Annotated in this window: 45 protein-coding genes and 3 riboswitches (1 of these 48 running past the window's edge); of the genes, 30 read left to right on the forward strand and 15 right to left on the reverse strand. The window is 68.8% G+C overall.

Annotated elements, in window-relative coordinates; genetic code table 11:
• Window positions 1-128 precede the first annotated feature (128 nt).
• From AC5Y5E_RS24640 to AC5Y5E_RS24690, 11 genes are all read left to right on the forward strand, one after another.
• Window positions 129-1,031 carry an ESX secretion-associated protein EspG gene (locus tag AC5Y5E_RS24640; protein WP_499905766.1) on the forward strand — a complete coding sequence of 301 codons (903 nt, stop codon included), beginning with the start codon at window positions 129-131 and terminating at the stop codon, window positions 1,029-1,031.
• 233 nt (window positions 1,032-1,264) lie between these two features.
• Window positions 1,265-2,782, forward strand: coding sequence for a type VII secretion integral membrane protein EccD (gene eccD / locus AC5Y5E_RS24645; RefSeq protein ID WP_499905768.1), 1,518 nt, complete (start codon window positions 1,265-1,267; stop codon window positions 2,780-2,782).
• Window positions 2,760-4,610: a S8 family serine peptidase gene (locus AC5Y5E_RS24650; RefSeq protein WP_499905769.1), complete on the forward strand. Its 1,851-nt coding sequence runs from the start codon at window positions 2,760-2,762 to the stop codon at window positions 4,608-4,610. The genes eccD and AC5Y5E_RS24650 overlap by 23 nt, the downstream gene beginning before the upstream one ends.
• 19 nt (window positions 4,611-4,629) lie before the next feature.
• On the forward strand, window positions 4,630-5,832 hold the full coding sequence (gene eccE / locus AC5Y5E_RS24655) for a type VII secretion protein EccE (protein ID WP_499905771.1): 1,203 nt from the start codon (window positions 4,630-4,632) through the stop codon (window positions 5,830-5,832).
• Window positions 5,829-7,658, forward strand: a complete 1,830-nt coding sequence (eccA, locus tag AC5Y5E_RS24660; RefSeq protein WP_499905772.1) for a type VII secretion AAA-ATPase EccA — start codon at window positions 5,829-5,831, stop codon at window positions 7,656-7,658. The genes eccE and eccA overlap by 4 nt, the downstream gene beginning before the upstream one ends.
• A 620-nt stretch (window positions 7,659-8,278) precedes the next feature.
• Entirely contained in the window at window positions 8,279-9,556 is a 1,278-nt protein-coding gene (locus tag AC5Y5E_RS24665; RefSeq protein ID WP_499905774.1) for a PPE family protein, SVP subgroup, read from the forward strand.
• A gap of 71 nt (window positions 9,557-9,627) precedes the next feature.
• Window positions 9,628-9,803, forward strand: a riboswitch (M-box (ykoK) riboswitch).
• 413 nt (window positions 9,804-10,216) lie between these two features.
• Window positions 10,217-11,419, forward strand: a complete 1,203-nt coding sequence (locus AC5Y5E_RS24670; RefSeq protein ID WP_499905775.1) for a PPE family protein — start codon at window positions 10,217-10,219, stop codon at window positions 11,417-11,419.
• A gap of 955 nt (window positions 11,420-12,374) precedes the next feature.
• Window positions 12,375-13,646 carry a PPE family protein gene (locus tag AC5Y5E_RS24675; protein WP_499905777.1) on the forward strand — a complete coding sequence of 424 codons (1,272 nt, stop codon included), beginning with the start codon at window positions 12,375-12,377 and terminating at the stop codon, window positions 13,644-13,646.
• Window positions 13,647-13,720: 74 nt separating this feature from the next.
• The gene (locus AC5Y5E_RS24680; RefSeq protein WP_499905779.1) at window positions 13,721-15,127 is read left to right on the forward strand and encodes a PPE family protein; all 1,407 of its coding nucleotides are present in this window, start codon (window positions 13,721-13,723) and stop codon (window positions 15,125-15,127) included.
• A gap of 26 nt (window positions 15,128-15,153) precedes the next feature.
• On the forward strand, window positions 15,154-15,477 hold the full coding sequence (locus tag AC5Y5E_RS24685; protein WP_499905781.1) for a DUF732 domain-containing protein: 324 nt from the start codon (window positions 15,154-15,156) through the stop codon (window positions 15,475-15,477).
• 140 nt (window positions 15,478-15,617) lie between these two features.
• Window positions 15,618-16,325: an MgtC/SapB family protein gene (locus tag AC5Y5E_RS24690; protein WP_499905782.1), complete on the forward strand. Its 708-nt coding sequence runs from the start codon at window positions 15,618-15,620 to the stop codon at window positions 16,323-16,325.
• Between the two features lie 5 nt (window positions 16,326-16,330).
• Here the strand turns inward: AC5Y5E_RS24690 and AC5Y5E_RS24695 are convergent, their stop codons facing one another.
• The gene (locus AC5Y5E_RS24695) at window positions 16,331-17,530 is read right to left on the reverse strand and encodes an NAD(P)/FAD-dependent oxidoreductase (protein ID WP_499905784.1); all 1,200 of its coding nucleotides are present in this window, start codon (window positions 17,528-17,530) and stop codon (window positions 16,331-16,333) included.
• Window positions 17,531-17,593: 63 nt separating this feature from the next.
• Here AC5Y5E_RS24695 and AC5Y5E_RS24700 point away from each other — a divergent pair, with 63 nt between their 5' ends.
• On the forward strand, window positions 17,594-18,538 hold the full coding sequence (locus AC5Y5E_RS24700; RefSeq protein ID WP_499905785.1) for a sterol desaturase family protein: 945 nt from the start codon (window positions 17,594-17,596) through the stop codon (window positions 18,536-18,538).
• A 98-nt stretch (window positions 18,539-18,636) separates the two neighbouring features.
• The gene (locus AC5Y5E_RS24705; RefSeq protein ID WP_499905787.1) at window positions 18,637-19,311 is read left to right on the forward strand and encodes an Rv1815 family serine proteinase; all 675 of its coding nucleotides are present in this window, start codon (window positions 18,637-18,639) and stop codon (window positions 19,309-19,311) included.
• Between the two features lie 6 nt (window positions 19,312-19,317).
• Here AC5Y5E_RS24705 and AC5Y5E_RS24710 read toward each other — a convergent pair whose 3' ends face one another.
• Window positions 19,318-19,764 (reverse strand): nitroreductase/quinone reductase family protein, encoded by a 447-nt coding sequence (locus tag AC5Y5E_RS24710; RefSeq protein ID WP_499905789.1) that lies wholly within the window; start codon window positions 19,762-19,764, stop codon window positions 19,318-19,320.
• 110 nt (window positions 19,765-19,874) lie between these two features.
• On the opposite strand from AC5Y5E_RS24710, the gene AC5Y5E_RS24715 reads away from it, so the two are divergent.
• From AC5Y5E_RS24715 to AC5Y5E_RS24725, 3 genes are all read left to right on the forward strand, one after another.
• Window positions 19,875-20,558, forward strand: coding sequence for a TetR/AcrR family transcriptional regulator (locus AC5Y5E_RS24715; RefSeq protein ID WP_499905791.1), 684 nt, complete (start codon window positions 19,875-19,877; stop codon window positions 20,556-20,558).
• 125 nt (window positions 20,559-20,683) lie between these two features.
• On the forward strand, window positions 20,684-21,187 hold the full coding sequence (locus AC5Y5E_RS24720) for a VOC family protein (protein WP_499905793.1): 504 nt from the start codon (window positions 20,684-20,686) through the stop codon (window positions 21,185-21,187).
• Entirely contained in the window at window positions 21,184-22,641 is a 1,458-nt protein-coding gene (locus tag AC5Y5E_RS24725; protein ID WP_499905794.1) for an FAD-binding protein, read from the forward strand. The genes AC5Y5E_RS24720 and AC5Y5E_RS24725 overlap by 4 nt, the downstream gene beginning before the upstream one ends.
• Window positions 22,642-22,713: 72 nt before the next feature.
• On the opposite strand, the gene bacA is transcribed toward AC5Y5E_RS24725, so the two are convergent.
• A complete protein-coding gene (gene bacA, locus AC5Y5E_RS24730; protein ID WP_499905796.1) occupies window positions 22,714-24,633 on the reverse strand; it encodes a vitamin B12 ABC transporter pemease/ATP-binding protein BacA in 1,920 nt (639 codons plus the stop codon).
• An 81-nt stretch (window positions 24,634-24,714) separates the two neighbouring features.
• On the opposite strand from bacA, the gene AC5Y5E_RS24735 reads away from it, so the two are divergent.
• The 13 genes from AC5Y5E_RS24735 (at window position 24,715) to gcvP (ending at window position 41,646) form a co-directional block, all read left to right on the forward strand.
• Entirely contained in the window at window positions 24,715-26,367 is a 1,653-nt protein-coding gene (locus tag AC5Y5E_RS24735; protein ID WP_499905798.1) for an acetolactate synthase, read from the forward strand.
• A 102-nt stretch (window positions 26,368-26,469) separates the two neighbouring features.
• Window positions 26,470-28,794 carry an accessory Sec system translocase SecA2 gene (secA2, locus tag AC5Y5E_RS24740; protein WP_499905800.1) on the forward strand — a complete coding sequence of 775 codons (2,325 nt, stop codon included), beginning with the start codon at window positions 26,470-26,472 and terminating at the stop codon, window positions 28,792-28,794.
• A gap of 129 nt (window positions 28,795-28,923) precedes the next feature.
• Window positions 28,924-32,061 (forward strand): type 2 lanthipeptide synthetase LanM family protein, encoded by a 3,138-nt coding sequence (locus tag AC5Y5E_RS24745; protein ID WP_499905801.1) that lies wholly within the window; start codon window positions 28,924-28,926, stop codon window positions 32,059-32,061.
• 86 nt (window positions 32,062-32,147) lie between these two features.
• Window positions 32,148-32,753, forward strand: a complete 606-nt coding sequence (locus tag AC5Y5E_RS24750; RefSeq protein ID WP_499905803.1) for a CDP-alcohol phosphatidyltransferase family protein — start codon at window positions 32,148-32,150, stop codon at window positions 32,751-32,753.
• Window positions 32,746-33,663 (forward strand): DUF881 domain-containing protein, encoded by a 918-nt coding sequence (locus AC5Y5E_RS24755; protein ID WP_499905804.1) that lies wholly within the window; start codon window positions 32,746-32,748, stop codon window positions 33,661-33,663. The genes AC5Y5E_RS24750 and AC5Y5E_RS24755 overlap by 8 nt, the downstream gene beginning before the upstream one ends.
• Window positions 33,664-33,700: 37 nt before the next feature.
• Window positions 33,701-34,033, forward strand: coding sequence for a small basic family protein (locus AC5Y5E_RS24760; protein WP_066933079.1), 333 nt, complete (start codon window positions 33,701-33,703; stop codon window positions 34,031-34,033).
• Between the two features lie 198 nt (window positions 34,034-34,231).
• On the forward strand, window positions 34,232-34,996 hold the full coding sequence (locus AC5Y5E_RS24765; RefSeq protein WP_499906369.1) for a DUF881 domain-containing protein: 765 nt from the start codon (window positions 34,232-34,234) through the stop codon (window positions 34,994-34,996).
• Between the two features lie 37 nt (window positions 34,997-35,033).
• The gene (gcvH, locus tag AC5Y5E_RS24770; protein ID WP_499905805.1) at window positions 35,034-35,432 is read left to right on the forward strand and encodes a glycine cleavage system protein GcvH; all 399 of its coding nucleotides are present in this window, start codon (window positions 35,034-35,036) and stop codon (window positions 35,430-35,432) included.
• A gap of 266 nt (window positions 35,433-35,698) precedes the next feature.
• Complete coding sequence (gene garA, locus AC5Y5E_RS24775) at window positions 35,699-36,181, forward strand: glycogen accumulation regulator GarA (protein ID WP_499880390.1); 483 nt, start codon at window positions 35,699-35,701, stop codon at window positions 36,179-36,181.
• A 12-nt stretch (window positions 36,182-36,193) separates the two neighbouring features.
• Complete coding sequence (ftsR, locus tag AC5Y5E_RS24780) at window positions 36,194-36,961, forward strand: transcriptional regulator FtsR (RefSeq protein WP_499905806.1); 768 nt, start codon at window positions 36,194-36,196, stop codon at window positions 36,959-36,961.
• A gap of 64 nt (window positions 36,962-37,025) precedes the next feature.
• Window positions 37,026-37,520, forward strand: a complete 495-nt coding sequence (locus tag AC5Y5E_RS24785; RefSeq protein ID WP_066933175.1) for a bifunctional nuclease family protein — start codon at window positions 37,026-37,028, stop codon at window positions 37,518-37,520.
• Between the two features lie 296 nt (window positions 37,521-37,816).
• Entirely contained in the window at window positions 37,817-38,446 is a 630-nt protein-coding gene (locus AC5Y5E_RS24790; RefSeq protein WP_067013021.1) for a MerR family transcriptional regulator, read from the forward strand.
• Between the two features lie 117 nt (window positions 38,447-38,563).
• Window positions 38,564-38,661, forward strand: a riboswitch (glycine riboswitch).
• A gap of 2 nt (window positions 38,662-38,663) precedes the next feature.
• A riboswitch (glycine riboswitch) is annotated at window positions 38,664-38,788 on the forward strand.
• A gap of 32 nt (window positions 38,789-38,820) precedes the next feature.
• Window positions 38,821-41,646 carry an aminomethyl-transferring glycine dehydrogenase gene (gene gcvP / locus AC5Y5E_RS24795; protein ID WP_499905808.1) on the forward strand — a complete coding sequence of 942 codons (2,826 nt, stop codon included), beginning with the start codon at window positions 38,821-38,823 and terminating at the stop codon, window positions 41,644-41,646.
• On the opposite strand, the gene AC5Y5E_RS24800 is transcribed toward gcvP, so the two are convergent.
• The 9 genes from AC5Y5E_RS24800 to AC5Y5E_RS24840 all read right to left on the reverse strand — a co-directional run bounded on the left by AC5Y5E_RS24800 (window position 41,643) and on the right by AC5Y5E_RS24840 (window position 54,169).
• The gene (locus AC5Y5E_RS24800) at window positions 41,643-42,503 is read right to left on the reverse strand and encodes a haloalkane dehalogenase (protein WP_499905809.1); all 861 of its coding nucleotides are present in this window, start codon (window positions 42,501-42,503) and stop codon (window positions 41,643-41,645) included. The genes gcvP and AC5Y5E_RS24800 overlap by 4 nt on opposite strands.
• Before the next feature lie 62 nt (window positions 42,504-42,565).
• Window positions 42,566-44,617, reverse strand: a complete 2,052-nt coding sequence (locus tag AC5Y5E_RS24805) for a substrate-binding domain-containing protein (RefSeq protein WP_499905810.1) — start codon at window positions 44,615-44,617, stop codon at window positions 42,566-42,568.
• Between the two features lie 116 nt (window positions 44,618-44,733).
• A complete protein-coding gene (locus tag AC5Y5E_RS24810) occupies window positions 44,734-46,935 on the reverse strand; it encodes a malate synthase G (RefSeq protein ID WP_499905812.1) in 2,202 nt (733 codons plus the stop codon).
• A 228-nt stretch (window positions 46,936-47,163) separates the two neighbouring features.
• Window positions 47,164-48,204 (reverse strand): hemolysin family protein, encoded by a 1,041-nt coding sequence (locus AC5Y5E_RS24815; RefSeq protein WP_499905813.1) that lies wholly within the window; start codon window positions 48,202-48,204, stop codon window positions 47,164-47,166.
• A complete protein-coding gene (locus AC5Y5E_RS24820) occupies window positions 48,201-49,562 on the reverse strand; it encodes a hemolysin family protein (RefSeq protein WP_499905814.1) in 1,362 nt (453 codons plus the stop codon). The genes AC5Y5E_RS24815 and AC5Y5E_RS24820 overlap by 4 nt, the downstream gene beginning before the upstream one ends.
• 171 nt (window positions 49,563-49,733) lie before the next feature.
• Complete coding sequence (locus AC5Y5E_RS24825) at window positions 49,734-51,170, reverse strand: GuaB1 family IMP dehydrogenase-related protein (RefSeq protein ID WP_499905816.1); 1,437 nt, start codon at window positions 51,168-51,170, stop codon at window positions 49,734-49,736.
• Window positions 51,171-51,214: 44 nt separating this feature from the next.
• Window positions 51,215-52,681, reverse strand: a complete 1,467-nt coding sequence (gene gnd / locus AC5Y5E_RS24830) for an NADP-dependent phosphogluconate dehydrogenase (protein ID WP_499905818.1) — start codon at window positions 52,679-52,681, stop codon at window positions 51,215-51,217.
• A gap of 103 nt (window positions 52,682-52,784) precedes the next feature.
• Entirely contained in the window at window positions 52,785-53,735 is a 951-nt protein-coding gene (locus AC5Y5E_RS24835) for a M56 family metallopeptidase (RefSeq protein WP_499905819.1), read from the reverse strand.
• A gap of 14 nt (window positions 53,736-53,749) precedes the next feature.
• A complete protein-coding gene (locus AC5Y5E_RS24840; protein WP_499880401.1) occupies window positions 53,750-54,169 on the reverse strand; it encodes a BlaI/MecI/CopY family transcriptional regulator in 420 nt (139 codons plus the stop codon).
• 291 nt (window positions 54,170-54,460) lie between these two features.
• Between AC5Y5E_RS24840 and AC5Y5E_RS24845 the strand changes: the two genes are divergently transcribed.
• A complete protein-coding gene (locus tag AC5Y5E_RS24845) occupies window positions 54,461-54,877 on the forward strand; it encodes a PaaI family thioesterase (RefSeq protein WP_499906370.1) in 417 nt (138 codons plus the stop codon).
• A gap of 56 nt (window positions 54,878-54,933) precedes the next feature.
• Here the strand turns inward: AC5Y5E_RS24845 and AC5Y5E_RS24850 are convergent, their stop codons facing one another.
• The 3 genes from AC5Y5E_RS24850 to AC5Y5E_RS24860 all read right to left on the reverse strand — a co-directional run.
• Window positions 54,934-56,319, reverse strand: coding sequence for an NAD(P)/FAD-dependent oxidoreductase (locus AC5Y5E_RS24850; protein ID WP_499905821.1), 1,386 nt, complete (start codon window positions 56,317-56,319; stop codon window positions 54,934-54,936).
• Between the two features lie 176 nt (window positions 56,320-56,495).
• Window positions 56,496-57,413 carry an LLM class F420-dependent oxidoreductase gene (locus tag AC5Y5E_RS24855; protein ID WP_499905822.1) on the reverse strand — a complete coding sequence of 306 codons (918 nt, stop codon included), beginning with the start codon at window positions 57,411-57,413 and terminating at the stop codon, window positions 56,496-56,498.
• 63 nt (window positions 57,414-57,476) lie between these two features.
• A protein-coding gene (locus AC5Y5E_RS24860) for an SDR family oxidoreductase (RefSeq protein WP_499905824.1) crosses the window boundary here: on the reverse strand, window positions 57,477-57,671 show its 3' portion. The gene runs 483 nt beyond the window's last position; the window shows 195 of its 678 coding nt (coding positions 484-678); its start codon lies beyond the right edge, outside the window; it ends in the stop codon at window positions 57,477-57,479.

A 57,671-nucleotide genomic window follows, 5' to 3' on the forward strand; every position in this document is an offset into this window, starting at 1 on the left:
GAGCACGGACAGCGCCGTCGGGTCCAGCTGGGCCTAGCTCGCAACTTCAGGCGCGGCAGCACACCACATAATAGGTGTGCTGCCGCGTCCTGCGGTTTCCGTAACTTCGACCACTTCTGAGGCTATCGATGGACCAACAGAGCACCCGCACCGACATCACCGTCAACGTCGACGGCTTCTGGATGCTTCAGGCGCTGCTCGACATTCGCCACGTCGCGCCCGAATTGCGATGCCGCCCGTTCGTGTCGACCGACTCGAGCGACTGGCTCAACGAGCACCCCGGAATGGCGGTGATGCGTGAGCAGGGCATCGTGGTCGGCGACGAGGTGCAAGAACAGGTCGCGGCCCGAATGCGGGTCCTCGCCGCGCCCGATCTCGAGGTCGTCGCCCTGCTGTCGCGGGGCAAGCTGCTCTACGGAGTCGTCGACGACGAGAACCAGCCCCCCGGCTCGCGCGACATCCCCGACAACGAGTTCCGCGTGGTGCTCGCCCGCCGCGGCCAGCACTGGGTCTCGGCGGTCCGGGTGGGCAGCGACATCACCGTCGACGACGTCGCCGTCGCGGACAGCGCCTCGATCGCGTCGCTGGTGATCGACGGTCTGGAGTCGATTCACCACGCGGAACCCGCGGCGATCAACGCGGTCAACGTGCCGCTGGAGGAAATGCTGGAGGCGACCAAGTCCTGGCAGGAATCCGGCTTCAATGTCTTCTCCGGGGGGGATCTGCGGCGGATGGGCATCAGCGCCGCGACGGTTGCCGCCCTCGGTCAGGCGCTGTCGGACCCCGCGGCCGAGGTTGCGGTGTACGCGCGCCAGTATCGGGACGACGCCAAGGGCCCGAGCGCCTCGGTCCTGTCGCTGAAGGACGGTTCGGGCGGCCGCATCGCGCTGTACCAGCAAGCGCGCACGGCGGGTTCGGGGGAGGCGTGGCTGGCGATCTGCCCGGCGACGCCCCAACTGGTGCAGGTGGGTATCAAGACCGTGCTGGACACGCTGCCCTACGGCGAGTGGAAAACGCACAGCAGGGTCTGACATACGTGTGAAACATAAACTTCACCAACGCTTTTGCAGACAACATGCGGTCGGGATGCGAAGACGGCATACTTCTCTAGAATCATCAGCAAATCTTCAAAGCAGTGTCACCACAACCCTTAACTCAAGGCGAGGCAGATGAAATCCGAATTGGTCGAGCTGTACCTCTCAGGGGGCCGCGGCGCCTCGGCGACACGGGCTTACACATTCAAAACGACAGGGGGTGCTGGGCGATGACATCGGCCGGAGTAGCTGACGCCTTACAGGCAGAAATCGAGGGCATCGCCCAGCCTCGGGCGGTCGTCGTCGGCGTCATGGCCGGCGAGGGTGTCCAGATCGGCGTCCTGCTCGACGCCAACGCCCCGGTCTCGGTGATGACCGACCCGCTGTTGAAGGTCGTCAACAGCCGGCTGCGCGAGCTCGGCGAGACCCCGCTGGAGGCCACCGGCCGCGGCAGGTGGGCGCTGTGCCTCGTCGACGGCACGCCGCTGCGGGCCACGCAGTCGCTGACCGAGCAGGACATCTACGACGGCGACCGGCTGTGGATCCGGTTCCTGCCGGACACCGAGCACCGCTCGCAGGTCATCGAGCACATCTCCACGGCGGTCTCGGCAAACCTGAGCAAGCGGTTCGCCGCCATCGACCCGGTCGTCGCGGTGCAGGTCGGCGCGTCGATGGTCGCGATCGGCGTGACCGCGGCGTCGGGTCTGCTCGGCTGGTGGCGTTGGCACCACAACTCCTGGCTGCCCACGGTCTACTCGTCGATCATCGCCGCGATTGCGTTGTCGGTGGCCATCATGCTGGCGATGCGGGCGAAGACCGACTCGGACCGGCTGGTCGCCGACATCATGCTGCTGAGCGGCCTCGCGCCGCTCACGGTGGCCGCGGCGTCGTCCCCGCCGGGCGGCGTCGGCTCGCCGCAAGCGGTGCTGGGCTTCGGCGTGCTCGCGATTGGGGCGTCGCTCATCCTGCGCTTCACCGGTCGCCGACTGGCCATATATACGGCGATCGTGACCATCAGCGCCGTGGCGGCGATCGCCAGCCTGGCGCGGATGGTGGCGAACACCAGCGCGGTAACCAACTTCGCCTGCGTGGTGCTGGTCTGCGTGCTGGGCTACCAGTCCGCGCCGGCGCTGTCCCGCCGGTTGGCCGGCATCCGGCTGCCCGTCTTCCCGTCGGCGACCAGCCGGTGGGTGTTCGAGGCGCGACCGGACCTGCCGACCACCGTGGTGCGTGCCGACGGCGGCGCTCCGGTCCTGGAGGGTCCCGCGTCGGTTCGCGACGTGGTGCTGCAGGCCGAGCGCGCCCGCTCGTTCCTCTCCGGCCTGCTGCTGGGGCTCGGGGTGCTGATGATCGTGTCGCTGACCGCGCTGGCGGACCCGCACACCTTCCAGCGGTGGCTGCCGCTCATCCTGGCCGGCTTCGCCGCCGGCTTCCTGATGCTGCGCGGCCGCTCGTACGTGGACCGCTGGCAGGCGATCAGCCTGGCCGCGACGTCGGTCCTCATCGTCGCGGCGATCGTGATTCGCTACGCGCTGGGGTTGCAGTCTCCGCTGGCGGTCTCGATCAGCGTGGCGATCCTGGTCCTGCTGCCCGCGGCGGGCATGACGGCCGCGGCGGTGGTGCCCAACACCATCTACAGCCCGCTGTTCCGCAAGTTCGTGGAATACATCGAGTACCTGTGCCTGATGCCGATCTTCCCGTTGGCATTGTGGCTGATGAATGTCTATGCGGCGATCCGTTATCGCTAGCAGCAAGGTGTGGCGCGGTCGCGCATCCCGCGCGACCGTCGCCGCACTCCTGCTCACCTCAGGTGCATTAGCCGGTCTGCCTCCCGCGTACGCGGTATCGCCGCCGACGGTTGACCCGGCGGCGGTACCGCCCGACGGCCCGCCCGGGCCGCCGGCGCCGATGAAGCAGAACTCCTACTGCACCGAGGTCGGCGTGCTGCCGGGCAGCGACTTCCGGCTGCAGCCCAAGTACATGGACATGCTGAACCTCCAGGAGGCGTGGCAGTTCGGCCGCGGCGCGGGGCAGAAGGTCGCCGTCATCGACACCGGTGTGACGCCGCACCCACGGTTTCCGCACCTCATCCCGGGCGGCGACTACATCATGTCGGGCGACGGGCTGTCGGACTGCGACGCGCACGGCACCATCGTCGCGTCGATGATCGGCGCGGCCCCGGCCAACGGCGCGGCGACGCCGCCCGCGGCGCCCCGCAAGCCGGTCACCATTCCCACCACGGAGCCGCCCCCGAAAGCTCCGCCGCCGCAGACGGTGACCCTGTCGCCGCTGCCTCAGACCGTGACGATGGTGCCCGCGCCGCCGTCGGATTCACCTCCGCCGGGGCCGTTCGGGGCGCCGCCACCGGCCGCGCCGGCGGGTCCGCCCGCACCGGCGGGTCCGGGCGTGCCGCCCGGGGGACCGCAAGCCGGGCCCGGTCAGGCACCGGCGGCCAGCCACGGCGGCGGGACGGTGACCATACCCGGCCATTCCGGCGGTGGGCACGTGATCGCGGTCGACAACCCGGTCAACCCGCGTCCGCTCGACCCACCGAAGCCACCGCCCCCACCGCCGGCACCCCCGGCGTCGGCGCCCGACGCGTACAGCGGAATCGCCCCGGACGTCGACATCATCGCGATCCGGCAGTCCAGCCAGGCCTTCGGCCTCAAGGACGCCTACACCGGCGACGAGGACCCGCAGACCCGGGCCAAGATCGACGATGTCGAGACCATGGCGCGGGCGATCGTGCACGCCGCCAACCTGGGCGCCACGGTGATCAACATCTCCGACGTGACCTGCATGAGCTCGCGCAACATCATCGATCAGCGCTCGCTGGGCGCCGCCGTGCGCTACGCGGCGGTCGACAAGAACGTCGTCATCGTGGCGGCGGCCGGCGACACCAGCAAGAAGGACTGCAAGCAGAACCCGGCCTTCGATCCCATGCAGCCCAAGGATCCCCGGGACTGGAGTGGCGTGGGCACCGTGGTGACGCCGTCCTGGTTCAGCGACTACGTCCTGACGGTGGGCGCGGTCGACACCGATGGCCGGCCGCTCACCCAGGGCGGTCAGGGCCAGGGTTCGACCAGCGTCGCGGGACCCTGGGTGGGCATCGCCGCGCCGGGCACCGACGTCATCGGGCTCTCGCCGCGCGACGACGGTTTGATCAACGCCATCGACGGCCCGGACAACTCGCTGCTGGTCCCGGCCGGCACCAGTTTCTCGACGGCGATCGTGTCCGGGGTGGCCGCCCTGGTCCGCGCCAAGTACCCCCAGCTATCGGCGTATCAGGTCATCAACCGGTTGGAGCGCACCGCCCGTGCGCCGGCACGCGGGGTCGACAACCAGGTCGGCTACGGTGTCATCGACCCGGTGGCGGCCCTGACGTGGGACGTACCGGAAGGCCCGCCAAAGCCGCCGCAGCAACTTTCGGCTCCGCTGAACATTCCTAAAGCGGCCCCGCACCGCGATATGGTGCCAGTATGGGTGGCAGCCGGAGGGTTGACCGCAGCATTACTGATCGGCGGCGCCGTGTTCGGTATAGCAGTGTTCATGAAGCGAACACGGAAGCAGCAATGAGGTCGGAGCAGCAATAGCAATGAAGGCGCAGCGAAGTTTCGGATTGTCTTTGTCGTGGGCGCGGGTCACCGCGGTGTTCGTTGTCGATATCCTGATCCTGTTGGTGGCCAGCCACTGCCCGGCCTCCTGGCAGGGGGAGCACCACATCGCGTTCTGGGTCGGGGTTGGCCTCGCGGCGGTGGTCACGCTGCTGTCCCTGGTCACCCACCACGGCCTCACCGTGACCTCGGGCCTGGCCACCTGGCTGTGGGACTGGTCGGCCGATCCGGGCACCGCGCTGACGGCGGGCTGCACGCCGGCGATTGACCACCAGCGCCGGTTCGGGCGCGACCGGGTCGGCGTGCGCCAGTACGACGGCCACCTGGTGAGCGTGATCGCGGTGGACGGCGGCGACGACGACTCCGGGCGCCACCGGCACCGGAACACGGCGGCCATCCTGCCGGTGCACGCCGTCGCCGACGGCCTGCGCCAGTTCGACATCCACCTCGACGGCATCGACATCGTCACGATGAAGGTGCGCCGCGGCGGCCCTGAATCCAGGGCGGCCGAGAAGTCCAAGCTGGACGACTGGGGACCCGAGGAGTGGGGCGTGGTGAGCGACCAGCCCGCCTCCTATGTGCGCCGCACGTGGCTGGTGCTGCGGATGAACCCGCAGCGCAACGTCGCCGCCGTGGCGGCCCGCGACTCGCTGGCGTCGACCCTGGTGGCGGCCACCGAGCGGCTCGCCCAAGACCTCGATGGGCAGAATTGCGTGGCCCGGCCGTTGACGGCCGACGAGCTCGCCGAGGTCGACAGCGCGGTGCTGGCCGATCTCGAACCGACCTGGAGTCGCCCCGGATGGCGGCACCTCAAGCACTTCAACGGCTTCGCCGCCAGCTTCTGGTTGACCCCGTCGGACATCACTTCCGACACCTTGGAAGACCTGTTGCAGCGCGACGTTGGCGCGGCCGTCGTCACGCTAAGGCTCGTCACCAGCGGCGGCCGGCCGCAGCTGTCGGGCTGGGTGCGCTACCACAGCGAGCGCCGCCTCCCCAGGAGCGTGTGGTCGGGACTCAACCGGCTCACCGGTCGCCAATTGGCGGCGGTCCGCGCCAGCCTGCCCGCCCCGGCGGCCCACCCGCTCTTAATCGTCCCAAGCCGTCCGTTGCTGGACGACGATGATCTCGTGCTGTCGGTCGGTCAGGAGCGGGAGAGCGCAGCGAGCGTGCCCGTCGCGCAATGACGCGCTCGCAGTCGACCGCCGAAGACGCCCGTAACGCAATGGTCGCCGGGCTCTTGGCGTCCGGAATTTCGGTCAATGGGCTGCAGCCCAGCCACAACCCGCAGGTGGCTGCGCAGATGTTCAACACGGCCACCACGCTCGACCCGGGGATGTGTGACGCCTGGCTGGCGCGGATGCTGGCCGGGGAGCAGAGCCTCGAGGTGCTGGCCGGCGCGTGGGCCGCGGTCCGGACGTTCGGTTGGGAGACCCGCCGCCTCGGAGTGACCGACCTGCAGTTTCGGCCCGAGATCTCGGACGGGTTGTTCCTCCGGCTGGCCGTCACCAGCGTCGAGTCGCTGGCCTGCGCGTACGCGGCCGTGCTCGCCGAGGCGAAACGCTATGGGGAAGCCGCGAAGCTGCTCGACGGCGTCGAGCCCCGGCATCCTTTCGACGAGGAAGTCGTCGAGTACGTGCGCGGCGTGCTGTACTTCCGCACCGGCCGCTGGCCCGACGTGCTCGTTCAATTTCCCGAGGGCAAGACCTGGCGGCACCCCGAGCTGAAGGCCGCGGGAGCCGCGATGGCGACCACCGCGCTGGCCTCGCTGGGGGTGTTCGAGGAGGCCTTCCGGCGCGGCCAGGACGCCGTCGAGGGTGACCGGGTGCCGGGGGCGGCCAACATCGCGCTGTACACCCAGGGCATGTGCCTGCGGCATGTCGGCCGCGAGGAAGAGGCCGTCGAGCTGTTGCGCCGGGTGTACTCGCGGGACCCGAAGTTCGCCCCGGCCCGAGAAGCCTTGGACAACCCCAACTATCGGCTGGTGCTGACCGATCCGGAGACGATCGAGGCGCGCACCGACCCGTGGGACCCGGACAGCGCGCCGACGCGCGCGGAGACCGAGGCCGCCCGCCACGCGCAAGAGGCCGCCAAGTACCTCGCCGAGGGGGACGCCGAGCTCAACGCGATGCTGGGCATGGAACGGGCCAAGCGGGAAATCAAGCTCATCAAGTCGACCACCAAGGTCAACCTGGCCAGGCAGAAGATGGGCCTCCCGGTGCCGGTGACCTCGCGCCACACCCTGCTGCTGGGGCCGCCCGGGACCGGCAAGACGTCGGTCGCGCGGGCCTTCTCCAAGCAGCTGTGCGGCCTCACCGTGTTGCGCAAGCCCGTGGTGGTGGAGACCAGCCGCACCAAGCTGTTGGGGCGGTACATGGCCGATGCCGAGAAGAACACCGAAGAGATGCTCGAGGGGGCGCTGGGCGGAGCCGTGTTCTTCGACGAGATGCACACGCTGCACGAGAGCGGATATCACCAGGGCGACCCCTACGGCAACGCGATCATCAACACGCTGCTGCTGTACATGGAAAACCACCGCGACGAGCTGGTGGTGTTCGGCGCGGGTTATGCCAAGGCGATGGACAAGATGCTCGAGGTGAACCAGGGTCTGCGGCGGCGCTTTTCGACCGTGATCGAGTTCTTCAGCTACACCCCGGACGAGCTCGTCGCGCTGACAAAGCTGATGGGGCGGGAGAACGAGGACGTCATCACCGACGAGGCCGCCGAGGCGTTGCTGCCGTCGTACACCAAGTTCTACCTCGACGAGAGCTACTCCGAAGACGGGGATCTGATTCGCGGTATCGACACGCTCGGCAACGCCGGGTTCGTCCGCAACGTCGTGGAAAAGGCGCGTGACCACCGCAGTTTCCGGCTCGACGACGAAGACCTCGACTTGGTGCTGACCAGCGGCGAGTTCAGCGAGGCCCAGCTGCTCCAGTTCAGGGAGCTGACGGCCGAGGATCTACTCGAGGGCATCCGCACGGCCGTCGCCGAGAAGAAGCCGTCGTCGTAACACCGCTGACGCGGCTCTGACTAGCCAACGGCCCCAATCGTTTTCGCTGGCATTCGGGCAGGTGGCGATTCCCGCGGCGGTCGGGGCCCGGCGGCGATTTCTATGACCTTTCTATTAATTTCCAATGGGTGAGCGGTTCGCATTGCCGGGCGCTGGCACCGGTGCCACCATGATCCTCAATGCTCATCACCGAGCGCAGTTTCCCCGCGGAAATGGGTCTTGAGAAGGGGATTTAGGTCTATCGTCGCAAGACGCCTAGGAATCAGGCGGCTTTTGCCCTACGCGTGGTTTTCGCCGGGGCCGCGTCCCGATTCGGGCAACCATGGCGCCCGTCCGTGAGCGCCTCGGGCGATGACGGGAGGTGGGCGCACTGGCCGAGTTGACCATTAACCCATGAGAACAACGACCGTTTCTTTCCGACCCGGTCGCGGCGCGCTCGCCGCCGTTTGATTCGGCAACACCCGACATCGCTCGGCGGCCACCTGCCCGGAACCGGTCGGACTATCAGCGTCTTTAAGGAGTAGTCCGATGTATTTCTTTGTAACACAACGGAAATCGCCGCGCAACGCAACCGTGCACTCCGCCGAAACCGTGACGGCCGGTTAAGGGAGGTGTTGGCAATGGATTTCGGAGCACTACCACCAGAAGTCAACTCCGCCCGCATGTATGCCGGGCCGGGCTCGGCGCCCATGATGGCCGCCGCGACGGCCTGGGCCGCGCTCGGTGCGGAGCTCGGTTCGACGGCGGCCTCATACGACGCGGTCATCACGGGGCTGACGAGCGAGGAGTGGATGGGGCCGGCCTCCGCGTCGATGGGCGCCGCCGCGGCGCCCTATGTCCAGTGGATGACCAGCACCGGGGCGCTCGCCCAGCAGGCGTCCGCTCAGGCGGCGGCCGCGGCGGCGGCCTACGAGGCCGCGTTCGCCATGACGGTGCCCCCGGCGGAGGTGGCGGCCAACCGCGCTCTGCTCGCGGCGCTGGTTGCGACCAACTTCCTGGGGCAGAACACCCCGGCGATCGCGGCCACCGAGGCCCAGTACGGCGAAATGTGGGCCCAGGACGCGGCGGCGATGTACGGCTATGCGGGGAGCTCGGCGGCGGCCTCGACGCTGACGCCGTTCGATCAGCCGGTCCAGACCACCAATCCGGCCGGGCCGGCCGCCCAGGCGTCGGCGGTCACGCAGGCCACGGGCACTGCGGCGGGCACCGGCAGCCAGACGGTGGACCAGCTGATGTCCGCGATACCCACTGCGCTGCAAGGGTTCTCGTCACCGCTGTCGACGGTCGCGAACCCCGCCGCGGCCATCCCGGGCCAGGGACTACTCGACGCCATCCTGAACTTCCTGGACGGGGCGGACGGCAACGCGATCGGCACGTTCTTGAACTCCTCGTTCGTCAACGGGTTCGTCTCGGCCGGATACGTGAGCCCCGCCATCATCGAACCGGCCGTCACGGCCGCGATGGCCGACATCAACGCGGTGTCGGTGGCCGCACAACCCGCGGCGACCGCGCTCCCGCCCATGGGCGCGGGCTCCGGGAACGCCCTTTGGACGCCCCTGCCGGGAGCCGCCGGGATGGCGTTGGGATCGGGCGGCCTGGGAGCCGCGGACCTGAGCGGGTTTTCGGCCGGCACCAACCAGGCGGCTTTGGTGGGGCGATTGTCGGTGCCGCAGGCCTGGACGGCCGTCGCCCAAGTGGAGAACCACGCGGGGGCAACGTTCGCCGGCGGCGGCTGGACCAACGCGGTCGGTCCGGGCGCTGGCGCGGTGCCGGCCGGAGCGGCACCGATTCCGGGTATGCCGGGCATGCCCGCCGCCACGGCCGCAGGAGGCTACGGCCACGGCCCGCGCTACGGCTTCCGCGTGACCGTGATGCCGCGCCCACCGGCCGCCGGGTGACGGCCGGACTGTTGCAAACGCGTTGCAGCTGGGTTGACTTATCGACTAGCCGGGTGCCACCATGGCCTCTGCAAGCACCTCGCTAGGTGAGGCGTCTGCACGGATACAGGCCACTGACCTCGAACGTCGAAAGACGCCCAGGGTCAGGACAGCTCCTCCCGGCCTAAGGGTTGAGCCCAAGTGGCTTCCGGCTCAGCTGAATCGGATACGCCGTGTGGTGCCAAAGCTTTGACGAGAGGGGTGCGGTCTCCGGGAGTCCCGGCCCGGGCCCTTCTCCCCGTGTGCATGTCGAAGGCATCCCCGTGTGCCCAGGCCGTGAGGAGGTGAGAGCGAAATGAGTCTCGGCGATAGTCCGTATTCCAGATCGACCATTTCGATTCGATCCGGCCCCGGCCCCTTTCTGACCGTCTGAACGGCTCACGCCGCCAGACCTCGTACCGACGCGTCCGCCTAGCGGATCGCGCCGGTGGATCGCGCTGATACCAGCCACCATTGCCGGCCGGCCCGGATCACCCTCTTTACGTGAGGAGTAGTCCGATGTCGCTTGTCTTCGCACGTCCGGCGGCGCTCGCTGATGCGGCCCGCGACTTTGCCGTAGCCACAACACGTTTCAGCACGCACGCCACGACAATCGCAGCGCGTTAGGGGAGGGGGCCGACGATGACCGCCGCACTCGATTTCGCGACGCTTCCACCGGAAGTGAACTCCGGTCGGATGTACACCGGGGCGGGCTCGGGCCCGATGCTGGCCGCCGCGTCGGCTTGGCATGGGCTCGCGGCCGAATTGCGTTCCACCGCATCGTCTTACGATGCGGTGTTGGCCGCGCTGACCGGTGAGGAATGGTACGGCCCGGCATCGGTGGCGATGGCCGCCGCCGCCGCGCCGTACGCGGCCTGGTTGGGTACGACGGCCGAGCGGGCCGAGCAGACCGCAGTACAGGCCGAGGCCGCCGCGGCGGCATACGAGGCCGCGTTCGCCGAGACGGTGCCCCCGCCGGGCATCGCGGCCAACCGTGCCCAGCTGATGGCGCTGATCGCCACCAACATCCTCGGCCAGAACACGCCGGCGATCGCGGCGACCGAGGCCCAGTACGCCGAAATGTGGGCCCAAGACGCCGCCGCGATGTACGGCTACGCCGCCTCGTCCGCGGTCGCCACCCAGTTGAGCCAGTTCACCGAGCCGCAGCGGACAACCAGCCCCGGAGGGCCGAGCGCGCAGTCGGCGGCGGTGGCCCAAGCCGTCGCCACCCCGGACGGCGCTCAGCAGGGCACGATGTCGCAGCTGATGTCCGCGCTGCCCTCGGCGCTGCAGGGACTGGCGTCGCCCGCGTCGTCGCAGACTTCGGCGGCGGAGATCATGGGGCTCCTCACCGGGTCCGGGTCGGGATCCGCAACGCTGGACAACCTTTGGGCCGAGTGGGGGCCCAACGCCAACATCTGGAACACCGCCTTCTCGTCGGGGTTCTACATGCCCAGCAACACGCTGGCGCCATTCCTGAGCCTGCTGGGCCAGGGGGCCGCCGCCGACGCGGCCGACGCGGCCGGCCAGGCGATCGACGGCGCGATCGGTGAGGTGGTCGCGGGCCCCGCGGTCGGGGGCGTCGGCAATGCCGTCTCAGCCGGGCTCGGGCACGCGCCGATGATCGGAGCGCTATCGGTGCCGCCGAGTTGGACCGCACCCGCGCCATTGGCCGGGCCGCTGGCGTCGTCGCTCGGCGGGACGCCCATGGTGGCGCCCCCGGCCATGGCGGCCGGCATGCCCGGGATGCCGATCGGGGCCACCGGTGTGCAACCCTACGGGCGGGCCATGCCGCAGTACGGCTTCCGCCCCACCTTCGTCGCGCGCCCCCCGGCGGCCGGCTAGGACCGGTCGCCGGCGCCGCCTCACAGGCAGTGCCGGCGCGGATTGAGCTTTCCGCAACCTCGCGATCACACCGCCGGGCAGCGCTGCGGCGCGGTGGCCACAGCGAATCGGCCCCAGCCGCTCACAGCAAACTTCCAGCAGCAAATCAGCGTTCGGCCAGCAACGAATGCGTACGCTAGGTGAAATTTTGGGGAGCACCGGATGACGACAAACTTTCGATTCGGCGACGGCGGCCGCCGAGGCGGCCGTGTCCAGGCGGATACACCTGGGCAAGGGCACGGAGGGGCCGGCGGCAACATTGCGGCGCCGACGGTGCCGTCGGAGCGCCCCGGGGTTGAATGCATTTCATAAGAATTGTGGTGGACGCGCGAGCTAACATGGAAATTTCCCGTTCGCGAGCTCGACGAGCCCTCACACTCACCACATGACGCAAATGTTAATTGCTTAACGCCGTTCAATAAGGACGGCGCGGCGTATTAATTGCACAGATTCGGATGTGTAGAGCAGGCGGACAGCGGCGCTCTGCCGACAGATCGTGTTCACATACAGACAAATTAAGGCCCGTTCCTGGCCGCTTGCTGGATATCGCCTACGAGTAAGCTGGACAAGGCATTCGGCACAGAAATGTCGTAGCTGATGAGCAGCATTCTCACAGGTACAAGGGGCCTCTGACACTCGTCGTTTACCTTACTATTACAACCCGGGAACGCGTCGCGAATACGTTTCGATCACGATGATCGCTACATTAGGGCAGCGGCGCCCAACGCCGGGCGGACCGCCGCCTCTGACACATTTTGAATGGGAGTGTGGAACCCTGTTGTCTTCATACACGTCAAATCAGCGCATGAATTCAACGGCGGATTCCATGGATTTCATTAGAGCTGTCGCGTGGGTGCGGACGGGGCCGAAAGCCGCGCCTACCATGGCGGCCACTCAGGGGAGCGGGAGGAAATAGATGTTGGATTTCGGTGCGCTACCACCGGAGATCAACTCCGGACGGATGTATGTCGGCGCGGGGTCGGGGCCGATGCTGGCAGCCGCGGCGGCCTGGGACGAGCTGGCGACGGAGTTGCAGTCGACCGCTGCCGCTTACGGCTCGACGATCCAGACTCTGGCGGCCGGACCTTGGACCGGGCCGTCGTCCATCGCGATGGCGGCGGCGGCCTCCCCATACGTGGCGTGGATGAGCGCGACGGGCGCCCAGGCCGAAGAGGCGGCCAGCCAGGCCAAGATCGCCGCGGGCGCCTACGAGACGGCGTTCGCGGCCACGGTGCCCCCGCCGGTGATCGCCGCCAACCGGGCCCTGCTTATGACGCTGATCGCCACCAACTTCCTGGGACAGAACACCCCGGCGATCGCGGCCACCGAGGCCCAATATGCCGAGATGTGGGCCCAGGATGCCGCCGCGATGTATGCCTACGCGGCCTCGTCGGCGACCGCGTCGACGCTGACGCCGTTCACCGAGCCGCCGCAGACCACCAACGCTGCGGGCGCGCCGGCGCAGGCGGCCGCGGTCTCCCAAACCAGCGGCGCGAGCGGCCTGAACATCGGTACGCAGCTGTCCCAGCTCACCAGCTCGCTGCCCACCGGGCTGCAAAGCCTGTCGACGGGCGCCTCCGCGCCCGCGTCAACGGGGTTACTGAACTTGCCACCGCTGCCACCGGGGCTCGCCGCCGACCTGACAAACTGGAACACAATTAACTCGGGCCTCACCTCGATTTGGTCGCCGTTCTTCGGGGACAGTTCCCTAGCCGGCGGCCCGTTCCTGTCGTTCGGTCAGACATACGCCTACGCCCAAAACGGGCAAGGTGTCGCCGCCTTCGGCGTCGTCAAACCCATCACCGGGGCATTGGCTCCGCTGACGAGTGGGGCGGTGACAAACCTGAGCTCCGCAAGCCTGAGCGGGGCGCCGGTATCGGGGGCCATGGGCAAGGCGGCCCTGGTTGGAACCATGTCGGTGCCACAGGGCTGGACCGAAGCCGCCCCGGCGATCAGGACACTCGCCTCCGTGCTACCCGCCAACCTGGCAGCCGCCCCGGCCGCATCACTGACGGGGGAGGGCGGCGTCTTCAGCCAGATGGCCCTGTCGAGCCTGGCAGGGCGCGCGGTGGCCGCCGCCGGGACCTCCGCAGGAGCCGGTGCCACGGCGAGTTCGCTCGGCGGTGTCGTCGCCGAGGCTGACCCCGCCGCGGCCACCATCATCGTTATCCCGGCACTCGAGGACTGACCGCGATGACTGCCGCGACCACCGACACCAGCCCAGCACTGGCCACCCAGGCCTCTAGGTAAGGGGTAACAGACATGTTTTATGGAGCGCTTCCACCGGAGATCAACTCGGGCAGGATGTACACGGGTCCAGGATCGGGGTCAATGCGTGCGGCTGCGGCGGCCTGGGAAGGGCTGGCCACCGAATTACAGTCGGCCGCGTCCTCCTACTCATCAGTGATCTCGACTCTGAGCAGCGGGCCCTGGACCGGTCCGTCATCGTCGAGCATGGCCGGCGCAGTCGCCCCGTACCTGACCTGGATGCAGAGCATGGCAGGCCAAGCCGCCGAAGCCGCGAGCCAGGCCACCGCGGCGGCAACTGCCTATGAGACGGCGTTCGCCGCGCACGTGCCGCCAGTGGAGATCGCGGCCAACCGCAGCCAGCTGGCGTCGCTGGTGGCGACCAACATCTTCGGGCAGAACACCGGGGCGATCGCGGCCACCGAGGCGCAATACGGCGAGATGTGGGCCCAAGACGCCACCGCGATGGAAAGCTACGCCGGCTCGTCGGCGGCCGCCACCGACGTGACACCGTTTACCGCGGCCCCACAGATCACCAACGCCGGCGGGACCGCCACCCAAGCGGCCGCGGTGGCCGCCGCCGCAGCCACTCCGGCCGGCGCCGCGCAGTCCCTCGTGTCAGAAGTAGCGAACCCATTGACAGTGGGCAACCCGATACTGGCGGGACTGGCAAACCTCAGCACCTCCTACACCGGTTTTTTCAACAACATCGTGAACACCGTCTTTGGGCCAGGCTCGTCCACGACGCTCTCCCAGTTGTACACAGCCCTAAGGACTCCACTGGGCTATACCACGCAGTACAACTGGATCGGGCTGGCCATCAACCTCCCCGTGTCACAAGTCCTCAAGTTCGCCCCGCACCCTTCGGCCCTTGGCGCAATCCCGAGGGACCTGCTTGGCGGCGGGCTTGGGGCGGCACACTTTGGGCGGGGCACGCTGTTCAACGCGGTATCGGGCAGCATGGGAAATGCCGGCACCCTGGTCGGCAACTTGTCCGTTCCGCCGAGCTGGGCCACGGCCACGCCGGGCATCAGGACGGTAGCTGCCGCGCTGTCGGCCGCCGGGCCGGAAGCCGTGCCGGCGGCCGCGCTGGGCGAGGGCGGGCTGTTCAGTTCGATGTCCGCGGCCGGGATGCTCGGCAGCGCCATGGGCGCCGGGGGTCCCACCGTTGTGGCCCGTGCTGGCGTCCGCGGCCGCGTCAAACCGATCAAGGACCTCAAAGACGCCCATTCGCCGGAAAAACTCAAGCGTCTGGTGGCACAAATCTCGGAGAAACCCGAAAGCGTGCAGCACCACACGGTCGACCAGGAGGGTCTTGACAGCCTGCTCGAGCAGCTGGCGAAGAAGCCCGGCGTCCACGCCGTGCATCTGAAAAAGGGAGGCAAGGCCAAAGTCGTGCCATCGGAAGCGCAATCAGGTTAGAGCGCAAGGTAATTGGGAGATTGGTTATGAAACTGTTGCTAGCGCTGCTCGGCGCATTCGTCACTATTGGCCTCGCGGCCCCGGCTTACGCGGATCCGCCGCCCGCCCCGGAGGGCGACGACGGGGGCTTCCTCGCCGCCCTGCACCAAGTAGGCATCCCTTATTCGGATCCGGGTGCGGCCGTCACGTCGGGCAAGGCCGTGTGCACTTGTCTGAACAACGGCGAATCGGGTCTCGAGCTCGTCCACGACGTCAAGACGCACAACCCTGGGATGGACATGGAGAACGCCTCGAACTTCGCGATGATCGCCGCGAAGTTCTACTGCCCCCAGCAGCTCTCCAAGTCATAGCGGCGGGCGTCCGCCTCTCCAACGGTTTCGCGGATGTGGCCGCAGGCCATCCGGATAGCTTCCGGTCCACCTGCCGTTCACCTGTGCGTGGTTAGCTGCCGCCGACCAGCGCCGGGAGCCGGGGGAAGGAGTGCGGTCCGATGCAGACGTTGAGCGTCGCGGACTTCGCCCTTCGACTTGCCGTCGGGGTGGGCTGTGGCGCCCTGATCGGCCTGGAGCGGCAATGGCGGGCGCGGCGCGCCGGCCTGCGCACCAACGCGCTGGTCGCCGCCGGAGCGACGCTGTTCGTGCTGTACGCGGTCGCCACCGAGGACACCAGCCCGACAAGAGTCGCGTCGTATGTGGTGTCCGGCATCGGATTCCTGGGCGGCGGGGTGATCCTGCGCGAGGGCGTCAACGTGCGCGGCCTCAACACCGCGGCGACCCTGTGGTGCTCGGCGGCGATAGGCGTGCTGGCCGCGTCGGGGCACCTGATCTTCACGGTGATCGGCACCGGCACAGTGATCGCCATTCATTTGTTCGGGCGCCCCCTCGGTCGCCTCATCGACCGCGACAGCACCGACGAGGAAGACGAAGACCTGCAGCCCTTCCTGGTGCAGGTGATCTGCCGCCCGAAAACCGAGAAGTACGCGCGGGCGCAGATCGTGCAACACGCTAGCGGCAACGACATGACGCTGCGCGGCATCCACACGGGGCCCGCCGGCGAGGACGAGATCACGTTGACCGCGCATCTGCTGATGGACGGCCACACCCCGGCGAAACTCGAGCGGCTGGTGGCCGAGCTGTCGTTGCAGCCGGGCGTGCGCGCGGTGCACTGGTACGCCGGCGATCACGCGCAGTCCGACTGATCCGGTCAGGGGCGGCCCTGCAGCGCGGGCGCGGCAGCCGCCAACAGCTCGGCGCGGTCGCGGGTCAGCGGTGGGTAGATTCGGCGGGTGTTGATGGTCCGCTTGGTGGCCTTGGCCTCGGGCCCGGTCGAAACCACCAGCCGATCCCACCCCTCGGTGTAGACGGCCCCCGCCGGGCCGAGATCGAGAACCGTGACGTACCAAGGGATTCGAAGTGCCAGCATCGGCTCGTCGAACAGGTCGCTGATGGCGTTGTAGCCGGCGTAGCGGCCCATCGGGCGCCCGTGTTGACACGACATCACCGACAGGTGCTCGTCGTCCATCCGCGCGGCGGCCACGTCGCCCGCGGCGAAAACCCCGGGCACGCCGGCCACCCGCAGGTAGTCGTCGACCTGCACCCGGCCCAGGCGGTCGAGTGGCACACCGAGCTGCTCGGTCAGCGAACTGGCCCGCATGCCCGCGCACCACACCACGGTGGCCGCCTCGAGCTGCTCCCCCGAGGACAGCGTCACGCGCCGCTCGGTCACCTCGGCGACGCCTGTGCACGTGCTGATTTCGACTCCGTTGTCGGACAGGGCCCGTTCGATCACCGGACGCGCCGAGGACCCCATGTCGGATCCCACCAGGGGGTTGCGGTCGACCAGGATCACGCGCGGGGTGGCGCCTCGCTGAGAGAACAAGGCGCGCAGCCGAATTGGCAGCTCGCTGGCCGTCTCGATGCCGGTCAGTCCCGCACCGACCACGACGACGGTGGCCGCCGCCGGCGTGGGCGAGTCGCCGGCGAGTTCGCGCAGGTGGCGCTGCAGCGCGACGGCGGCGTCGTAGGTGTCGACGTCGAAACCGAACTCCCGCAGCCCGGGGATGGCGGGCTTGTCCACGTGGCTGCCCGACGCCAGCACCAGCCGGTCGTAGCCGTGCGTCGCGCCGCTCGACGTGGTGACCGTGCGGGCGCCCGTGTCGATGCCGGTCACCTCGGCGGCGACGTGCGCAACGCCGACGGGGTCGAGCAGGCCGGCGACCGGGATTCGGCAGGGCGTCAGGTCGGCTTCGTAGTTGCGCACCCGGATGTCGTGGAAGGGTTGGGCGCTCATCACGGTGATGTCGACGCTGCCGGCCGGGATGGCGAGCTCGTCGCACCGCCGGGCCGCGCCGAGTGCCGCCCATAACCCGGCGAACCCCGAGCCGATTACCAGCACTGCGGCCAAGTGCTCAACACCTCATTGGTACGGGCCGTTACCAGAGTCGGCCGATGGTCGTAATCTATCGGTGTGAATGCTGTCATCGGGTTCTGGTTCGCGCTGCCGCCGCAGGTGCGCGACCCGGTGCTGTTCGCCATCCCGTTCTTCCTGTTGCTGTTGACCATCGAATGGACCGCGGCCCGCAAGCTGCAGCGCAGCGAGGCCTCCCAGACCAACGAGGAGCGGCCCGAATCCGGCGCGTACCTGACCCGCGACTCGTGGACGAGCATCTCGATGGGCCTGGTCTCGATCGCCACCAGCGCCGGCTGGAAGGCGTTGGCCCTGCTCGGCTACACCGCGATCTATGCCTACCTGGCGCCGTGGCACCTCTCGCCGGCCAAGTGGTACACCTGGGTCGTCGCGCTCGTCGGCGTCGACCTGCTGTACTACGGCTACCACCGCATCGCGCACCGGGTCCGGCTGATCTGGGCGACGCACCAGGCCCACCACTCCAGCCAGTACTACAACCTCGCCACGGCGGTTCGCCAGAAGTGGAACAACAGCGGCGAGGTGCTGATGTGGGCTCCGTTGCCGCTGTTGGGGCTTCCCCCCTGGATGGTGTACTTCAGCTGGTCGCTGAACCTGATTTACCAGTTCTGGATCCATACCGAGCGCATCGACAAGCTGCCGCGGCCGTTCGAATTCGTCTTCAACACCCCGTCGCACCACCGGGTGCACCACGGGATGGACCAGCTCTATCTGGACAAGAACTACGGCGGCATCCTCATCATTTGGGACCGGCTCTTCGGCAGCTTCCAGCCCGAACTGTTCCGCCCCCATTACGGCCTGACCAAGCAGGTCGACACGTTCAACATCTGGAAGCTGCAGACCCGCGAATACGTCGCCATCGCCCGCGACTGGCGATCGGCGAACCGCCTGCGGGATCGGCTGGGCTACGTGTTCGGGCCGCCGGGCTGGGTACCGCGCGGGGCGGAGCGGACCGACGGCGCTGTGCCACTGGTCACGCCGGGGTAACGCCAGCGCCGTCAAGTGCGAAAAGATCAACGAGGGGTGAGATCAAGCCGTAACGTCACCCTTCGGGTCGGCATTTCACGGAGGGATCGGAGCTCATCATGCGCCGCCTGGCACTGCACGCATTCGCCGCCTCGGCATCCGTCCTGGCAGTCGCATCGTGGCTGCCGCCCCTGCCGGCCAAAGCGGACCCCCCGGTGGTCTTTCCCGGCATGGAGATCCACCAGGACAATCGCCTGTGCACCCTCGCCTACGTCGACCCGGGCCTGAAGATCGCGTTCACCGCCGGGCACTGCCGCGGCAGCGGGGTCGTCTACGACCGCGAACACAACGTCATCGGCCGTCAGGCCACATTCCGCGACAACACGCCCAGCGGCACCACCGTGGCCACCGACCAGTCGATCAACGATTACGAGGCGATCGTGCTGGACAGCGGCGTGACGGCCAACAATGTGCTACCGGGCGGGCGTCCGCTGGAATCCAACCCGGCCCTGGCGCTTGCGCCGGGCCAGGCGGTGTGCCATTTCGGCGTCGTCACCGGCGAGACCTGCGGCACCGTGGAAAGCGTCAACAACGGCTGGTTCACCATGTCGCACGGTGTCCAGAGCCAGCGGGGCGATTCCGGGGGACCGGTGTACCTGGCGCCCAACGGCGGCCCGGGGGAGATCGTCGGGATCTTCAACAGCGTCTGGGGCGATCTGCCCGCGGCCGTGTCGTGGCGGGCCACCTCGGACCAGGTCCGCCAGGATCTCGGGGCGACGCCCAACCCCCGCTGATCCCGCCTACCCGGCCGGCTTGAGCACGAACACCGGAATCGAGGGCGCGCCGGCGAGCAGCTGCTCATCCGTGGAATCCGGCGTCAACCCGCCGACATAGTCCTTGACCTGCCAGTACCAGCGGGCCAAATAGCGCCTCAGCACCTCGGGCTTGGCCGCGTCGCCCACCTCGGTGACGTGGGCGCGTCGCCGCCGCCAGCGCGGACCAACCTCGACGACGCCCGCCGCCCTCACGTTGCGGGCCCACTGCGTGTTGCCGCGCGGGGAGACCAGGTAGTCCACGCCGTCGACGGTGAGCAGGTTGATCACCACCGCACGCGCTTTCCCGCTCTTGCGGCCACGGACGCGCAGCGCCCGGGTCCCGGCGATGCTGATGCCCAGCTCGGCGAGCCAGCGGATCACCGCGTTGCCGGCGCGGGCAACGCGACCTGGTTCTTCGTAGCGCGTGGCCATGGTGCGTCCTCTCCTGGGGATTCGAGAGCGGTGCTCTCTGTGCCGGACACGCTGCCACAGTCGCCGGCAAAAAGCAAGAGCGGTGTTCTCGGTTGTGTCACACTGGCCGCGTGGGCAAACGCCAGGAGTCGCGGGAGCAGATCGAGGCGCGAATCATCGAACTCGGGCGCCGCCAGCTGGTGGAAGCCGGCGCCGCCGGGTTGTCGGTGCGCGCGATAGCCCGCGACCTGGGCATGGTGTCCTCGGCCGTGTACCGGTACGTGTCCAGCCGCGACGAGCTGCTGACCCTGCTGCTGGTGGACGCCTATTCCGACCTGGCCGACAGCGTGGACCGGGCCCGCGAGACCGCGGGTGAGGCGTGGAGCGACGACGTCATCGCCATCGCGCGGGCGGCCCGGGCGTGGGCCGTGGCCGACCCCGCCCGCTGGGCCCTGCTGTACGGCAGCCCCGTCCCCGGCTATCACGCGCCCGCCGAGCGCACGGTTCCCGCCGGCACCCGCGTCGTGGGCGCGTTCTTCGACGCCGTGGCCGCCGGCATTGCGACCGGCGATATCCGCCTGACGAATGACCTGGCGCCGCAACCGATGTCGTCCGACTTCGAACGCATTCGCCACGAGTTCGGGTTTCCGGGCGACGACCTGGTGACCGCCAAGTGCTTCCTGCTGTGGGCGGGCGTGCTGGGCGCCATCAACCTCGAGGTGTTCGGGCAGTACGGCGCCGATACCCTGACCGACCCGGCGGCGGTGTTCGACACCCAGCTGCGGCTGCTGGTGGACGTGCTGACCCAGCACTGACCCGGCACTGGCCCAGCGAATTAGAACGTGTTCACCGCCCTTTTTGCACAGTCGACCCTGCCGCTCGCGGCAAAGCCTTGCCGGCCCTTTCTGGAGGCCGGCCGGCTGGGCTATCCTGCGAGACGATGACCCTTTCCACTCAATCGCCGACGCAGATCGCCTGGGTCACCCCGGACCTGGATGCCACGGAAACCGCCCTCACCGGCCTGTTAGGCGTTCGGAAGTGGGTGCGGATACCCGAGGTGCACTTTGCCCCGGACAGCTGCAGCTACCTCGGCAGGCCCGCCGATTTCGTCGCCAGCATCTCGCTGAGCTACCTCGGAGACATGCAGTTGGAGCTGATCTCACCGGTCCACGGGAAGAACATCTATAGTGACTTTTTGCGCGAATCCGGGCCCGGTCTGCACCACATCTGCACGGAGGCGCCGAGCCCGGAGGCATTCGACGCAGCGTTGGCGGAGGCCGCCGCGCAGGGCGCGCCAGTCGTGCAGCAGGGCGTGATGCCCGGCGGCATCCAGTTCGCCTACGTGTCGGCGCGGCAGGCCGGTGTGCCGTATCTGGAGATCGCCTACGTCACACCGGAGATGAGGGCGTTCTACGACTACATCAAGCAGGAGCAGCAGCAATGAGCACCGAGATCCCGGCAACTGTCAACGCGGACACGGTGTCCTCCTGGTCGGACGAGGTCGACGTGGTGGTGATCGGCTTTGGCATCGGCGGCGGGTGCGCGGCGGTCAGTGCCGCGGCCGCGGGCGCGCGGGTGCTGGTGCTCGAGCGCGCGGCCGCGGCGGGTGGCACCACTTCCCTTGCGGGGGGCCACTTTTACCTCGGCGGCGGGACCGCCGTGCAGGAGGCCACCGGCCATCCCGACTCGGCCGAGGAGATGTACAAGTATCTCGTCGCGGTGTCACGGCAGCCGGACCACGACAAGATTCGCGCCTACTGCGAGGGCAGCGTCGAGCATTTCAATTGGTTGGAAGACTTGGGTTTTCAGTTCGAGCGCAGCTACTTTCCGGGCAAGGCGGTGATCCAGCCCAACACCGAGGGGTTGATGTTCACCGGCAACGAGAAGGTGTGGCCCTTCCTGGAGAAGGCGGTCCCGGCGCCGCGCGGCCACAAGGTGCCCGTGCCGGGCGACACCGGCGGCGCCAGCATGGTGATCGACCTGCTCCTCAAGCGGGCCGCGAGCCTCGGCGTGCAGGTGCGCTACGAGACCGGTGCCAGCCAGCTGATCGTGGACGACGCCGGGGCCGTGACCGGCGTGACGTGGAAGCAATTCTCCGAAACCGGTGCGATCAAGGCAAACTCGGTGATCATCGCTGCCGGGGGCTTCGTGATGAACCCGGACATGGTAGCCAAATACACCCCGAAGCTGGGCGAGAAGCCTTTCGTGCTCGGCAACACCTACGACGACGGCCTGGGCATCCGGATGGGCGTCTCCGCGGGAGGCGCCACCCAGCACATGGATCAGATCTTCATCACGGCGCCGCCCTACCCGCCGTCGATCCTGCTCACCGGGATCATCGTGAACAAGCTCGGGCAGCGGTTCGTCGCCGAGGACTCCTACCACTCGCGCACGGCCGGATTCATCATGGATCAGCCGGACAGCGCGGCGTTCCTGATCGTCGACGAGGCGCACCTGGAGCATCCCAAGATGCCGCTGGTGCCGCTGATCGACGGCTGGGAGACCGTGCCCGAGATGGAAGCCGCGCTGGGCATCCCGCAGGGCAACCTGGTCGCGACGCTGGACCGCTACAACACCCATGCCGCCCACGGCGAGGATCCCGATTTCCACAAGCAGCCGGAATTCCTTGCGGCGCAGGACAAAGGGCCGTGGGGCGCGTTCGACATGTCGCTGGGCAAGGCGATGTACGCCGGATTCACCGTCGGCGGGCTGGCCGTGTCCGTGGACGGGCAGGTGCTGCGCGACGACGACAGCGTGGTGCCCGGCCTGTACGCGGTGGGGGCGTGCGCATCCAACATCGCTCAGGACGGCAAGGGTTATGCCAGCGGGACGCAGCTGGGCGAGGGCTCGTTCTTCGGGCGCCGCGCCGGAGCGCACGCGGCTGCGTCGAGCCTGTAAATCCGCAGGGAAAGCGCGAGTAAACCCCTGCGGATTTACAGGCTCGCCGCGCCTTCGCCGAAACTCGCCGGCCTAAACCCCGGCCGGTTCCTTCGCCACCGGGCCCAGGCGCCATTCGCCACCGCCGAGCAGGTGCAGCTGTTGCGCATGGTGCTGCTCGACGGTGGGCCGGTGGCTGACGCTGACCAAGACGGTGTCCGGCAACTCGGTGCGCACCAGCTGGTACAGCGCGAACTCCAGCCCCTCGTCCAGCGCCGAGGTGGCCTCGTCGAGGAAGACCGCCTTCGGCCTGGTCAGCAGGATGCGGGCGAAGGCGACACGCTGCTGCTCACCGGGGGACAGCACCTTGGCCCAGTCCTGCTCCTCGTCGAGCCGGGCCGCAAGCGGCGCCAATGCCACCTTCGTCAGCACGTCGTGCAGCTCGCCGTCGGAGACGTCGCCCGGCTCGTTGGGGTAGCACACGACCGTGCGCAGGCTCCCCAGCGGCACATAGGGCAACTGCGAGAGGAACATCGTGGCGTTGTCGCCCTCGGGACGACACAAAGTCCCCGAGGCGTACGGCCATAACTCGGCCAGGCTGCGCAGCAGCGTGGTCTTGCCGGCGCCCGAGCGCCCGGTGATCACCAGCGAGTCACCGTCGTCGAGCGCCACATCGAGCGGGTCGATCAACTGGTCTCCGGCCGGCGTGCGTACCTCGACACCGCGCAGCTCGACCGTCGCCTCGTCGCTCGGCTTGACCAGGATCGTCGGCAGCGCGCGGCCCCGGCTGTTGGCGTCGACGAGCCCGTGCAGCCGGATGATCGCCGCCCGAAAGGCGGCGAACGCGTCGTAGTTGTTACGGAAGAACGACAGCGAATCCTGAATGTTGCCGAATGCCGTCGCGCTCTGGCCGACATCGCCGAAGTCGATCCGGCCGGCGAACAGCCGCGGCGCCTGGATCACCCACGGCAGCGGGACGATGATCTGCGACATCGACCAGTTCCACCCGTTGAAGATGATGGTCCGGCGCACGAACTTGCGGTAGTTGGCGATGATCGGGGTGAAGCGCCGCCACAGCTGCGCCCGCTCGACCCGTTCGCCGCGATAGAAGCCGACGGCCTCGGCCGCGTCGCGCAACCGCACCAGCGCGTAACGGAATGCGGCGTTGAGTTTCTCGTTGTTGAAGCTCAGCCAGATCAGCGGATGACCCAGCCAGACCGCGACCACGGTCGCGACCAGCACGTAGACCAGGACCGTGACGAACATCGCGCGCGGCAACTCGAAGCCGAAAAGATCCAGACTCCCGGAGAGCTGCCACAGGATCGCGGCAAAGGAGATCACCGAGGCCACCGCGTTGACGGCCCCGAACAGCAGGGTGCTGCCCGTCCCGTTGGACGGGATGTTCGGGGTGCCCCCGGCGTTGGCGGTGAAGATGTCGATGTCCTGCTGGATGCGCTGGTCCGGGTTGTCGATGGTGTTGTCGATGAACAGGTCCCGGTAGTAGGCCTTGCCCTCCAGCCAGTCGTCGGTCAGGTTGGCGGTCAGCCAGACGCGCCAGGCGATGATGAATCGCTGGGTCAGATAGATGTCGATCATGAACCGGATGACATACAGGGTCGCCAGCACGCTGAAGATCCCGATCGACATCCAAAAGCCATGAATACCAGACTGTTTGACGTTGGCGTCGTCCGCCGCGATGCCCTGCACGGCCTTCTGCACCGCCGTGTACAGGTCGTTGCCCTGGTAGCTCAGCAACACGGTGAGCCGCACCGCGAGCAGCACCGACAGCAACAGCACGCCGAGCATCGCCCACACCTTGACGCTGGCCCGGCCGACGAAGTATCCGCGGGTGATCCGCCAGAACTGCCGGCCCCACGGCGTCAAATACCGGAACGCCACGAGCACGGCGAGCAGACAGACCGCGCCGATCGCCCAGGCTATGGCGACCCACCGCAGGGAATCGATCGGTGCCGCCGACCAGTTGATCGACGGCGTGAACGGCTTCGGGCCCATGGTCGATGTCTCCTTAAGGTCGAGGCCTGACACGAAATCCTTCGGCGAAGGTACCCGAGGGATTGTCGATAGGCTGCCTGGATGAGCATCGACGCTCCGTCCAGCCAGACCGTACATGCCGGCCGACTCATCGCACGCCGGCTCAAAGCCAGCGGCATCGACACCGTGTTCACCCTATCGGGCGGCCACCTGTTCTCCATCTACGACGGGTGCCGCGACGAGGGCATCCGGCTGATCGACACCCGCCACGAACAAACCGCGACCTTCGCCGCCGAGGGCTGGTCGAAGGTGACGAGGCTGCCCGGGGTGGCGGCGTTGACCGCCGGGCCGGGCGTCACCAACGGGATGAGCGCGATGGCGGCGGCGCAGCAGAACTCCTCGCCCCTGGTGGTTCTCGGCGGGCGGGCACCCGCGGGGCGCTGGGGCATGGGCTCGCTGCAAGAGATCGACCATGTGCCGTTCGTGGCGCCGCTGGCCCGATTCGCCGCCACCGCACAGTCGGCCGACGACGCCGGCCGGTTGGTCGACGAGGCGTTGCGGGCGGCGGTCGGCGCCCCGTCCGGTGTCGGGTTCGTCGACTTTCCGATGGATCACGCCTTCTCGATGTCGGACGACCCGGAAATTTGGGCCCGGCCCGGCGCGTTGGGCACCGTGCCGCCCGTCCCGGCCCCGGACGCCGTGGCCCTGGACCGTGCCGTCGGCCTGTTGGCGGCGGCGCAGCGGCCGGTGATCATGGCGGGCACCAACGTCTGGTGGGGACACGGCGAGGCCGCGCTGCTGCGCCTCGCGGAGGGGCTTCAGATTCCGGTGCTGATGAACGGGATGGCCCGGGGTGCGGTGCCCGCCGACCACCCGATGGCCTTCTCACGGGTGCGCGGCAAGGCCCTGGGCGAGGCCGACGTGGCGCTGATCGTCGGCGTGCCAATGGATTTCCGGTTGGGCTTCGGCAAGGTGTTCGGGCCGGACACCCAGCTGATCGTGGCCGACCGCGGCCAACCCGTCCGCGAGCATCCCCGTCCCATCGCCGCGGGCCTGTACGGCGATCTGAGTTCGATCCTGTCGGCCCTCGCCGCGACACCTGGTGCCGCACACCAGGATTGGGTCGCCGGGCTGCGCACGGCCGAGACCGCGGCGCGCGCCCAGGAGAAGGCCGAGCTGGCCGATGACCGGACCCCGCTGCATCCGATGCGGGTATACGCGGAGCTGGCGCCGCTGCTGGACCGCGACGCCGTCGTCGTGATCGACGCCGGCGACTTCGGGTCCTATGCCGGCCGGGTGATCGACAGCTACCTGCCGGGCTGCTGGCTGGACAGCGGCCCGTTCGGCTGCCTCGGGTCGGGCCCCGGCTACGCGCTGGCCGCCAAGCTGGCCCGGCCGGACCGCCAGGTCGTGCTGCTGCAGGGCGACGGCGCCTTCGGCTTCAGCGGGATGGAATGGGACACCCTGGCCCGGCACGGCGTGCCGGTCGTGTCGGTGGTCGGCAACAACGGGATCTGGGGGCTGGAGAAGCACCCGATGGAGGCGCTGTACGGCTACTCGGTGGTGGCCGAATTGCGTCCGGGCACCCGCTACGACGAGGTCGCGCGCGCCCTCGGCGCCCACGGCGAGCTGGTGTCCGCGCCCGCCGAGCTGCGGCCCGCGCTGGAGCGCGCCTTCGCCAGCGGCCTACCCGCAGTCGTCAACGTGCTCACCGACCCGGCCGTCGCCTACCCCCGCCGATCCAACCTGGCCTGATTCCTTCGGGCCGCGAGCGTGCGTAGTTGCATGCGTACGCCCGGCGTGTCGCGGTCAAACATCCACGCTCGCGGGTGATTGGGGCTCGCGTACCGTTGACCTGTGCCAAAGACCACCCGGACCCAACCCGGCCGCCTGAGTAGTCGCTTCTGGCGCCTGCTCGGCGCCAGCACCGAGAAGAACCGCAGCCGCTCCCTCGCGGACGTCGACGCCTCGTCGGAATTCGACAAGGAGGCCGCCGATCTCAGCGACGAGAAGCTGCGCAAGGCGACCGGGCTGCTCAAGCTGGACGACCTCGCCGAGTCCGCCGACATCCCGCAGTTCCTCGCGATCGCCCGGGAGGCGGGCGAGCGGACGACGGGACTGCGCCCGTTCGACGTCCAGCTGCTGGGCGCGTTGCGCATGCTGGCCGGCGACGTGATCGAGATGGCCACCGGTGAGGGCAAAACCCTGGCGGGCGCGATCGCCGCGGCCGGATACGCCCTGGGCGGGCGGCACGTGCACGTGGTGACCATCAACGACTACCTGGCGCGCCGCGACGCCGAATGGATGGGCCCGCTGCTACAGGCCCTGGGGCTGACGGTCGGCTGGATTACCGCGGAGTCGTCGAGCGAGGACCGCCGCGCCGCCTACGGTTGCGACGTCACCTATGCCTCGGTCAACGAGATCGGCTTCGACGTGCTGCGCGACCAGCTGGTGACCGACGTCGACGACCTGGTGTCACCCAACCCCGACGTGGCCCTCATCGACGAGGCCGACTCGGTGCTGGTCGACGAGGCGCTGGTGCCGCTCGTGCTGGCCGGCACCACGCACCGCGAGACACCGCGGCTGGAGATCATCAAGCTGGTCGGCGAGCTGGACGCCGGGACGGATTACGACACCGACGCCGACAGCCGCAACGTCCACCTCACCGACGTCGGCGCGCGCAAGGTGGAAAAGGCGCTCGGCGGCATCGACCTGTACTCCGAGGAGCACGTCGGCACCACCCTGACCGAGGTCAACGTCGCGCTGCATGCGCACGTGCTGCTGCACCGCGACGTGCACTACATCGTGCGCGACGACGCGGTGCACCTGATCAACTCCGCCCGCGGGCGCATCGCTCAACTGCAGCGCTGGCCCGACGGCCTGCAGGCCGCCGTCGAGGCGAAGGAGGGCATCGAGACCACCGAAACCGGCGAGGTGCTCGACACGATCACCGTGCAGGCGCTGATCAACCGCTACGCCACCGTGTGCGGCATGACCGGCACCGCGTTGGCCGCCGGCGAGCAGCTGCGCCAGTTCTACAAGCTCGGCGTGTCGCCAATCCCCCCGAACGAGCCCAACATTCGCGAGGACGAGTCCGACCGGGTCTACATCACCGCCGCCGCCAAGAACGACGCGATCGTCGAGCACATCGCCGAGGTGCACGAGACCGGGCAGCCGGTGCTGGTGGGCACCCGCGACGTGGCCGAGTCCGAGGAGCTGCACGAGCGCCTGCTGAGGCGCGGCGTGCCCGCGGTGGTGCTCAACGCCAAGAACGACGCCGAGGAGGCCAAGGTGATCGCCGAGGCCGGCGAGTACGGCACGGTCACCGTGTCGACCCAGATGGCCGGGCGCGGCACCGACATCCGCCTCGGCGGGTCCGACGAGGCCGACCACGACCGCGTCGCCGAACTGGGCGGGCTGCACGTGGTCGGCACCGGCCGCCACCACACCCAGCGGCTCGACAACCAGCTGCGCGGCCGCGCCGGACGGCAGGGCGACCCCGGGTCGTCGGTGTTCTTCTCCAGCTGGGAGGACGACGTCGTCGCGGCCAACCTCGACCACAACAAGCTGCCCATGCAGACCGACGACGACGGCCGGATCGTCAGCCCCAAGGCGGCCGGCATGCTCGACCACGCCCAGCGGGTCGCCGAGGGTCGGATGCTCGACGTGCACGCGAACACCTGGCGCTACAACCAGTTGATCGCGCAGCAGCGCGCCATCATCGTCGACCGGCGAAACACGTTGCTGCGCACCGCGACCGCGCGCGAGGAACTTGCCGAGCTGGCGCCCGACCGCTACGAGGAACTGTCCGAAGACATCTCCGAGGACCGCCTGGAGAAGATCTGCCGGCTCATCATGCTGTATCACCTCGACCGGGGCTGGGCCGACCATCTGGCCTACCTCGCCGACATCCGCGAAAGCATCCACCTGCGCGCGCTGGGCCGGCAGAACCCGCTCGACGAGTTCCACCGGATGGCGGTCGACGCGTTCGCCTCCCTGGCCGCCGACGCCATCGAGGCGGCGCAGCAGACGTTCGAGACCGCGAACGTGCTCGAAGAGGAGCCGGGGCTGGACCTGTCCAAGCTGGCGCGGCCGACGTCGACGTGGACCTACATGGTCAACGACAACCCGCTGTCGGACGACACCCTGTCGACCCTGAGCCTGCCCGGGGTGTTCCGCTGACAATCGGTCCCGACTGCGGACCGTGACCTTGCTGCGTTGAGGTCACGGCTGGGCGTTCGCGTTCTGCGTGGTGCAGAATAACGCTGGTGCTGCGCCGAATACCCAAGCTCAGCGGGATGGCGGCTGTCGATGGTTTTCGATGAGCGCCTGCTGATTCGGGCCGCCACCGTCGACGAACTGCTCTCCGACGCGTTTGAGCAATTGCCTGTTCAGCAGAGCGACACCGACTTGGCCACGCGTCGTCTCGCCGCATGGTGCCGATCGTCCGCCGGTGGCGACGTGTCACTGTTCGCCAGGCGGCTGCAGCGCGACGGGCTGTCGATCCAGGACGTGCTGGCAAAATTCGCGACAGTTCGCCGCGATCCGCGCCTGCCCGCACCGCGCTGGGTCGAGGACGCGGGCTGGATCGCCGAGGCGTTGCAGGACTCCCGCGAAACCGCGTGGCACACCGCGCTTCCCGGCACGGAGCCGTGCGCCTTCGCGGAACTGCTGGAACCGGTCGTCCGGGAGGCGGAGCGCATCCTCTGGTCGGGTGTGGGCGACGGCGTCCGAAGCGCGCTGGACGACGGCGCGCGCGCAGGCCTGCGCCGCTCGCTGACAGCGCGGCTGTCGGACCTTGCGGCAACCGCGCTGTACGAGCGTTTCGTGAAAGCCCGCGATGACGGCGGGCCGAGCGGCTGCTATGACCGCTTCGTCCGCGGCATGAAGGCGGGCGGATGGCGTCGGCTGTTCGACGAGAAACCGGTCCTGTTGCGGCTGATGGCCTCGCTCACCCGGCAGTGGATCGACGCGGCACGGGAACTGGTCGTGCGGCTGGACGCTGACCTGCCGGCGATCCGGCGCGACTTGCTCGAGTCGGCCCCGCCGTGCCAGGTAACCAGCATCGAGGGCGACCTCTCGGACCGGCACAACTTCGGCCGTACCGTAACGGTCATCGGCTTCCGGGACGGCTCACGGGTCGTGTACAAGCCCAAGGATTTACATGTCGACGCGGCGTGGCATGCGCTGATCGAAAGACTGAACTGCCGTGCTCCGGTCGAGCTGCGGGCCGTGGGCGTTCTGGCGCGGCAAGGTTACGGCTGGACGGAATTCATCGATCACACGAGTTGCGTTGATAGACATGGCTTTCAGCGATACTTCCGGCGGGCTGGTGCCTGGCTGGCGCTCTTCCACTGCTTCGTCAGCGTCGACATGCATCAAGAGAACATCATCGCCTGCGGAGAACACCCGGTACCGATCGATCTGGAGATGATCCTGCAGCCGGCCGAGCCGTGGGGCGACACCGATGCCGAGGGGGATCAGGACGCATTCGGTGCGGCAATGGCCAAGGTCATGAATTCGGTGGTGATGGTCGGCGTCCTTCCCACGTACAGCTGGGATTCCAATGAAACCTTCTCGATGGGCGCGGTGATCTCGAATTCCGCGCCCCAAACCAGCCTCACGTGGAACGACGTCAACTCCGATGCGATGCGCCCCGCGAAAGTTGTCCGGACCGATTCGACCATCCCAAATCTGCCCCATATCAACGGGTCTCATTCCCGGCTGGGCGGTTACGGCGACGATTTCACCTCGGGATTCCGCGACTACGCGCGGTTCCTTTCGCGGCAGCGCCCGGACGAGCTGTTCGAGGGCTTTGCCGGCCTGCCGATCCGGAGGGTCGTACGGCCGACGAGGTTCTACGGCATGTTGCTGCAGCATCTGCAGGATCACCGTGCCATGGACGACGGTGTCGGGTGGTCTGCGCAGGCGGACTTCCCGGCGCAACTGGCGGACTGGGAGCACGACGTTGACCCCGCGTGGCCGTTGCTGCGCGCCGAGCGCGCGGCTGTCGTGAACCTGAATGTTCCGCACTTCGTGATGGCCGGCGACGGTCACAGCATCCGAGACGCGCAGGGCACCTCGATTCCGCAGGGAACGACGCCGGGCCTGGATCGGGCGCGCGCCCGCGTGTGCAGCCTCGACGACGAGGAAATCGCATGGCAGACGGAACTCATCCGGCAGAGCATCGCCACGCTCGAGCGAGCTGCCGCGAAGCCGGGTACCGCCCAGCTTGACCCCGCGAACGGGCTGTCGGCCCCCGATGTCTTCGCCGCCGAAGCCGACGCGGTTGCCCGAACGCTGTCGAAGCACGCCGTGCGCAAGGGGCCGGGCGCGGCCTGGATCGGCCTCGACTGGCTGGGCGAGTCCGAGTTGTCGCAGCTCGTCGTGCTCGGTCCAGACCTTTACAAAGGCGCAGGTGGCATCGCGGTGTTTCTTGCCGCGCATGCCGCCGTCACGAGCTCCACCTCGTCGAGGGCCCTTGCCGGCGCCGCGCTGTCCCGGCTTCGGGGATTCTTGCGAGGGCCCAGCCCGGAGCGCGTCGCCCGCCAGGTCGGTATCGGCGGTGGCGTTGGCCTCGGATCGATCGTGTACGGCCTCGCGGTCATCTCGGCGCTGCTCGACGACGACGATGTGCTCCTCGATGCTCACGCCGCGGCGGCGTTGATCACCCGGGAACTCATATCGGCAGATCGCCGGCTCGACGTCCTGGGCGGCAGTGCCGGCGCCATCCTCGGTCTGCTTCGGCTGTATCGCCAAACCGGGTCCGGCGACGCGCTCGAGCGCGCGACCAACTGCGGCAGGCACCTGCTTGCCCAGCGGCGCGCCGGGCCGCCGGGTGGGCGGAGCTGGGCGCCGCCCGGTTCCGACGCACCCCTCAACGGCATGTCGCACGGCGCGGCGGGCTACGCATACGCTATGGCATCCCTGGCCTCGGCCACCGGGCATGACGAGTTCGCAAGCGCCGCAACCGAATGCATCACCTTCGAGAACGCCTCCTTCGACGCCGACCGCCGCGATTGGCCCGACCTGCGGGGCGGGCGAACCAAGTGGTGTTATGGCGCGCAGGGCATCGGGCTGGCGCGGGCCGCCATGACCCGACGCCCAGTAACGTCGAGCGGAGTCCTGCGCACCGACGTCGAGAACGCCGTTGCGGCTACCGAGCACGAATGGCCGGGCGCGACCGACGCGCTGTGCTGCGGCACGCTCGGCAGCATCGAGTTCCTGTACGAGGCCGGCGGCGTCCTCGGGCGCGACGACCTTCGCGAGCTGGCCTCGCGGCGGCTGCTGTCAGTGATCGAAACCGCCCGGTCGACCGGTGACTACCGGTGGACCGGCGGGACCACCAGCCGCTTCAATCTCGGCCTTTTCCGGGGCATCGCGGGCGTCGGCTACACGGTGTTGCGGCGGATCGAGCCCTCGCTTCCCAACGTCTTGATCTGGGAATGAAATGATCTGGCGGTCGGCGGCCTCGCGTCGGTGGCCCCGCCGCCGCGGTCGGCTTCGGGCCCGGCGTTCGACTAATGTCACGGCTCATGGAGCCCGTGCTTCCGCCCGATCGGGTGTTGACGGTGCCCAACGCGCTGAGCGCCGTCCGGCTGTTGCTCATCCCGGTGTTCGTCTACGTGCTGCTGTTCGCCCACGCCAACGGCTGGGCGGTGGCGATCCTGATGTTCAGCGGGGCCTCCGACTGGGCCGACGGCAAGATCGCCCGCACGCTCAACCAGTCCTCCCGGCTCGGCGTCCTGCTGGACCCGGCGGTGGATCGGCTCTACATGGTGACGGTCCCGATCATCTTGGCGATCGGCGGGATCGTGCCATGGTGGTTCGTCATCACGCTGCTGGCGCGCGACGGGCTGCTGGCCGCGACGCTGCCGGTGCTTCGCAGTCGCGGGCTGTCGGCGCTGCCGGTGACCTACGTCGGCAAGGGCGCCACCTTCGCGTTGATGGCCGGCTTTCCGTTGGTGCTACTGGGCACGGGCGGCGCGGAGTGGAGCCGCGTGGTGCGGGCCTTCGGCTGGGGCTTCCTGGGCTGGGGCTTGTACATGTACCTGTGGGCGTTCGTGCTGTACGCGGTGCAGATGACGTTGGTCGTGCGCCGGATGCCCAAGCTGAAACAGCCTGCGGGCAGTCATGACTGACGCGGACCGCCTGCTCGGCGGCTACGACCCCAATGCGGGCCGCAGCGCCCACGCCGCGGCGCGGCCGCAGCTGATCCCGGTGCCCTCGCTGCTGCGTGCCCTGCTCTCGGAGCACCTGGATCCCGGCTACGCCGCCGCCGCGGGCAAGCGTGACGGCTCGGAACCGCGGGGGCGCGAACGCGCATTCGGCTGGCTTTGGCAGGCCCTGGCCGCGCTGCTGATCGCCACGGTGTTTGCCGCCGCCGTCGCGCAGGCGCGCTCGGTGGCGCCCGGCGTGCGCACCGCGCAACAGCTGCTGTTGGAAAGCGTGCGTTCGTCGGAAGCCGCCGCGGCCAAGCTGGGCCAGGAGCGCAGCGCGCTGTCGACCCGGCTCGACGACGTGCAGCGACACGCGCTCGCCGAAAACGCCCAGGGGCAGCGGCTGCTGGCCAGTCTCGACGCCCTCGGGCTCGCCGCGGCCAGCAAGCCGGTCATCGGTCCCGGCCTCACGGTGACCGTGACCGATCCCGGTGCCGGCCCGAACCTTTCGGACGTGTCCAAGCAGCGCATCAACGGCAGCAGGCAGATCATCCTGGACCGCGACCTGCAGCTGGTCGTCAACTCGTTGTGGGCCAGCGGCGCGGAAGCCATCTCCGTCGGCGGGGTCCGGATCGGACCGAACGTCACCATCCGGCAGGCCGGCGGCGCGATCCTCGTCGACAACAACCCCACCAGCAGCCCCTACAAGATCCTGGCGGTCGGGCCGCCGCATTCGATGCGGGACGTCTTCGACGGCAGCCCCGGCCTGCAGCGGCTTAGGCTGCTGGAGGCCTCCTACGGCGTCGTCGTCACCGTGGACGTCGCCGACGGCCTGTCGCTGCCGGCCGGACCGATCCGGGATGTCAAGTTCGCCAAACAGATTGGGCCCTAGTGAGAGAGCTGTTCGGAAGACAGAGGGGACGCCGCGGATGATCGGCATCGCGGCGCTCGCGGTCGGCATCGTGCTGGGATTGGTCTTCCACCCCGCCGTCCCGGAGGTCGTCCAACCCTATTTACCGATCGCGGTGGTGGCCGCGCTGGACGCGGTGTTCGGTGGGCTGCGCGCCTACCTCGAACGCATCTTTGACCCCAAGGTCTTCGTGATTTCGTTCGTGTTCAACGTCTTTGTGGCCGCGCTCATCGTCTACGTCGGCGACCAACTGGGCGTCGGCACCCAGCTGTCGACGGCGATCATCGTCGTACTCGGTATCCGCATTTTCGGCAACGCCGCCGCGCTGCGGCGCCGGCTGTTCGGGGCGTAACGCGCCGACGACGATGCAGAGCAAGAGAGCGATGTGGGGGCACCTCCCGCTTGCGGGGGAGAGGAGCGGCGCCATGGTGGGGATGAGGTCGCCGTGAGCCAGGACCCACCCGATCGCGCCGCCCCGCAAGACGGGGAAGGTCGCGACGCGCCGGCCGAGCCCACCGCGAGCGAGGCCGCGCATCGCGGCCGCCACGAGCTGCCGGCGCACCGCCCGCGTCCCGAGATCGGGCCGGTGCACCGAACGGGGTTGTCCGCGATGCTGCGGGCGGGTCGGTCGCGGCTGGCCTTCGGCGCGCTGGCGGTGGTGCTGTGCCTGGTCCTGGGGATCGCCATCGTCACCCAGGTCCGCCAGACCAAGTCGGGCGACTCGCTGGACACCGCCCGCCCCGCCGACCTCTTGGTGCTGCTGGACTCGCTGCGGCAGCGCGAGGCCACGCTGAACACCGAAGTCGGTGAGCTGCAGAACACGCTGAACTCGTTGCAGGCCTCCGGCAACAGCGACCAGGCCGCCATCCAGAGCGCCCAGGCCCGTCTCGCCGCGCTGTCTATCTTGGTCGGCGCCGTGGGCGCCACCGGCCCGGGCGTCACCATCACCATCGATGACCCGGGGCCCGGGGTCTCACCCGAGGCGATGCTCGACGTGCTCAACGAGCTGCGCGCCGCCGGCGCCGAGGCGATCGAGATCAACGATGCGCAGCAGTCGGTGCGGGTAGGTGTGGATACCTGGATAGTGGGTACGCCCGGGTCGTTGACCGTCGACTCCAAGAACCTGTCGTCGCCGTATTCGATTCTGGCGATAGGCGATCCGCCAACGCTGGCCGCGGCGATGAACATCCCCGGCGGCGCCGAAGACAGCATCAAGCGCGTCGGCGCGCGGATGTCGGTGCAGCAGGCCGACCGGGTGGACGTGACCACCTTGCGACAACCAAAACCGCACCAATACGCTCAGCCCGTCAAGTGAACGTGCCTTCTTGGCCGCGACCAGAACAGGATCACCCGTGAGCGATATCCCGCCCGATCTGCACTACACCGCCGAACATGAGTGGGTTCGACGCAGCGGTGAGGACACCGTGCGGGTCGGCATCACCGACTTCGCGCAGTCGGCGCTCGGCGATGTCGTCTTCGTCCAGCTGCCCGACGTCGGCAGCCAGGTGACCGCGGGCGAATCCTTCGGCGAGGTGGAATCGACGAAGTCGGTGTCCGACCTTTTCGCGCCGGTCTCGGGCACGGTCCTGGCGGTCAACGGCGACCTGGACGGCAGCCCGCAGCTGGTCAACTCTGACCCGTACGGGTCGGGCTGGCTGGTGGATGTCCAGGTCTCGGACGCCGCCGAACTCGAGTCCGCGATCTCGGCGCTGCTCGACCCCGAGGCGTACCGCGGGACGTTGACCGAATGACGATTGCTAATGTGCCTGCCAGCCCCGCGCGGTGATGCGGGCGGCGCATCCGGTTCACGTCGGTCGGGTTTCCGATCGTCCGGTGGGGGGCACATCGCGGACCGGTGCGCGGTACGGTCAACAGATCGACACTTGATAGACACGAGACGGTCGAGTAATCAGCAGTGCGAGGCTAGAAAAACTCAGGAAGCCTCGAGAAACCTAGAGGGGAGCCGGGCGAGCGGCCCGGTTCGGACAACGCCACAGCGGCCAGTGAGGAGCAGCGCGTGACGGACATGGACTCGGACATGGGGAAAGACCAGACCTCTGAGGAAGTCACGGTGGAGACGACTTCGGTCTTTCGCGCCGACTTCCTCAACGAACTCGACGCCCCCGCCCAGGCGGGGACCGAGAGCGCGGTATCGGGGGTCGAGGGACTCCCGGCCGGCTCGGCGTTGCTGGTCGTCAAACGCGGACCGAACGCCGGGTCGCGATTCCTGCTCGACCAGGCCATCACGTCGGCCGGTCGGCATCCCGACAGCGACATCTTCCTCGACGACGTCACCGTCAGCCGTCGCCACGCCGAATTCAGGTTGGAAAACAACGAATTTCACGTCGTCGATGTCGGTAGCCTGAATGGCACGTACGTCAACCGCGAGCCGGTCGATTCGGCGGTGCTGGCGAACGGCGACGAAGTGCAGATCGGCAAGTTCCGGTTGGTGTTCTTGACCGGACCCAAGCAGGGCGACGACGGTGATTCCGGAGGGTAGTAAAGGAGGGTAGTGAGCGCACCCGATAGCCCGGCACTGGCCGGGATGTCGATTGGGGCGGTCCTCGACCTGTTGAGGCCGGATTTCCCCGATGTCACGATCTCCAAGATTCGATTCTTGGAGGCCGAGGGACTGGTGACGCCGCAGCGCGCCGCGTCGGGATATCGCAGGTTCACCGCGTACGACTGCGCGCGGCTGCGGTTCATCCTGACCGCGCAGCGCGACCACTACCTACCGCTGAAGGTGATCCGGGCGCAGCTGGACGCCCTGCCCGACGGCGAACTGCCCGCGATCGGATCGCCTTACGGGGTACCGCGATTGGTGTCGGTTCCCAACGGCGGGGAATCCGAGGCCGTGACCGAGGCCGCCCCGGGCGCCAGGCCGGACGCGGCGGCGGTGGCCCCGCCGAGGGTCCGGCTCAGCCGGGAGGATCTCCTGGAACGTTCCGGGGTGGACGACGAACTGCTGACGGCCTTGCTCCGGGCGGGCGTGATCACCACCGGGCCGGGCCGGTTCTTCGACGAGCACGCGGTGGTCATCCTGCAGTGCGCGCGGGCGCTGGCCGAGTACGGCGTCGAGCCGCGGCATCTGCGCGCCTTCCGTTCCGCGGCCGACCGGCAGTCGGATCTAATCGCCCAGATCGCGGGGCCACTCGTCAAGGCCGGGAAGGCCGGGGCCCGCGACCGCGCGGACGACCTCGCGCGTGAGGTGGCCGCGCTCGCGATCACGTTGCACACCTCGCTGATCAAGTCTGCCGTTCGCGACGTTCTGCATCGCTGAGGATTAGACTTCGTTGGACAGCTTGGTGTTCGGCGGGCTGACGAGTTGCGGAGGGCAGACACAGATGGGCGAAGTTCGTGTTGTCGGCATTCGCGTCGAGCAGCCGCAGAACCAGCCGGTGCTGTTGCTGCGCGAGGCCAACGGTGACCGATACCTGCCGATCTGGATCGGTCAGTCCGAAGCCGCGGCCATCGCGCTGGAGCAGCAGGGGGTCGAACCGCCCCGGCCGCTGACGCACGACCTGATCCGGGATCTCATTGCGGCGCTTGGGCATTCGCTGAAAGAGGTGCGGATCGTCGATCTGCAGGAGGGCACGTTCTACGCCGACCTGGTCTTCGACCGCAACATCACGGTCTCGGCGCGCCCGTCGGACTCGGTGGCGATAGCCCTGCGGGTCGGCGTTCCTATCTATGTCGAGGAGGCCGTGCTCGCCCAGGCGGGTCTGCTCATCCCGGACGAGAGCGACGAAGAGGCCAACACCGCTGTCCGCGAGGACGAGGTCGAGAAGTTCAAGGAGTTCCTCGACAGCGTGTCGCCCGACGATTTCAAGGCCACCTAGCCGGGGCTTCACGCGACGCAAACTCGCACGTTTCGCGTGCGATTCTGCGTATGGTCGGCGTACGGCTAGGCTGGGCGCCGACATCACGGATCCATCTCATCTGGCACCGCGATCCCGACACGCTGGCCGATAGTGCTGCCAGTTGGGCCTACGGCCGCCATACTTTGATCACGACTTAAGGCGCGGCGGCTATCGAAAAGCGTAAGCTCACTAGCACTCGGGCCTGAGCAAACGTGGCTGCGGCGCAGCCAGAGACGCAGCTAACGATGACAGCGCGATCGGCGAGAGGAACCACCGTGAGCGAGCAGCCACGTCAAGAGCAGCTGGACCTAGCTGACCAAGCGAACGCCGCGAGCAGCGACCAGCCCGCCTCCGCGCCTAGCGCACCCGTGCAGCCCGGGCTGTTCCCGGACGATTCCGTGCCCGACGAGCTGGTGGGCTACCGCGGGCCGAGCGCGTGCCAGATCGCCGGGATCACCTACCGGCAGCTGGACTATTGGGCCCGGACCTCGCTGGTGGTTCCGTCGATCCGCAGCGCGGCGGGCTCCGGCAGCCAGCGGCTCTACTCGTTCAAGGACATCCTGGTCCTCAAGATCGTCAAGCGACTGCTGGACACCGGCATCTCGCTGCACAACATCCGCGTCGCCGTCGACCATCTGCGCCAGCGGGGCGTCCAGGACCTCGCCAACATCACCCTGTTCTCCGACGGCACCACCGTTTACGAGTGCACGTCGGCCGAAGAGGTCGTCGACCTGTTGCAGGGCGGACAGGGCGTGTTCGGCATCGCGGTGTCCGGGGCCATGCGCGAGCTGACCGGCGTCATCGCGGACTTCCACGGCGAGCGCGCCGACGGCGGCGAGTCGATCGCGGCGCCGGAGGACGAGCTGGCGTCCCGGCGCAAGCACCGCGACCGCAAGATCGGCTGACGGCGCCCTTCCCTCTCCGGCACGAGCGTGCACAGTTGTACACGCTTGACGGCGTGTCGGCGCGCAACACGCACGCTCGCCGTGGAGCGGGGACCCCGCGTAAACTGGGCCACGCATCGCACTCGAGCGGGAGAGTTTCGTGGCCTCCAGTCACGGACGCCGAAGGAGCAATACCTCTCCGTCAACCTCTCAGGCACCCGGACCGCGCGAGTTAACGATGCCTCTGGAAAGCGGTGCGGACCGGTAGCGGTCCACACCCGCCGATGGGGAAAGGCGCCAGGCCGCGGCCCGGTGCCGAATCTCTCAGGCGCCCGGCGAACGGGTGAAGACAGAGGGAGAGGGCCGCTAGTCCCTCGACCTCAGGAGTTTCGCCAGTGCCCGACCAGTCACCCTTCGCAGCGCGGCACATCGGCCCGGACCGCCAGGCCGTCGCGGCCATGCTCGACGTCATCGGCGTCGACTCGTTAGACGAGCTGGCCTCGAAGGCGGTTCCGAGCGGCATCCTCGACACCCGCCCCGACGGGGCCGCCGCGCCGGGCCTGGAAAAGTTGCCGCCCCCCGCCACCGAGGCCGAGACGCTGGCCGAGCTGCGCGCCCTGGCCGACGCCAACACCGTGGCCGTCTCGATGATCGGGCAGGGCTACTACGACACGCTCACTCCGCCGGTGTTGCTCCGCAACATCATGGAGAACCCGGCCTGGTACACCGCATACACGCCCTATCAGCCGGAGATCAGCCAGGGCCGGCTGGAGGCGCTGCTGAACTTCCAGACGATGGTGGCCGACCTCACCGGCCTCGAGGTCGCCAACGCGTCGATGCTCGACGAGGGCACCGCCGCCGCCGAGGCCATGACCCTGTTGCACCGCGCCGCCCGCGGCGCGACCAACCGGCTCGTCGTGGACGTCGACGTGTTCGCCCAGACCGCGGCCGTGCTGGCCACGCGGGCCCGGCCGCTGGGCATCGAGATCGTCACCGCCGACCTGCGTGACGGCCTGCCCGACGGCGACTTCTTCGGCGTGATCGCCCAACTGCCCGGCGCGAGCGGCCGGATCACCGACTGGGCGGCCCTGGTAACGCAGGCGCACGAACGGGGCGCGCTCGTCGCCGTCGGTGCCGACCTGCTGGCCCTCACGCTGATCACCCCGCCGGGGGAGATCGGCGCCGACGTCGCGTTCGGCACCACCCAAAGGTTCGGTGTCCCAATGGGATTCGGCGGTCCGCACGCCGGCTACCTGGCGGTTCACACCAAGCACGCCCGCCAGCTGCCGGGCCGGCTGGTCGGCGTGTCGCTGGACGCCGACGGTTCACCGGCCTACCGCCTGGCGCTGCAGACCCGCGAGCAACACATCCGCCGCGACAAGGCGACCAGCAACATCTGCACCGCGCAGGTGCTGCTCGCGGTGATGGCCGCGATGTACGCGAGCTACCACGGCGCCGACGGGCTGATCGGGATCGCCCGCCGCGTGCACGGCCGCGCCGAGGCCATCGCCGCGGCACTCGGTGACGCGCTGGTGCACGACAAGTACTTCGACACCGTGCTGGCCCGCGTGCCCGGACGCGCCGACGAGGTGCTGGCGGCGGCCAAGGCCAAGGGCATCAACCTGTGGCGGGTGGACGACGACCACGTCTCGGTGGCCTGCGACGAGGCGACCACGGACGCGGACGTCGCCGCGGTCATCGACGCCTTCGGGGTGGCGGCCGCCGCGCCGGCCGGGACGGACATCGCGACCCGCACCTCGGAGTTCCTGACGCATCCCGCATTCACGCAGTACCGCACCGAAACCGCGATGATGCGTTACCTGCGCACGCTGGCGGACAAGGATATCGCCCTGGACCGCAGCATGATTCCGCTCGGCTCGTGCACGATGAAGCTCAACGCCGCGGCCGAGATGGAATCGATCACCTGGCCGGAATTCGCGCGCCTGCACCCGTTCGCGCCGGCATCCGACACCGAGGGGGTGCGGCGCCTCATCGCGGACCTGGAGACCTGGCTGGTGCAGATCACCGGCTACGACGCCGTTTCGCTGCAGCCCAACGCCGGCTCGCAGGGCGAGTACGCCGGCCTGCTGGCCATCCACGACTACCACGCCAGCCGCGGCGAACCGCACCGCGACATCTGCCTCATCCCGTCCAGCGCGCACGGCACCAACGCCGCGTCGGCCGCGCTGGCCGGGCTGCGGGTGGCCGTGGTGGCCTGCCGCGACAACGGCGACGTCGACCTCGACGATCTGCGGGCCAAGGTCGCCGAGCACGCGGACCGGCTGGCGGCGTTGATGATCACCTACCCGTCCACCCACGGCGTGTACGAGCACGACATCGCCGAGATCTGCGCGGCCGTACACGACGCGGGCGGGCAGGTCTACATCGACGGCGCCAACCTCAACGCGCTGGTCGGGCTGGCCCGCCCGGGCAGGTTCGGCGGCGACGTCAGCCACCTGAACCTGCACAAGACGTTCTGCATCCCGCACGGCGGCGGCGGCCCGGGCGTCGGGCCGGTGGCCGTGCGCTCGCACCTGGCGCCGTTCCTGCCCGGCCACCCGTACGCCCCAGAACTGCCCGGGGGACACCCGGTGTCGTCGGCGCCCTACGGGTCGGCGTCGATTCTGCCGATCAGCTGGGCCTACATCCGCATGATGGGCGCCGAGGGGCTGCGGGCGGCGTCACTGACCGCGATCGCCTCCGCCAACTACATCGCGCGGCGCCTCGACGAGTACTTCCCGGTGCTGTACGCCGGCGAGAACGGCATGGTCGCCCACGAGTGCATCCTGGACCTGCGCGGCATCACCAAGGCGACCGGGGTGACCGTCGACGACGTGGCAAAGCGGTTGGCGGACTACGGCTTTCACGCGCCAACCATGAGCTTCCCGGTCGCCGGCACGCTGATGGTGGAGCCGACCGAAAGCGAGAGCCTCACCGAGGTCGACGACTTCTGCGAGGCCATGATCGCCATCCGCGGCGAGATCGAACGCGTCGGCTCGGGGGAGTGGCCGGCCGACGACAACCCACTGCGGGGGGCGCCGCACACCGCCGAGTGCCTGCTGGTCTCCGACTGGGATCACCCGTACACCCGGGAAGATGCGGCCTACCCGCTGGGCAAGGAATTCCGGCCCAAGGTGTGGCCGCCGGTGCGCCGCATCGACGGCGCCTACGGCGACCGCAACCTGGTCTGCTCGTGCCCGCCGGTGGAGGCGTTCGCCTAACCGAAGCGCTCGATTATTGCCGCCGCGATCTCCTCGGGCGCGTCCTCCTGGATGAAGTGCTTGGCGTCGGGCAGCTCGACCACAACGTGATCGGGGAAGCTCGCGCGCATCCGCGGCAGCGTCGGGCCGGGCCGAAACGCGAAGTCCTTCATCCCCCAGACGAACAGCGCGGGCTTGGCACCCAGCTTGGCGGGCACCTCCCGTCCGAGTCGCGACAGCAAGTGTTCGGCCGCCAGTATCTGTTTGGGCATCTCGGCCACGCCTTTTCGCGCCTCGGCGCTGGGCTGCACGGCCCGGTAGTGTTCCATCACCGCCTCGCTCGGCCGGTGCTGGGTGCCCGCCGGGATCAAGCGCTCCACAAAGAAATTGCGCTGCAGGATCGCCCATTGCATCGGCGGGCTGCCCATCACGCGGCTGAAGATCTTCGTCGTCAACTCGTCTGTCTTCCAGAACCAGGTGTTGCCCAGCACGACGCCGCGGACCCGGGCGGCGCGCTCGACGGCGACGGCCATGCTGACGGGCCCGCCCCAGTCCTGTCCCATCGTCAGGTAGCCGTCCAGGCCGAGGTGATCGACGAAGTCGCCGACCACCTGGGCGTGCTCGTCGATCTTGTATCCAAATCCGGCGGGTCGCTCCGACAGCCCGAAGCCGAGGTAATCGGGTGCGATGCAACGGAATCGGTCGCGCAGCGCGACGATGATGTTGCGGTACAGGAAGCTCCACGTCGGGTTGCCGTGGCAGAGCAGGATGGGCGGCCCGTCACCCTCGTCGACGTAGTGCATCCGCCCGCGCGAGCTGTCGAACCAGCGCGACTCGAACGGGTACAGGCCGGGATCCGGGGTGAAATCGATGTTCATGACGCTCCCTTCGGGCAACCCCACGATCGTATGTCGCAGGGGTGACAGACCCCGGCCGGCCGTCAGCCCAAGAACGTGCCGAGGGCGGTGGCGAGATCGGGGGACGCCGACGTCGCGAGGTTCTGGTAGGCGCCGCCGCTCAGCTGGGCGACGGCCTCCCAGGTGGCCCGGTCGGGGTCGGCGCCGAAGTCGATGACATTGACCGCGATCGGCTTGGCCGGGTCGGCGCTCTTGCGGATGAAGTCCTGCAGCCCGGGCCCGTCCAAGCTTTGGTCGGTGTGCGGTCCCGACGTGATCACCAATATCGAATTCGGTTGCCCCGCAACATATTTAGCCTGGGCCTCTTGGTACAGCAGGCGCAGGGTGGTGAAGGACACCGCGCCGCCGGCCGACGAATACTGCTTGTCCAGCGCGGCCGCCAGCGCCGCCGAGCGCGGCTGGCCGCCGGCGGGATTGACCGGGTCGCCCAGCGGTCCGCTCGCCACCTCCGAGCGTCCCTCGTGGCCGTCGAACGTCCACAACCCCATGACGGCGGTGGCCGGCAACGACTTGATCTTTTCCTGCAGCGCGCCGATCACGTTGGCCAGCCGCGACTTTCCGCCTTCCTCGACGGGCATCGACTGGTCGAGCATGATGGTCGCGGCGAGCCCGCTGGACGGGGCGGCCATCGCTTCGGCCAGCGTGGCGCGCATGGCGTCGTCACCCACCGACAGGGTGGAGGGCAGCGCGGCGAAGCTGGTGACCGGGCTGCTCGGCGGCTTGACGCCGTTGACCCGGAAGCCGGCCTTGGCCAGCTTGGCGAGTTGCTCGGGCTTCTGCATGAAGCGGGCGAACCCGTTGGCCGCGGAGGCCTGCTCCTGGTTCACCCAGGAGCCGTTGAGCAGCACGGCGGGATAGTCGGCGACGGGGACCGCGCCGGGCGGCAGCCAGGACGTCAGCGTGTTCTTGGCGTCGGTCAGCGACTGGCCGCGCTGGTACAGCTGCTGCTCGGTGGTGACCACCGCGTGCACGGGCGCGGTCGCCGGATCGCCCGGCTTGAGCAGCGCGTTCAACGCCTCGGTCAGGGAGTTGTCCGCGAGCTTGGGCTGGGCGCCCAGCAGCGCGCGCACGGCGCCGGTGCCCTGCGTCGGCGGCGCACCCGTGGGGGCCGCGCCCGCCGCCACGGCCTCGCCGGCCAGCAGCGACGCGTCGGCGTTACCGGTCATCGGCAGCGCCAGCCGCAGCGACCCCCACGCCGGCAGGTTCAGCCCGGCCAGCGAGTTCGGGTTGGTTTGCAGGCCGGGCAGCGCCGCCCAGCCCTGATTGCCCAGGGCCTGCGCGAGTTCCGGCCGCACGCCGAGCATGACCGGCGAGCTGACCAGGGAATGGCTTTCGGTGATCTTCTGGCCCGACGCGGCCAGCCGCGCGGCGGAGATCGAGCTGCCCGGGATCCACAGCGCCGGCTGGCCGCCCAGGTCGGCCGGCCACCTGCCGGCGAAACCGTTGAGGACGGCGTCAGAACCGGCCGGTTTGACGCTCACCACCATGCAGTGATCGCCGACCGGGCCGGTCGTGGAGTTGTAGCTTTCGGCGAGCTGCTGCACGGAATCGGCGATCGACGGGTCGGCGATGACGGCGACCGTCTCCTTGCCTCCGACGCAGCGCGCGGCGGCCGTGTGCGAGCGGTGCGACAACGCGTCACCGAAGAACGTCCAGAGGATCACGCCGCCCACCACGACGACGACGGCGACGAGCGCGACGATCACCCCGATGCTGACGCCGCGGCGCCCGCCGTCGCTGCGGTGGCCACCGAGCCGCTCGCCCAACCCCCGGTGCCCGCCACCGAAGCTGGACGGCGGCGCGGCGCTCGCCGCGAATTCGGGATATCCGTCGGCGGCGCCGGTCGCGAATGTCTCGTCGGCGGGGTAGGGGTCCTCGTCCGCGTAGAGGTCGCCTCCGGTTGGGAAGCCCTCGTCCGGGTAGCGGCCGTATTCGGCCCACGGTTCGGCGGCCTCCGGCCGGTCGGCGGCGCGGTGGTGTTGACCCGTATCGGCGTCGGTGTCGGCGTCCGTGTCGGCGTCGTCGGCCACGTACTCGTCGGCTGACTCGTCGACGGAATCCTCAGGGTCGGGCATGCTGTGCCTACCCATAGTGGTGCCCGCCGCCTTTCCGTCGACCCGTCGTGCGACTTGTGAACTCGGCGCAGATTCTAGTCATCGGACCGCACTACCTACCGCATGACGAGCCGCTTTTACGCACCCGCGGCGCGGGCTTTGAACTCGCGCCGGCGCCGATGCAGGATCGGCTCGGTGTAGCCATTGGGCTGCTGCGTCCCGGACAGAATCAGCTCCTGAGCCGCCAGGAAGGCGATGCTGTCGTCGAAGTTGGGCGCCATCGGCCGATAGGCCGCGTCGCCCTCGTTCTGCCGGTCCACCAACGGCGCCATGCGTTCCAGGCTGGCCCGGACGTCCTCGCTGGTGATCACGCCGTGGCGCAGCCAGTTGGCCAGCAGCTGGCTGGAGATCCGCAGGGTGGCGCGGTCCTCCATGAGCGCGGTGTTGTGGATGTCGGGGACCTTCGAGCAGCCGACGCCCTGCTCCACCCAGCGCACCACGTAGCCGAGGATGGACTGGCAGTTGTTGTCGAGCTCCTCGCGGATTTCCTCTGGCGCCCAAGCCAATTCCTTGGCAAGCGGAATGGTCAGCAGCTCGTCGATGGTGGTGCGCTTCTTGCCCGCGAGCTCCTCCTGCACGGCGCCCACGTCCACGTAGTGGTAGTGCATGGCGTGCAGGGTGGCCGCCGTCGGCGACGGCACCCACGCGGTGGTGGCGCCGGCCTTGGGCTGGCCGATCTTCTGCTCGACCATGTCGGCCATCAGCTCGGTCATCGCCCACATGCCCTTGCCGATCTGGGCCTTGCCCTTGAACCCGGCGGCCAGCCCGATGTCGACGTTGGCGTCCTCGTAGGCCTTGATCCAGGTGCTGTTCTTCATCGCACCCTTGCGGATCATCGGGCCGGCCTCCATGGACGTGTGGATCTCGTCGCCGGTGCGGTCGAGGAAGCCCGTGTTGATGAACACCACCCGATCGGCGGCGGCTTTGATGCACGCCTTGAGGTTGACCGTGGTGCGGCGTTCCTCGTCCATGATGCCGACCTTGAGGGTGCCCTGCGGCAGGCCCAGCACGTCTTCGACGCGGCTGAACAGTTCGCAGGTGAACCCGACCTCGGCGGGGCCGTGCATCTTGGGCTTGACGATGTAGATGGAACCGGTGCGGCTGTTCGTCAGCGGGCCGTTGGCGTCACCGGTCTTGAGCCCGTGGATCGCGGTCAGCCCGGTGAACAGGCCGTCCATGATGCCCTCGAACACCTCTTTTTCCTCGTCTCCGTCGCCGACGGACACGATGGCGTCGTTGGTCATCAGGTGCCCGACGTTGCGGACGAACAGCAGGCTGCGGCCCGGCAGGGTGAGTTCACCGCCGTCGGGCGTGGTGTAGGTGCGGTCGGCGTTCAGCGCGCGGGTGAAGGTCTTGCCGTCCTTGCTGACCTCCTCGACCAGGTCACCCTTGTTCAGCCCCAGCCAGTTGCGGTAGCCCAGCACCTTGTCGTCGGCGTCGACGGCGGTCACCGAGTCCTCGAAGTCCATGATCGTGGTGATCGCCGATTCCAGGATCACGTCCTTGATGCCGGCCCGGTCGGTCTGGCCGACGGGCGACTGGGGGTCGATCAGGATCTCGATGTGCAGGCCGTGGTTGACCAGCAGCACCGACCAGTTGGGGGAGCCGAGCTCGCCGCTGTACCCGGCGAACTTCTCCGGACTGGCCAGCCCGGTGGACTCCGCGCCGACGCTGATCTGCAGCTGGCCGTCGACGATGTTGACGCCGGTCGCGTCGGCCCACGAGCCCGACGCCAAGGGCACGGCCTGGTCGAGGAAGGCGCGCGCGTACGCGATCACCTTGTCGCCGCGCACCCTGTTGTAGCTCGATCCCTTCTCGGCGCCGTCGGTTTCCGGGATGACGTCGGTGCCGTAGAGCGCGTCGTAGAGGGATCCCCAGCGGGCGTTCGCCGCGTTCAGCGCAAACCGCGCGTTGAGCACGGGCACCACCAGCTGGGGGCCGGCCGTCGTCGTGATCTCGTCGTCGACACCCGAGGTGGTGATGGTGAAGTCCTCGGGTTCGGGCTGCAGGTAGCCGATTTCGGCGAGGAACGCGCGGTAGGCCTCGGCGTCGATCGGCTCGATCACGCGGTGCCGGTGCCACTTGTCGATCTGGGCCTGCAGCTCGTCGCGACGGTTCAGCAAATCCTGGTTCTGCGGAGTCAGGTCGGCCACGACTTTGTCGACGCCGGCCCAGAAGCTGTCCGGGTCGATGTCGGTGCCGGGCAGCGCCTCGTTGTTCACGAAGTCGTAGAGCACTCGGGCGACGCGCAGGTTCCCCACCGACACGCGATCAGTCATTTTTCTCCTCCATCGTGGGCCAAGTAACACCTCACTGGCCCTCAACACGCATTGCCTTCAGCGTACCGACCGGCGGCCCGCCGGACGTCATCCGCCCGACCCGCAACAGCAGGTCAGGCGCGCGCTGAATGCTCCAACGGTGGCGCCGCGGCGAACCGCGAGGATCGCTATCCGGCCCGGCAGCCTTGGAGATCATACGGGCTGCGGCGCGGTCGGTGGGCAGCGGCACTACGCGTCGCGCATGGTGCCGACCAGGTCTTCGACCAGATCTTCCATCGCCACCATCGCAACCACCGCGCCGCCGTCGTCGGTCACCAATGCCAGGTGGCTGTTGCTGCGGCGCATCCGGGACAGGGCGTCGGCCAGCGGCAACGACGTCGGGACCTGCGGCAGCGGTCGCACCCAGGCCAGGTCGATCACCGTGTTCGGATCGTCGTCGAGGGTCAGCACGTCCTTGATGTGCAGGTAGCCGATGAACTTCCCGTCGGGGTCGACGACGGGAAACCGCGAATAACCGCTCTGGGCCAGCGCCTCTTCGACCGCGCCCACGGTCGGGCCCGAGCCCGCCGCCGCCACCGGCACCGCCCGGACCTGGGCGAGCGGCCGCGCCACGTCGCCGACCCGCCGGTAGCGCAGCTGCAGCGCCCGGGTCAGCCGGCCGTGTTCCGCGGCGTCCAACAGCCCCTCGGACACCGATTCGGTGATCATCACCCGCAGCTCCCGGGTGGAAACCGACACGTCGAGCTGCGACTTGGGCTCGACCCCCAGCGCGCGCAGCACCACGTTGGCGCATTTGTCGTAGAACGCGATGAACGGCCGCGCCGCCCGCACGTACGCCAGGTAGGGCGGCACCAGCAGCATCGCGGCGCGCTCCGGGCCGGCCAGCGCGATGTTCTTCGGCACCATCTCGCCCAGCAGCACATGCAATGTCACGACGATCGCCAGCGCGAGCGCCAGCGAGAGCGTGTGCAGCAGCGCCGGGTGCCAACCTGCGAGGCCGAACGCCGAGCGCAGCAGGTTGGCGACCGCGGCCTCACCGATCCGCCCGAGCAGCAGCGAGGCGACCGTCACCCCCAGCTGCACCCCGGCCAGCATCGACGACAGTTGTTCGCCGGCGCGGATCACCACCACGGCCCGCGCCTTGCCCTGCTCGGCCAGTGCCTCGAGGCGGTCGCGGCGCGCCGAGATCAGCGAGAACTCCGCGCCGACGAAAAACGCGTTGACCCCGATCAAAAGGATCGCCAGCAGCGCTCCCAGCCAGTCGTTCACGACAGGTCCCGGCCCGCGGGCGTTTCGCCCAGCTCCTGCAGCTCGAGCACGTCGATGCGCCGACCGTCCATCCGGACCACCGTCGCCTGCCAGCGCATCGAAGCGTCCAGCAGGCCGTCGGGATCCAGCGCGGTCAGCTCCACCGTCTCCCCGGCCACGGGGATGTGGCCGAGCTCGCGAAGGACCAGGCCGCCGATCGTCTCGTAGGGGCCTTCCGGGGCCCGAAATCCGGTGGCGGCGGCCACCTCGTCGATGCGCAGCAGCCCGTTCACCCGCCAGCCGGCGCCGGCCGCCACCACGTCCGGGGTCGCGTCGTCGTGTTCGTCGCGGACATCGCCCACGATCTCCTCGATCAGGTCCTCGACGGTCACCATGCCGGCCGTGCCGCCGTACTCGTCGACCACCATCGCGGTTTGCAGGGGGTTGGCGCGGATCTCGGCCATCACGGCGTCGCCGTCCAGCGTCGAGGGCACCACCGGCACGTGCTGCGCGAGCGTCGTCAGCAGCGTGGTCGCGCGCTCGGCCGCCGGCACCGCGAACACCTGCTTGACGTGCACGATTCCGACGGTCTCGTCGAGGTCACCGTCGACGATGGGGAAGCGGGAGAAGCCGGACTCGGCGGCCGCGACGATCAGGTCGGCGACCGTCTCGTCGGTTTCCAGCGCGACGATCTTCGACCTCGGCGTCATCAGTTCCTCGGCGGTCAGCTCGCCGAACTGTAGCGATCGCCGCACCAGGGCGGCGGTGGCGGCGTCCATGGTGCCGCTGCGGGCCGAGTTGCGCACCAGCGACGCCAGCTCCTGCGGCGAGCGGGCCGAGCGCAGCTCCTCGGCCGGCTCGACGCCCAGCTCGCGCACGATCCAGTTGGCCGCGCCGTTCGTCAACCGGATGGCCGGGGTGAACAGCGCCGAGAACAGCAACTGGAAGCCGGCGACGGCGCGGGCGGTCGACAGCGGGCGCGCCACGGCGAGATATTTCGGGACCAGCTCGCCGAACACCATCGACACCGACGTCACGATCACCAGCGCCAGGAACGCGAGGATGGCGTCGGCCAGCCGGGTCGGTATGCCGATCGCGCTCAGCGCCGGATGCGGCAGGTCGGCCACCAACGGCTCGGTCAGGTAGCCCGTCGCCAGCGTGGCGATCGAGATGCCCAGCTGGGCGCCCGACAGCTGAAACGACAGGCGCTGTTGGGCGCGTTGGATGAAGCGGTCGCGCCGGCCACCGTGGCGCGCGTTGGAGTCCACGACGCTGCGGTCCAGGGCGGTCAGCGAGAATTCGGCCGCCACGAATACGCCGTTGGCGAAGATCAGCAGCGCGATGGCCACCAGGCTGATCAGCGTGACGGTGACGTTCATGTCGGAGACCCCGGGGACGCTGCCCGGATCACTGTGCGGGCCTCGACGCGTGCCAGCGGCACGTCATCCCTTTCCCTCAATGCGGCGCAGCGCTTTGCTGCCAGCCGAAATTCACTTGAATTCACATGGTAGCCAACGCGTGCGGCCGGCAGTACGAGCGCGGCGGCGCGCTCACCAACCCAGCGGCAGCGGATGGCCCTCGGCGAACCCCGCGGCCGACTGCACCCCGACGACGGCCCGCTCGTGCAGCTCGGTCAGCGTCGAGGCGCCGACGTAGGTGCAGGTGCTGCGAACCCCGGCGGTGATGTGGTCGATCAGGTCCTCGACGCCGCCGCGGTCGGGGTCCAGCCCCATCCGGGCCGTCGAGATGCCCTCCTCGAACAACGCTTTGCGGGCGCGGTCGAACGCGGTCTCGGCGCCGCTGCGGGCGACGACGGCCCGCTTGGAGGCCATGCCGTAGCTCTCCTTGTAGGGCTGGTCCTCCCGGTCGCGCATCAGGTCGCCGGGCGACTCGTAGGTGCCGGCGAACCACGACCCGATCATCACGTTCGACGCGCCGGCGGCCAGCGCCAGCGCCACGTCCCGTGGATGCCGGATGCCCCCGTCGGCCCACACGTGCCCGCCGAGTTTCCTTGCGGCGGAGGCGCATTCGAGGACAGCGGAGAATTGCGGGCGCCCGACGCCGGTCATCATCCGGGTGGTGCACATGGCACCGGGCCCGACGCCGACCTTGACGATCGTCGCCCCGGCGTCCAGCAGGTCCCGGGTGCCCTCCGCCGACACCACGTTGCCCGCCGCCAGCGGCAGGCCCAGGTCAAGCGACGCGACCACCTTGATCGCGTCCAGCGTCTTGACCTGATGCCCGTGGGCGGTGTCGATGACGAGCACGTCCACGCCGACCTCGGCCAGGGACCGGGCCCGGGCGCCCACGTCGCCGCTGATGCCGACGGCCGCGCCGACGCGCAGCCGCCCGCGCGCGTCGGTGGCCGGCGTGTACAGCCCGGCGCGGACCGCCCCGGTGCGGGTGAGCACACCCGCCAGCGTGCCGTCCGCACCGGTCACCACGGCGACCCCGATCGGGGCGTGTTCGAGCAGGTCGAAGATCTTGCGCGGCTCGGCGCCCGCCGGGGCCGTCACGAAGTCGGTCACCGCCACGTCGCGCACCCGGGTGAAGCGGTCGACGCCCAGGCATGACGACTCGGTGACCAAACCGATCGGCCGGCCCTCGAACACCACGACGGCGACGCCGTGCGCGCGCTTGTGGATCAGCGCCACCGCGTCGGACACCGAGTCGTCGGGCTCGAGCACCACCGGGGTGTCGAGGACCATGTCACGGCTCTTGACGAAATCCACCGTCTGCTGCACCGCAGGGATCGGCAGATCCTGGGGCAGGATCACCAGGCCGCCGCGCCGCGCCACCGTCTCGGCCATCCGCCGCCCCGCCACCGCGGTCATGTTGGCGACGACGACCGGGATGGTGGTGCCGGAGCCGTCGGTGCTGGACAGGTCGACGTCGAAGCGCGATGCCACATCGGAGCGGTTCGGCACGATGAAGACATCGTTGTACGTCAGGTCGTACCCGGGTCGGTGCCCGTCGAGAAACCTCATGTGATTCGGCTTGCCCCCTTTACGCCCTTCTACACGCAGAAAGGCTACGCGGGCACTTCACTGCGGTCCCCGCTCCACAGGGTGTGGAACCGCTTGTCGGGGTCGTCGTCGATGCGGCCGTAGGTGTGCGCGCCGAAGAAGTCGCGCAGCCCCTGGGTGAGCGCCGCGGGCAGCCGCTCGGTGCGCAGCGCGTCGTAGTAGGACAGCGCCGAGGAGAAACCCGGGATCGGGATGCCCAGCTCGGTGGCCGTCACCACGACGCGGCGCCAGCCGTCGATCGCGGCCTCGATCGCGGCGCGGAAGTACGGCGCGACGATCAGCGTCGGCAGGTCGGCGTCCTCGTCGAACGCCTCCTTGATGCGGTTGAGGAACTTCGCCCGGATGATGCAGCCGCCGCGCCAGATGGTGGCCAGGTCGCCCGGCGTGATGCCCCAGTCGTACTCGGCGCTGCCGGCCTGAATCTGGTTGAACCCCTGGGCATAGGCGATGATCTTCGACGCGTACAGGGCCTGCCGGACATCCTCGACGAATTGCGTTGCGTCGGTCGGCCTTTCGCCGAGCTGCCCGGACGCCAGCCCGGTGGTGGCCTTGCGCTGGGTGACGGAGCCCGACAGCGCGCGGGCGAACACCGCCTCGGCGATGCCGGTGACGGGCACGCCGAGGTCCAGCGCCGACTTCACCGTCCAGCGCCCGGTGCCCTTCTGCTCGGCCTCGTCGAGGATGACATCGACGAGCGGCTTGCCGGTCTTGGCGTCCGTCTGGCGCAGGACCTTTGCGGTGATCTCGACGAGGAAGCTGTCCAGGTCGCCCTTGTTCCACTCGTCGAAGACGTCTGCGATCTCCTCGGCGGTCTTGCCGAGCCCGTCGCGCAGCAGCTGGTAGGCCTCGCCGATCAGCTGCATGTCGGAGTACTCGATGCCGTTGTGCACCATCTTGACGAAGTGGCCGGCGCCGTCCGGGCCGATGTGGGTGCAGCACGGGACGCCGTCGACGTGCGCGGAGATCTCCTCGAGCAGCGGGCCCAGCGATTTGTAGGACTCCGCCGGTCCGCCCGGCATGATCGACGGCCCGTTCAGCGCCCCCTCCTCACCGCCGGAGATGCCGGCGCCGACGAAGTGCAGCCCGCGCTCGCGCATCGCCTTCTCCCGGCGGATGGTGTCGGTGTAGAGCGCGTTGCCGCCGTCGATGATGATGTCGCCTTCCTCCATCGCGTCGGCGAGCTCGTTGATGACGGCGTCGGTCGGGTCGCCGGCCTTGACCATGATCAGCACCCGCCGCGGCTTCTCCAGCGCATCGAGGAATTCCGCGATGGTTTCCGAGCGCACGAACTTGCCTTCGTCGCCGTGCTCGGACAGCAGCGCGTCCGTCTTGGCGACGGACCGGTTGTGCAGTGCCACCGTGTACCCGTGGTGGGCGAAGTTGCGGGCGATGTTGGAGCCCATGACGGCGAGGCCGGTGACGCCGATCTGCGCGGTACCGGTGTGGGAATTCTTGGAATTCGGGGCACTCATGGCTTGGCCTCTCAGGTCGCAGACATTTTCCGACAAGCTTTCGGATCACACTGTGGCACAGCCGACTCCGAGAGGCATTCCAGGGTGATCGCCCACTCCGACGCTAGACGTTGTACAGCCGTCGCAGCTCGATGAGCCACGGCACGACCAGCGCCACGGTCGGCACCACGAACACGGCGGCCGCGGCCAGGTATGCGGTGGCCGCCAGCAGCAGGCTGTTGCCGCGGCCCGAGAGCCGGCGCACCCGCACCACCGTGCTGGTGCCGCCCATTGCCAGCGCACCCGACGGCGCCCGCCCCGAGGCGCAGGCGACCAGCGCCCGGGCCAGGGGAGTGCGCCCGGTCGCGCGCACCGCGGCGTCGTCCGCCAGGAGCTCGACGAGCAACTGCACCGCGCGCAGCGCGTTGGCGCTGCGGACGAACCGCGGGAAGGCGGCGTGCGCCGCGGTGAAAGCCTCCAGCACCAAATCGTGGCGGGCGCGCAGGTGGGCCCGCTCATGGGTCAGGATGGCGGAGACCTCGGCGTCGCCGAGCGTCTTCAGCGTTCCCTCGCTGACCACCACCCGGCTGCGCACGCCCGGCAGGCAGTAGGCGAGCGGTTGCGCGACGTCCAGGACGCGCAGGTCGCGGGTCTTGGCGCACGGTTGGGCGAGGGCCGCGTCGTGGCCGACCCCGACCAGGTCGACGACCATGCGGTGGTGGGCCCGCCGGCGCCGATTGGCGATGGCCACCCGCGCGACCGCGACCATCAACCGCACACCGACCAACACTGTCAGCGCGAAGGCGGCGATGTAGGCCGTCCACAGCGGCCACCCCAGCCGGCCCGCCGCACCCATGACGCTGGCGGTCGGCCGCCCGTCGGGACCGGGCACCAGCACCCGGCTGGCGATCGCGATCCCGGCGCTGAACGCCGAGAGCACCGCGGCCAGGGCGACGGCCTGCCACAACACCATCGCGGCACGCGGGGCGCGCAATGGCCACGTCGCGCGTGCTAGTAGGGCCGGCACCGGGCCGACCAACAGCACCGCGAGGATGGAGAAGGCCAGCGCGGACACGCTGCCAGTCTCCCTCAGTCCTCCGCTGGCGCGCCAGCCGACCGGGCGTTGTCGCGCGGATTGGCTTCCAGTTCGGCCAGCGCGCGCCGAAGGGCCTCCGCCTCGTCGGCGCCGACGCGCTCGACGAAGTGCACCAGGGCGGCCTGCCTGCCCCCGGAGTCCTCGGCTTGGGCCAGCGCGTCCACCATCAGCCCGGCGACGAGCTCGTCGCGCCCGTGTACCGGCGCGTAGCGGTGGGCGCGGTCGTCGCGGATCTGGGAGACCAGGTTCTTCTTGGCCAACCGTTGCAGCACGGTCATGATCGTCGTGTAGGCGAGGTCGCGTCGCGCCGACAACGCTTCGTGGACTTGGCGGACGGTCTGGGGCTCCGGCGTGGACCATAGATGATCCATCACGGCGCGTTCCAGATCCCCTAGCCGGGTCAGTTTGGCCATTGTGCGTTCATCTCCTGAGCGTCGAAACCAGCGTACTCCGCTTACTACCGGCCGTCGTATCTATCCGGGCGCAGTGGGGCTCGGTCATACCGAAACCATACCTTGCGAAATTAGGGCAGCCTTGCCTATGCTGATGGCGGTCGAGCGACATGACCGCGGAGAGTCCTGAGGGCTGCAGTGACCCCCGGTCTACTCGATCGGCGAGCCCCGCGCACCAGCGCGGGGCTCGCCTGTTTCCGCGGATGTTTCCTCTCGGGTAGCCCCGACGGCCGATGGTGTAGACACATGAGCGTGCCACCGCCACCCGATGCGCCATTGCCGCCGAACTTCACCGCGCCGTTCGACGGCGAATTGGGGCTGCATTACACCGAACTCAGCCCGGACCGCGTGCGCGCCCAACTCGAGGTCACCCCGAAACTGTTGCAGCCCATGGGACTCGTCCACGGCGGCGTCTACTGCTCGGTGATCGAGAGCATGGCCAGCGTGGCCGCCTACACATGGCTGAACACCAACGGCGACGGCGGCAACGTGGTCGGGGTCAACAACAACACGGATTTTCTGCGCTCGATCGGCTCCGGGATGGTGTACGGCACCGGCGAGCCGATTCACCGCGGCCGGCGCCAGCAGCTGTGGCTGGTCACCATCACCGACGACGACGACCGGGTGGTGGCCCGCGGTCAGGTGCGGCTGCAAAACCTCGAGGCCTAGCCGGCGTCAAGCCCGGCCGAGCCGACCGGCACCCCTCGATCCGGCCGGCCGGAGGGTCAGCTGGCCCGCCTGGCCGCCGGACGTTTTGCCTCCGCCGCCGCCACCGCCAGCTGTTCGATGCGGGTGCGGGCGAACGCCTGCTGCTCGGTGATGGTCAGCTGGCCGCGGCGAGTGCTCAGGAATGTGACCGTCCACGACAGCAGCGTGCTCACCTTCGTCTTGAAGCCGACCAGATACACCAGATGCAGCACCAGCCACATCAGCCAGGCGATGAAGCCGCTGAACTCCAGCGGACCCACCTTGGCCACCGCGGAGAACCGCGACACCGTGGCCATGGAGCCCTTGTCGAAGTATTGGAACGGCTCGCGCTCGGCCGGATCGGCCCCGTTCAGTTCCGCCTTCAGCGTGCTCGCCACGTACTTGGCGCCCTGGATGGCTCCCTGCGCCACGCCCGGCACGCCCTCGACGGCCGCCATGTCGCCGATCACGAACACGTTCGGGTGTCCGGGAATGGACAGGTCGGGCAGCACCTTGACGCGTCCGGCGCGATCGACCTCGACCGAGGACTGCTCGGCCAGGTCCATGCCCAGCCCGCTGGCCTGGACCCCGGCGGACCACACCTTGCACGCGGATTCGATGCGCCTGGTGGTGCCGTCGGAGTCCTTGACCGTGATGCCGTTGCGGTCGACGTCGGTGACCATCGCCCCGAGCTGGATTTCCACGCCCATCTTCTCCAGCCGCGCGGCCGCCCGTTCGCCGAGCTTTTCGCCGAACGGCGGCAGCACCGCCGGGGCGGCGTCGAGCAGGATCACCCGCGCGCGGGTGGAATCGATGTGCCGGAAGGACCCTTTCAGGGTGTGGGTGGCCAATTCGGCGATCTGCCCCGCCATTTCGACGCCGGTGGGGCCGGCGCCGATGACGGTGAACGTCAACAGCTTGGCGCGTCGCTCCGGGTCGCGGGACCGTTCGGCCTGCTCGAAGGCGCTCAGGATCCGGCCCCGCACCTCCAGCGCGTCGTCGATCGATTTCATGCCCGGGGCGAACTCGGCGAACTGGTCGTTGCCGAAGTAGGACTGGCCGGCGCCGGCGGCGACAATCAATGTGTCGTAAGGGGTTTCGTAGGTGTGGCCGAGCAGGTCCGAGACGACGAACCGCCCCTCCAGATCGATGTGCGTGACGTCGCCGAGCAGCACCTGGACGTTGCGCTGCCTGCGCAGGACGACCCGGGTGGGCGGGGCGATGTCGCCTTCGGACACGATGCCCGTGGCCACCTGGTAGAGCAGCGGCTGGAACAGGTGGTGGGTGGTGCGCGCGATCAGTTTGATGTCAACGTTGGCGTGCTTGAGCTTCTTTGCCGCGTTGAGCCCGCCGAATCCCGACCCGATGATGACGACTTGGTGACGACGGTCGGGTGCAGCAGTGGTTTCTGCTTGCGTGCTCATGTTGGGGGATGCTCCTGATCGGGGTCTCTGGACGCGCGACTCCAGTTAGCTACCACGCTAGTGAAGGCGATACCCCGAAACCCAGATCGTAAGCATGTGTAATGAACCACATCACACATCGGGCCTGGTCGAGTGAACGTGATACTCGTCATGCCCGGTGCGCGATGCGGTGTGCGTTACAACCCTGCGATCGGACGCAGGGCTTCGCCGGCCGCGGTGATGACGCCCGGCGTGTAGAACGGCATGTTGATGATCACCCCGGAGATCCCGGCGTCGAACACCTTGGTCTTGAGTTGTTCGGCGACCGACTCCGCGCTGCCGACCACCATGCGCTGGCCCATCTCGGCGGGAATCTGGTCGGCCTTGAAGTTCTCGTCGACGACCACCGTGGTCAGCGTGCTGGTCTCCAAAGTGGCCGGGTCGCGGCCGATCTCCTCGCACCGCTCCCGCACCACCTTCAGCTTGGCGGGCAGCTCGTCGAACCCGGCGATGACATTGAGGTGGTCGAAGTGGCGCGCGGCGAGCGGGATCGTCTTCTTCTCGCCGCTGCCGCCGATCATCAACGGAATGTGGTCGCGGAAGCGGGGATTGGCCATCGCCTCCTTGGCCTGATACCACTTGCCCGAGAAGCTCGGCCGTTCGCCCTTGAGCATCGGCAGGATGATCTGCAGCGCCTCCTCGAGCCGGTTGAACCTGTCGGTGAAGGTGCCGAATTCGAAGCCCAGCTGATCGTGTTCGAGCTCGAACCAGCCGGTGCCGATGCCCAGGATCGCCCGGCCCTGGCTCACCACGTCCAGCGTCGTGATGATCTTGGCGAGCAGCGTCGGGTTGCGGTAGGTGTTGCCGGTCACCAGGGTGCCCAGCTGCACCCGTTCGGTTGCGGTGGCCAAGGCACCCAGCGCGGTGTAGGCCTCGAGCATCGGCTGATCGGGATCGCCCAACATGGGCAATTGGTAGAAGTGGTCCATGACGAAGACCGAGTCGAATCCGGCCGCTTCGGCCTCTTGGGCCTGGGCGACGACGGTGGGGAAGAGCTTGTCCACCCCGGTGCCGTAGGAGAAGTTGGGGATCTGCAAACCAAGTCGGATAGCCACGTTGTTCACCGTAGCCACCAGCCCGGTATCAGAACCAGGGCGTGCAGCGGATGCGATTCAGCCTCAGGCGAAATGCGCCAGAGCGCCGTGGCTCACGTGCAGCGTCTGGCCGGTGATGTGGCGAGCCGCCGGGGTGGTGAGGAACAACGCCAGGCGGGCGACCTCCGCGGCGACCGTCGGCGGCGTGCGTGACAGCCCGTCGTAGCCGGCCTGCGCGCTGCGCCCGCTGGCCACCGTGTTGACGGTGATCCCGCGGAT

The sequence above is a fragment of the Mycobacterium sp. NGS54 genome, assembly GCF_059812465.1.

What these genes read in the sequence shown, in the direction of transcription:
- gnd (WP_499905818.1), bottom strand. Translation starts at nt 52,681, where the DNA reads ATGAGTGCCCCGAATTCCAAGAATTCCCACACCGGTACCGCGCAGATC.
- AC5Y5E_RS24670 (WP_499905775.1), top strand. Translation starts at nt 10,217, where the DNA reads ATGACCGCCGCACTCGATTTCGCGACGCTTCCACCGGAAGTGAACTCC.
- AC5Y5E_RS24750 (WP_499905803.1), top strand. Translation starts at nt 32,148, where the DNA reads ATGGAGCCCGTGCTTCCGCCCGATCGGGTGTTGACGGTGCCCAACGCG.
- AC5Y5E_RS24820 (WP_499905814.1), bottom strand. Translation starts at nt 49,562, where the DNA reads ATGAACGTCACCGTCACGCTGATCAGCCTGGTGGCCATCGCGCTGCTG.
- AC5Y5E_RS24825 (WP_499905816.1), bottom strand. Translation starts at nt 51,170, where the DNA reads ATGAGGTTTCTCGACGGGCACCGACCCGGGTACGACCTGACGTACAAC.
- AC5Y5E_RS24640 (WP_499905766.1), top strand. Translation starts at nt 129, where the DNA reads ATGGACCAACAGAGCACCCGCACCGACATCACCGTCAACGTCGACGGC.
- AC5Y5E_RS24665 (WP_499905774.1), top strand. Translation starts at nt 8,279, where the DNA reads ATGGATTTCGGAGCACTACCACCAGAAGTCAACTCCGCCCGCATGTAT.
- AC5Y5E_RS24725 (WP_499905794.1), top strand. Translation starts at nt 21,184, where the DNA reads ATGAGCACCGAGATCCCGGCAACTGTCAACGCGGACACGGTGTCCTCC.
- bacA (WP_499905796.1), bottom strand. Translation starts at nt 24,633, where the DNA reads ATGGGCCCGAAGCCGTTCACGCCGTCGATCAACTGGTCGGCGGCACCG.
- AC5Y5E_RS24755 (WP_499905804.1), top strand. Translation starts at nt 32,746, where the DNA reads ATGACTGACGCGGACCGCCTGCTCGGCGGCTACGACCCCAATGCGGGC.
- AC5Y5E_RS24800 (WP_499905809.1), bottom strand. Translation starts at nt 42,503, where the DNA reads ATGAACATCGATTTCACCCCGGATCCCGGCCTGTACCCGTTCGAGTCG.
- AC5Y5E_RS24710 (WP_499905789.1), bottom strand. Translation starts at nt 19,764, where the DNA reads ATGGCCACGCGCTACGAAGAACCAGGTCGCGTTGCCCGCGCCGGCAAC.
- AC5Y5E_RS24680 (WP_499905779.1), top strand. Translation starts at nt 13,721, where the DNA reads ATGTTTTATGGAGCGCTTCCACCGGAGATCAACTCGGGCAGGATGTAC.
- AC5Y5E_RS24720 (WP_499905793.1), top strand. Translation starts at nt 20,684, where the DNA reads ATGACCCTTTCCACTCAATCGCCGACGCAGATCGCCTGGGTCACCCCG.
- eccA (WP_499905772.1), top strand. Translation starts at nt 5,829, where the DNA reads ATGACGCGCTCGCAGTCGACCGCCGAAGACGCCCGTAACGCAATGGTC.
- AC5Y5E_RS24745 (WP_499905801.1), top strand. Translation starts at nt 28,924, where the DNA reads ATGGTTTTCGATGAGCGCCTGCTGATTCGGGCCGCCACCGTCGACGAA.
- AC5Y5E_RS24685 (WP_499905781.1), top strand. Translation starts at nt 15,154, where the DNA reads ATGAAACTGTTGCTAGCGCTGCTCGGCGCATTCGTCACTATTGGCCTC.
- AC5Y5E_RS24810 (WP_499905812.1), bottom strand. Translation starts at nt 46,935, where the DNA reads ATGACTGATCGCGTGTCGGTGGGGAACCTGCGCGTCGCCCGAGTGCTC.
- AC5Y5E_RS24840 (WP_499880401.1), bottom strand. Translation starts at nt 54,169, where the DNA reads ATGGCCAAACTGACCCGGCTAGGGGATCTGGAACGCGCCGTGATGGAT.
- AC5Y5E_RS24805 (WP_499905810.1), bottom strand. Translation starts at nt 44,617, where the DNA reads ATGCCCGACCCTGAGGATTCCGTCGACGAGTCAGCCGACGAGTACGTG.
- AC5Y5E_RS24650 (WP_499905769.1), top strand. Translation starts at nt 2,760, where the DNA reads ATGCGGCGATCCGTTATCGCTAGCAGCAAGGTGTGGCGCGGTCGCGCA.
- AC5Y5E_RS24675 (WP_499905777.1), top strand. Translation starts at nt 12,375, where the DNA reads ATGTTGGATTTCGGTGCGCTACCACCGGAGATCAACTCCGGACGGATG.
- eccE (WP_499905771.1), top strand. Translation starts at nt 4,630, where the DNA reads ATGAAGGCGCAGCGAAGTTTCGGATTGTCTTTGTCGTGGGCGCGGGTC.
- AC5Y5E_RS24760 (WP_066933079.1), top strand. Translation starts at nt 33,701, where the DNA reads ATGATCGGCATCGCGGCGCTCGCGGTCGGCATCGTGCTGGGATTGGTC.
- eccD (WP_499905768.1), top strand. Translation starts at nt 1,265, where the DNA reads ATGACATCGGCCGGAGTAGCTGACGCCTTACAGGCAGAAATCGAGGGC.
- AC5Y5E_RS24735 (WP_499905798.1), top strand. Translation starts at nt 24,715, where the DNA reads ATGAGCATCGACGCTCCGTCCAGCCAGACCGTACATGCCGGCCGACTC.
- AC5Y5E_RS24850 (WP_499905821.1), bottom strand. Translation starts at nt 56,319, where the DNA reads ATGAGCACGCAAGCAGAAACCACTGCTGCACCCGACCGTCGTCACCAA.
- AC5Y5E_RS24785 (WP_066933175.1), top strand. Translation starts at nt 37,026, where the DNA reads ATGGGCGAAGTTCGTGTTGTCGGCATTCGCGTCGAGCAGCCGCAGAAC.
- AC5Y5E_RS24705 (WP_499905787.1), top strand. Translation starts at nt 18,637, where the DNA reads ATGCGCCGCCTGGCACTGCACGCATTCGCCGCCTCGGCATCCGTCCTG.
- AC5Y5E_RS24690 (WP_499905782.1), top strand. Translation starts at nt 15,618, where the DNA reads ATGCAGACGTTGAGCGTCGCGGACTTCGCCCTTCGACTTGCCGTCGGG.